Origin of the sequence: Rhodopseudomonas sp. (assembly GCF_048594845.1) — a bacterium.
Lineage (GTDB): Bacteria > Pseudomonadota > Alphaproteobacteria > Rhizobiales > Xanthobacteraceae > Rhodopseudomonas.
This window is the reverse complement of record NZ_JBMDXE010000077.1, coordinates 1-42,696: the sequence shown is the minus strand read 5'-3', so window position 1 is coordinate 42,696 and position 42,696 is coordinate 1. Positions and strand designations below refer to the sequence as shown.

The 42,696-nt window shown below is 64.9% G+C and carries 38 protein-coding genes; 14 read left to right on the top strand and 24 right to left on the bottom strand.

The genetic code is table 11. The features are described from left to right. Positions 1-58 precede the first annotated feature (58 nt). Positions 59-1,021 (bottom strand): alpha/beta fold hydrolase, encoded by a 963-nt coding sequence (locus ACOJTD_RS04350; RefSeq protein WP_420131705.1) that lies wholly within the window; start codon positions 1,019-1,021, stop codon positions 59-61. Between the two features lie 140 nt (positions 1,022-1,161). Between ACOJTD_RS04350 and hemE the strand changes: the two genes are divergently transcribed. Beyond that, positions 1,162-2,178 carry a uroporphyrinogen decarboxylase gene (gene hemE / locus ACOJTD_RS04345; RefSeq protein ID WP_420131704.1) on the top strand — a complete coding sequence of 339 codons (1,017 nt, stop codon included), beginning with the start codon at positions 1,162-1,164 and terminating at the stop codon, positions 2,176-2,178. Between the two features lie 286 nt (positions 2,179-2,464). Continuing rightward, positions 2,465-3,190, top strand: coding sequence for a PilZ domain-containing protein (locus ACOJTD_RS04340; RefSeq protein ID WP_420131703.1), 726 nt, complete (start codon positions 2,465-2,467; stop codon positions 3,188-3,190). Between the two features lie 107 nt (positions 3,191-3,297). Here ACOJTD_RS04340 and ACOJTD_RS04335 read toward each other — a convergent pair whose 3' ends face one another. Genes ACOJTD_RS04335 through hemC form a run of 3 tightly spaced genes read right to left on the bottom strand, consistent with a single transcriptional unit; the run spans position 3,298 to position 7,078 of the window. Next, positions 3,298-5,070 carry a magnesium chelatase subunit D gene (locus ACOJTD_RS04335; protein WP_420131702.1) on the bottom strand — a complete coding sequence of 591 codons (1,773 nt, stop codon included), beginning with the start codon at positions 5,068-5,070 and terminating at the stop codon, positions 3,298-3,300. After that, a complete protein-coding gene (gene bchI / locus ACOJTD_RS04330; protein ID WP_420131701.1) occupies positions 5,067-6,089 on the bottom strand; it encodes a magnesium chelatase ATPase subunit I in 1,023 nt (340 codons plus the stop codon). The genes ACOJTD_RS04335 and bchI overlap by 4 nt, the downstream gene beginning before the upstream one ends. An 8-nt stretch (positions 6,090-6,097) precedes the next feature. Next, complete coding sequence (hemC, locus tag ACOJTD_RS04325; protein WP_420131700.1) at positions 6,098-7,078, bottom strand: hydroxymethylbilane synthase; 981 nt, start codon at positions 7,076-7,078, stop codon at positions 6,098-6,100. 258 nt (positions 7,079-7,336) lie between these two features. On the opposite strand from hemC, the gene ACOJTD_RS04320 reads away from it, so the two are divergent. From ACOJTD_RS04320 to ACOJTD_RS04300, 5 genes are all read left to right on the top strand, one after another. Further along, entirely contained in the window at positions 7,337-8,653 is a 1,317-nt protein-coding gene (locus ACOJTD_RS04320; RefSeq protein WP_420131699.1) for a DUF3422 family protein, read from the top strand. Further along, complete coding sequence (locus ACOJTD_RS04315; protein WP_420131698.1) at positions 8,650-10,254, top strand: alpha/beta hydrolase; 1,605 nt, start codon at positions 8,650-8,652, stop codon at positions 10,252-10,254. Before ACOJTD_RS04320 ends, ACOJTD_RS04315 begins: the two co-directional genes overlap by 4 nt. Next, complete coding sequence (locus tag ACOJTD_RS04310) at positions 10,251-10,742, top strand: CIA30 family protein (protein WP_420131697.1); 492 nt, start codon at positions 10,251-10,253, stop codon at positions 10,740-10,742. The genes ACOJTD_RS04315 and ACOJTD_RS04310 overlap by 4 nt, the downstream gene beginning before the upstream one ends. Before the next feature lie 101 nt (positions 10,743-10,843). After that, a complete protein-coding gene (locus ACOJTD_RS04305; RefSeq protein WP_420131696.1) occupies positions 10,844-12,073 on the top strand; it encodes a Coenzyme F420 hydrogenase/dehydrogenase, beta subunit C-terminal domain in 1,230 nt (409 codons plus the stop codon). 109 nt (positions 12,074-12,182) lie between these two features. Then, complete coding sequence (locus ACOJTD_RS04300) at positions 12,183-12,635, top strand: PA2169 family four-helix-bundle protein (RefSeq protein ID WP_420131695.1); 453 nt, start codon at positions 12,183-12,185, stop codon at positions 12,633-12,635. 260 nt (positions 12,636-12,895) lie between these two features. On the opposite strand, the gene ACOJTD_RS04295 is transcribed toward ACOJTD_RS04300, so the two are convergent. The 9 genes from ACOJTD_RS04295 to pufB form a co-directional block, all read right to left on the bottom strand. Then, on the bottom strand, positions 12,896-13,351 hold the full coding sequence (locus ACOJTD_RS04295) for a hypothetical protein (protein WP_420131694.1): 456 nt from the start codon (positions 13,349-13,351) through the stop codon (positions 12,896-12,898). A 111-nt stretch (positions 13,352-13,462) separates the two neighbouring features. Further along, a complete protein-coding gene (locus ACOJTD_RS04290; RefSeq protein WP_420131693.1) occupies positions 13,463-16,627 on the bottom strand; it encodes a multidrug efflux RND transporter permease subunit in 3,165 nt (1,054 codons plus the stop codon). Positions 16,628-16,636: 9 nt separating this feature from the next. Beyond that, positions 16,637-17,854: an efflux RND transporter periplasmic adaptor subunit gene (locus tag ACOJTD_RS04285; protein ID WP_420131692.1), complete on the bottom strand. Its 1,218-nt coding sequence runs from the start codon at positions 17,852-17,854 to the stop codon at positions 16,637-16,639. Positions 17,855-18,298: 444 nt separating this feature from the next. Continuing rightward, positions 18,299-19,825 (bottom strand): flavin-containing monooxygenase, encoded by a 1,527-nt coding sequence (locus ACOJTD_RS04280; RefSeq protein ID WP_420131691.1) that lies wholly within the window; start codon positions 19,823-19,825, stop codon positions 18,299-18,301. Positions 19,826-20,090: 265 nt separating this feature from the next. Beyond that, positions 20,091-20,381: a hypothetical protein gene (locus ACOJTD_RS04275; RefSeq protein ID WP_420131690.1), complete on the bottom strand. Its 291-nt coding sequence runs from the start codon at positions 20,379-20,381 to the stop codon at positions 20,091-20,093. A gap of 11 nt (positions 20,382-20,392) precedes the next feature. Next, a complete protein-coding gene (locus tag ACOJTD_RS04270) occupies positions 20,393-21,055 on the bottom strand; it encodes a hypothetical protein (protein ID WP_420131689.1) in 663 nt (220 codons plus the stop codon). 18 nt (positions 21,056-21,073) lie between these two features. Continuing rightward, positions 21,074-22,501 carry a PucC family protein gene (locus ACOJTD_RS04265; RefSeq protein ID WP_420131688.1) on the bottom strand — a complete coding sequence of 476 codons (1,428 nt, stop codon included), beginning with the start codon at positions 22,499-22,501 and terminating at the stop codon, positions 21,074-21,076. A gap of 204 nt (positions 22,502-22,705) precedes the next feature. Next, the gene (locus tag ACOJTD_RS04260; RefSeq protein ID WP_011504171.1) at positions 22,706-22,885 is read right to left on the bottom strand and encodes a light-harvesting protein; all 180 of its coding nucleotides are present in this window, start codon (positions 22,883-22,885) and stop codon (positions 22,706-22,708) included. 12 nt (positions 22,886-22,897) lie between these two features. After that, positions 22,898-23,053: a light-harvesting antenna LH1, beta subunit gene (gene pufB / locus ACOJTD_RS04255; protein ID WP_011157052.1), complete on the bottom strand. Its 156-nt coding sequence runs from the start codon at positions 23,051-23,053 to the stop codon at positions 22,898-22,900. A gap of 361 nt (positions 23,054-23,414) precedes the next feature. On the opposite strand from pufB, the gene ACOJTD_RS04250 reads away from it, so the two are divergent. From ACOJTD_RS04250 to ACOJTD_RS04240, 3 genes are all read left to right on the top strand, one after another. Continuing rightward, complete coding sequence (locus ACOJTD_RS04250; RefSeq protein ID WP_420131687.1) at positions 23,415-25,742, top strand: GAF domain-containing protein; 2,328 nt, start codon at positions 23,415-23,417, stop codon at positions 25,740-25,742. Positions 25,743-25,759: 17 nt separating this feature from the next. Beyond that, positions 25,760-26,431, top strand: a complete 672-nt coding sequence (locus tag ACOJTD_RS04245) for a response regulator transcription factor (protein WP_420131686.1) — start codon at positions 25,760-25,762, stop codon at positions 26,429-26,431. Positions 26,432-26,549: 118 nt separating this feature from the next. Continuing rightward, entirely contained in the window at positions 26,550-27,734 is a 1,185-nt protein-coding gene (locus ACOJTD_RS04240) for a CaiB/BaiF CoA transferase family protein (RefSeq protein WP_420131685.1), read from the top strand. Between the two features lie 204 nt (positions 27,735-27,938). Here the strand turns inward: ACOJTD_RS04240 and ACOJTD_RS04235 are convergent, their stop codons facing one another. The 4 genes from ACOJTD_RS04235 to pgm all read right to left on the bottom strand — a co-directional run bounded on the left by ACOJTD_RS04235 (position 27,939) and on the right by pgm (position 32,201). Beyond that, a complete protein-coding gene (locus ACOJTD_RS04235) occupies positions 27,939-28,187 on the bottom strand; it encodes a DUF2249 domain-containing protein (RefSeq protein ID WP_420131684.1) in 249 nt (82 codons plus the stop codon). Positions 28,188-28,224: 37 nt separating this feature from the next. Continuing rightward, positions 28,225-29,442 carry an NnrS family protein gene (locus ACOJTD_RS04230; RefSeq protein ID WP_420131683.1) on the bottom strand — a complete coding sequence of 406 codons (1,218 nt, stop codon included), beginning with the start codon at positions 29,440-29,442 and terminating at the stop codon, positions 28,225-28,227. Between the two features lie 238 nt (positions 29,443-29,680). After that, complete coding sequence (locus tag ACOJTD_RS04225) at positions 29,681-30,373, bottom strand: NnrU family protein (RefSeq protein WP_420131682.1); 693 nt, start codon at positions 30,371-30,373, stop codon at positions 29,681-29,683. A 175-nt stretch (positions 30,374-30,548) separates the two neighbouring features. Next, positions 30,549-32,201: a phosphoglucomutase (alpha-D-glucose-1,6-bisphosphate-dependent) gene (pgm, locus tag ACOJTD_RS04220; RefSeq protein WP_420131681.1), complete on the bottom strand. Its 1,653-nt coding sequence runs from the start codon at positions 32,199-32,201 to the stop codon at positions 30,549-30,551. Positions 32,202-32,473: 272 nt separating this feature from the next. Between pgm and ACOJTD_RS04215 the strand changes: the two genes are divergently transcribed. Beyond that, a complete protein-coding gene (locus ACOJTD_RS04215) occupies positions 32,474-33,709 on the top strand; it encodes an NAD(P)/FAD-dependent oxidoreductase (RefSeq protein ID WP_420131680.1) in 1,236 nt (411 codons plus the stop codon). Positions 33,710-33,715: 6 nt separating this feature from the next. Here ACOJTD_RS04215 and ACOJTD_RS04210 read toward each other — a convergent pair whose 3' ends face one another. The 7 genes from ACOJTD_RS04210 to ACOJTD_RS04180 form a co-directional block, all read right to left on the bottom strand. Then, the gene (locus ACOJTD_RS04210) at positions 33,716-34,549 is read right to left on the bottom strand and encodes an alpha/beta fold hydrolase (RefSeq protein WP_420131679.1); all 834 of its coding nucleotides are present in this window, start codon (positions 34,547-34,549) and stop codon (positions 33,716-33,718) included. Between the two features lie 138 nt (positions 34,550-34,687). Next, entirely contained in the window at positions 34,688-35,062 is a 375-nt protein-coding gene (locus ACOJTD_RS04205; protein WP_420131678.1) for a response regulator, read from the bottom strand. Between the two features lie 125 nt (positions 35,063-35,187). After that, complete coding sequence (locus ACOJTD_RS04200) at positions 35,188-36,024, bottom strand: phosphodiesterase (RefSeq protein ID WP_420131677.1); 837 nt, start codon at positions 36,022-36,024, stop codon at positions 35,188-35,190. Between the two features lie 22 nt (positions 36,025-36,046). Beyond that, on the bottom strand, positions 36,047-37,108 hold the full coding sequence (locus ACOJTD_RS04195; RefSeq protein WP_420131676.1) for an ABC transporter ATP-binding protein: 1,062 nt from the start codon (positions 37,106-37,108) through the stop codon (positions 36,047-36,049). Next, on the bottom strand, positions 37,105-37,890 hold the full coding sequence (locus tag ACOJTD_RS04190) for an ABC transporter permease (RefSeq protein WP_420131675.1): 786 nt from the start codon (positions 37,888-37,890) through the stop codon (positions 37,105-37,107). Before ACOJTD_RS04190 ends, ACOJTD_RS04195 begins: the two co-directional genes overlap by 4 nt. Positions 37,891-37,894: 4 nt before the next feature. After that, entirely contained in the window at positions 37,895-38,710 is an 816-nt protein-coding gene (locus ACOJTD_RS04185; RefSeq protein WP_420131674.1) for an ABC transporter permease subunit, read from the bottom strand. A 46-nt stretch (positions 38,711-38,756) separates the two neighbouring features. Then, the gene (locus ACOJTD_RS04180) at positions 38,757-39,764 is read right to left on the bottom strand and encodes an ABC transporter substrate-binding protein (RefSeq protein ID WP_420131673.1); all 1,008 of its coding nucleotides are present in this window, start codon (positions 39,762-39,764) and stop codon (positions 38,757-38,759) included. A gap of 304 nt (positions 39,765-40,068) precedes the next feature. On the opposite strand from ACOJTD_RS04180, the gene ACOJTD_RS04175 reads away from it, so the two are divergent. The 3 genes from ACOJTD_RS04175 to ACOJTD_RS04165 form a co-directional block, all read left to right on the top strand. Then, positions 40,069-40,335, top strand: a complete 267-nt coding sequence (locus ACOJTD_RS04175) for a hypothetical protein (protein WP_420131672.1) — start codon at positions 40,069-40,071, stop codon at positions 40,333-40,335. A 248-nt stretch (positions 40,336-40,583) separates the two neighbouring features. Next, positions 40,584-41,048: a hypothetical protein gene (locus ACOJTD_RS04170; protein WP_420131671.1), complete on the top strand. Its 465-nt coding sequence runs from the start codon at positions 40,584-40,586 to the stop codon at positions 41,046-41,048. 284 nt (positions 41,049-41,332) lie between these two features. Further along, positions 41,333-42,696, top strand: a 1,364-nt coding sequence (locus tag ACOJTD_RS04165) for an ABC transporter substrate-binding protein (protein ID WP_420131670.1), incomplete at its 3' end; no start/stop codon positions are given.

The following is a 42,696-nucleotide window of genomic DNA, read 5'->3' as shown; positions in this document are numbered from 1 at the left end:
GGGCCGCTCATCAGGATGAGGCCTCGTGTGTTGCGAAGCCGTGCCATCGCCGCCGCCGCTACAGCGTCACCACGCTTGGTCCGGTGACGCGCGCGAGGAATTCGTCGTCGGCGCGCATGAATTCGCCGGGGACTTCGAAGTGCGGCATCGCGCCGGTCTGGAACACGGTGACGGTCCAGTTCGGCCGGCCCTCGACCGTGTTCTTGAAGCTGTAGTCGACGAAATCGCCGCGCACGCCGTGGCTGAACCACACCGGCATCGGCAGGTCCTGATAGATCCGCAGGATGTCCTGGCTGAACAGGAAGCCTGAGACGAAGTAATAAGGCGCATGCTGCGCGCCGGGCTGATGCGTCGTCAGATAGTCGTAGTCGAGCATGCCCTGGTCGATGTTCGGCGAGCCGAACGCCTTTTTCAGAAACCAGCCGATCACCGGCTTGGCGGTGAGCGCCTTGAAGATGCCCTCGCTCCACAGCGGGTTCTCGAAGAACGCATGCAGCCACGGAATCGCGCGCGAACCGCGCGTCCAGCGCTGGTTCTTCTTGTCGAAGCCGGTCGGCGCCACCAGCGCGAGGCTGCGGAACGCGGCCGGCGTCTCGCTCGCGGCACGGGCGAGAAACTCACTGCCGAGCGATAGCGCCAGCGCATCGATCTTTTGACCGGGATGCGCCTTCTCTATCTCGGCGACTACGGAATGTATCGCATCCGTCATCATCCGAATGGTGTATTGACGCTTGGCACGCGACGAATGTCCAAACCCGGGCAATTCCACCGCGTAGACCGGGCGCTTGGCTGCGTAGTGCGTAAAGATCGGCCGCACTTCATAGGCGGATCCGGCGGCATTGATGCTGTGAATCAGCAGCAGCGGCGGCTCCGACGACGGCTCAGCCGGCGCGGCCGACCAATAGGTCAGCCGTCCGCCGAAGCTGTCGATGTCGTGCTTCTCGCCAGGCACCGGCGGAGGCAGTGCCGGGCCTTCGTTGCGCGTTGCGGGAGATGCTGGGGTGGTCGCAGTGTCGGTCATCTCGAATTTCCTGTTCGCGGCGCCTCCGCCGCAGGTCGGCGTGGTCAAGACGGTGTTCGCAGTGTATCAGACCGTCAAGGTCGCTTGTCGTAAAACAGTGGGTAGCTCTCTTGACACAGAATCTGGTGACGAAACCGTTCATGGAAGTGCTTTCCGGCAACCGGCAGGCCTCTCCCCCGATGTGGATGATGCGGCAAGCCGGTCGCTATCTGCCGGAATACCGCGCGACCCGCGCCGAGGCCGGCAGCTTCCTCGATCTGTGTTACAACGCCAAGCTGGCTGCCGAGGTGACGCTGCAGCCGATCCGGCGCTTCGGCTTCGACGCCGCGATCATTTTCTCGGACATCCTCGTGGTGCCGCATGCGCTCGGCCGCGCGGTGCGCTTCGAAGTGGGTGAAGGCCCGCGGCTCGATCCTCTGGATACGCCCGACAAGGTCGGTACGCTCAACAAGGCTATCGATCTCGGCAAGCTCGAGCCGGTGTTCGAGGCGCTGCGCATCGTCCGCAGCGAACTGCCGAAGGAAACCACGCTGATCGGCTTCTGCGGCGCGCCGTTCACGGTCGCGACCTATATGGTCGCCGGCCAGGGCACGTCGGATCAGGGCCCGGCGCGGCTGATGGCCTATCAGCATCCCGGCGCCTTCGCCAAGATCATCGACGTGCTGGTCGAGAGCTCGATCGCTTATCTCTTGAAGCAGCTCGAAGCCGGCGCCGACGTGCTGCAGCTGTTCGACACCTGGGGCGGCATTCTGCCGCCGCGCGAATTCGAGCGCTGGGTGATCGAGCCGACGCGTCGCATCGTCGCGGGTGTGCGCAAGCAGGCTCCGGGCGCCAAGATCATCGGCTTCCCGCGCGGCGCGGGCGCGTTGCTGCCGGCCTTCATCGAACGCACCGGCGTCGACGCGGTGAGCATCGACTGGACCGCCGAACCGAAGCTGGTTCGCGAGCAGGTGCAGACCAAGGTTGCAGTCCAGGGCAATCTCGACCCGCTGCTGCTGATCGCCGGCGGTGCTGCGCTCGACGAAGGCGTCGACGACGTGCTGAAGAATTTCTCCGGCGGACGTCACATCTTCAATCTCGGCCACGGCATCACGCCGGATGCGTCGATCGCGCATGTCGAACAGATGGTGAAGCGGGTCCGCGCCTTCAAAGGCTGATCCGTCATCGTCACCAATTGGCGAAGGGCCGGCGCGCAAGCGCCGGCTTTTTGTTTTCCGAATTGAATCGAATTGGGCGCGTGCCGTGGGTAAGCGCGCGCGCTGAGGCAAATTGCTCATGGTCGAGCCGACCACGGTTGCGTCAGTTCCAGTTGATAACAAAGCGTTTCGACACCGGCCCGGATCCCTAAGCACTCGATAACCACGGCGCCACTCAATCGCAATTCTACTAGGCACCGAATGGCGGCACGCTTAGTTATGGCTCCGATCCAACGAGGAGACTTAAGTGTCGGTCCGGGCGTTTCTGAAGCAGCGAGCCGTCAACATCGCCCTGGGCGGGAACTACTCCTTGGCGAACTGGTACGATCAGAATGGCAAGCCGCGAAACTTCGCCTGCCGCACCAGCCGCGTTTCGCCGTTTCGCATGATCATCGACGTTCCCGTGGTGGGCCGCGTCGGCGATTCGATCTCGTCCTATTTCAGCGACTTCGGCAAGCTCGACGGCCATATCAGCGACACCGTGCCGGGCGGCTTCCTGCTCGAGCTCGCCGTCACGCGCGCGATGCGTGAGCGGCTCTCGAACCAGCTCACCTGGCTGGAGAAGCGTCAGAACGATCCGGCCATCATCGACTCGCGGCAACAGGCCCGCATCGTGCCAGCCTGCCCGCATTCGAGCCTGATCCTCGCCGACGGCAGCGTGCACACCTGCTTCGTCATCGACATGTCGATCTCGGGCGTTGCGGTGTCGGCGGACGTGCAACCGGACATAGGCACACCACTCGCGGTCGGCGGTTGCGTCGGTCGCGTGGTTCGCCACAGGCCCGACGGCTTCGCGGTGAAGTTCTCCGAATTGCAGAACCGCAGCGAGTTGGAATGGCGCATCGCGCGCCCGGCCGGGCGTACCAACACCATCGAGTCTCGCGTCGAACGCCTGGCCTCCACCGACCCGTCGCAATGGATCGACGGCAAGCCGGCGAGCCCCAGCAGCGAGACCATCGAACTCGACGTGTAAATGGCCCCCCGCTGCAGCCTGAGCGCTCGTCGTCACTTCGCCGTCGGAGGGACGACACGGCCGACCAATGTTGACATCTGGTCAAATCAACAGACGTCGCGTGTCGATCAGCCCGCCCGCGCGGCGGCAGTGACGGCCTGGGCCAGCACCGTCGCATCGGCATGCGGCAGCGGCAGATAGCGCGCGTCCATTTCCTTGGCGAAGGCTTCGGCTTGGGGGCCCGGCCGCGGCGACATGTCGATCACCACCGCGTTGATGCCGGCGACGCGGAATTGCCGCGCCGAGGTCTTGGCGTCTTCTTCCGCCTGCGGCCGGCCCGGCGCGCCGTCGCGCGCGATGTTGGCGCGGCCGTCGGTGAGCACGATGACGGTCGGGGTCTGGCCTTTGCGCTTGATCGAGTCGGCCATCATGAACGCGGTGTCGAGCCCGGCCGCGAGCGGCGTGCCGCCGCCGCCCGGCAGGCCCGCTAGGCTGCGCTTGGCGCGCGCCAGCGACCGCGTCGGCGGCAGCAGGATTTCCGCAATGGTGCCGCGGAACGACACCATCGCGACCTGATCGCGCCGCACGTAGCAATCCGCAAGTAACAGCTCGACCGCGCCCTTGGCTTCGGCGAGGCGATGCAGTGCCGCGGAGCCGGAGGCGTCGACCACGAAGATCGTGATGGTCTCGGTGCGCTGCTTGAAGCGCGCGATGCGGAAGTCGTCCTTCTCGACCAGCACGCGCGGCGCGCTGCCGGGCCGGCCCTCTGCCTGGCGCCGGCGCAGCGGCTGCCACGGCGCCGCGGCGCGCAGCGTCTCGATGACGTTGAGCTTGCTGCCGTCGCGTAGTTCGCCGCGCAGCGAGCCGGCCGGGCGACCGCGCTTCTTCGACTTCTGCAGTTCGCCCGCTTTGCCGGCGGAGCGCGACCGCGAGCGGCCCGCGGAGGCGCGCAGCGCCTCCAGCACGCCGGGCGGCATCGCCGCCTTCACGGCGGCGAGGATGACTTCGTCGAGCGCCTTGTCGAGATCCGGCGTCGGCGGCTCCTGTTGATCGTTATTCTCGCTGTTATCGTCCGGCGGCGGCGGCTCGGGCGGCGGCGGCTCATCGGATTGATCCGGCGGCTCCTGCTGCGGGAAGATGGTCGCGCGCGGCGCCAGCACCAGGCGTGCGGCGAGCGTGATGTCGTCCTGCTCGATCGTCCGGCGATCGAACAACGCGGCGCTCGCCTTGGCGGCGCGGATCGCCAGCAGCGGCGCGCGCAGCGAGACGATGCCGAGCGCGGCGGCCGCGGTGCAGATCGCCTCGATCTGCTCGCTCTCGACCTTGATGCCGCTCAGCCGTCCGCGCGCCGCCATGATGGCGTCGAGCTCGACCGGAAAGTCTTCGGTGTCGCGCCAGCCGAACTGATCCAAATCCAGATGAAAGCCGAGCCGGTCGCGCAAGCCGGCGGGCGCAAACTCGTCGTCGATGCCCTCGTCGAGCGCCACCACGCCGAACCGCGCCGGCATGCGCAGCGACAGGCCGTCGCGCTCCACCGCGGTCTCGTGCGCGTCCATCGCGGCGGTGAGATACACGTTGGTGGACGACTGCAGCCGCTCCGCCATCGCCACGACCAGCACGCCGCCGTCGGCTTCCGACAACAACCCGCGCTCGGCGACGGGGCGGCCGGCCAGCAGCGTCGCCGACAGGTCGAGCCCGCCGAGCAGGCGGCCGTCGGCGATGTGCAGCGGCAGATGCTTGTAGGGCTGATCAGGCGGCAGCGCGGCGCGCAGCAGCGCCATCCAGCGGTCACGCACCGGGCCGGCGCGCGAGCGCAGCAGCACGCCGCCGGTGCCGACCGGGTCCACCGCGAACAACTGCGCCGCGGTCACTGCATCGGACCATGCGGGCGAGATGCTCATCCGAAGATTTCAGCGAGCGCCCGATCGACACGCACGCTCGATCCGGCGTCGTCCAGCGGATTGCGACGCAGCCGATGTCGCAGCGCCGACGGCGCGATGCGCTTGAGGTGATCGTCGGTGACGGTCTTGTCGTGCTCTAGCGCCGCGAGCGAGCGGGCGGCGCGCATCAGCGTGAGTTCTCCGCGCAGGCCATCGGTGCCGAGTGCCATGCATAGCTTCGCAGCGCGCTCCAGCGCCGCATCGGGCACGGTGACTTCGGGCAGACGCTCCTTGGCCTGCGAGATCTTGCGGCGGATCTTGGCTTCTTCCTTGGCCCAGGAGTCGTTGAAGGCGACCGGATCGGTTTCGAACGCATCACGGCGGCGCACCACTTCGATACGCTCCGGCAATGAGTCCGGCGTCTTCACTTCGACCGACATGCCGAAACGGTCGAGCAGCTGCGGACGCAATTCGCCCTCTTCCGGGTTGCCCGTGCCGACCAGCACGAAGCGCGCCGGATGGCGAATGCTGAGGCCTTCGCGCTCGACCACGTTCTCGCCGCTGGCCGCGACGTCGAGCAGCAGGTCGACGAGGTGATCTTCGAGCAGATTGGCTTCGTCGATATAGAGGAAACCGCGATGCGCGCGGGCCAGCAGGCCCGGCTCGAACGCTTTCTCGCCCTTCGCCAGCGCGCGCTCCAGATCGAGCGCGCCGACGACGCGGTCTTCGGTCGCGCCGAGCGGCAGGTCGACCACCGGCACCGGGACCTGCGCGGTCTTGACCTTGCCGTGCTTGAGCTTCTCCTTGCACTCTTCGCAATAGCGCTCGGGCTGGTCGGGATCGCAATTGTAGCGGCAGCCGACGACCGTCTTCATCTTCGGCAGCAGCGCGGCCAGAGCGCGGACCGCAGTGGACTTGCCGGCGCCGCGGTCGCCGAACGCCAGCACACCGCCGACCTTCTGATCGACCGCCGCGATCAGCAAGGCGAGCTTCATCTCTTCCTGGCCGACGATGGCGGAGAACGGGAATACGATCGCCATGGGATGGGTTACTCCGGCCGCGTTTTTTCGATGATCGCGGCGGCGCCCTTGCCGAGCAGATCGAGGCCGACGCTGCGGCCGAGTTCGCGCGGGCGATCGGCTCGCCCGGTGCGGGTGGCTTCGATGAACATGCCGCCTTCCTGATCGAGCACCGAGGCGCTCAGCGTCATCTCCGAGCCGTTGATGGTGGAGTAAGCGGCCATCGGCGAGTTGCAATGGCCGTCCAGCACCCACAGCACCTCGCGTTCCGCATCGCAGCACAGCCGCGCCTTGGGATCGTCGATCATCGCCAGATATTTGCGGGTCTGCCAGTCGTTGATCGGACACTCGACCGCGACGATGCCCTGCCCGGCCGAGGGCAACATCTCGTCCGGCGTGAAATCGTGGACGATGCGGTCAGCGAAGCCGACGCGCTCCAGGCCGGAGCGCGCCATGATCAACGCGTCGGCGGGACCGACCTCGCCGCCGTCCGGCAGCCGCTGCTTCTCGCCATTGTCGAGCTTGCGCAGCCGCGTGTCGGCCGCGCCGCGGAAGTGAATGACGTTGACCTCGGGGAACAAGCGCTTGGCATAGGCGGCGCGGCGCACCGCATTGGTGCCGATGGTGTAGCCCTTGCCGCGGCTCTTCTTCAGTTCGTCGAGCGTCAGGCCGTTGCGCAGCACCAGCGAGTCGTTGGCCGGATCGCGCGCCAATGTGGCGGCGACGATCAGGCCGGGCGTCTCTTCATTGGCCGGCATGTCCTTGAGCGAGTGCATTGCGCAATGCAGGTCGCCGCGCAACATCGCGGCGCGGATTTCCGCCACGAACGCGCCGCCCTTGCCGCCGTGCGGCAAAAGCTTGCTGACCTGATCACTGTCGCCGACGGTTTCGAACTTGACGATCTGGGGATCGAGTTCACTCGCGGCTGCACGCAACTGGCTGGCAATGTCCTCGGTCTGGGCAAGCGCCATCACGCTCTTGCGCGTCCCAATGCGGACTGGAATTTTCACCACACGCTCCATTCGACGACCGCGAAGGGCCCGCGGCGACTGACGGCCGAACCATACCAGTCCGAGCCAGATTGCAAACAGATGACTACGGATTTTTCGTAAGACCGGGCGGGGGGCCGCGGTCGTTGATTTCGAACAATTCCGGAGCCAGCGACGGCCTTACACTGCCTGAGCAGGTAAAACCTTTCGGCTTCTGTCCATCGCGCCACAATGCTACTCAAGTCAATCGGCGCAATGTTGAGCAAGGTCAAAATACCCATGACGGCAGAAGTTCGGATCGGTGATGGCGATGGTAGACTTTCGCCGCATCCATTGCGGGCGGTCGTACTCGGCGAAGTTCACGCGCGGCCGTTCACCGCATTGTCGGTGCCGGCGCGCGTGCTGCACTTCGCCTTCGATACATCGGGCGACAGGGCCGCCGCCGATCGCGCGGCGATGACTCGCTTTTGCGAATCGCGCGGGCTGCAGCCACCATCGATCGGCGAGAAACATCATCGCGCCAGTTTCGGCACGACGATGCTGCGCTGGGAGCAACACTCCGAGTTCACCACCTACACGTGGGAATTCACCGCCGACGCGACGACGACGCCGTTTCATCCCGACGCGTCGTCGCTCGCGTCGCCGATGCGGCTGCTGCCGCAGCCCGGCCCGCTGCTGATCGCGGTGGATCTGCATCTGCTCGCCGACAACCCGCCGCTCACCGCGCCGGAGCGCTTGTTCGATCGCGCCAGCCTCGCGGTCGCGGAAAATTCCGACGGCGCTGCGCTGTATGCGACCGACTTCCAGCCCGGCCCGTCCGGCTTCGTTCGCGTGCTGGTGATCGATCGCGGCATGGCGCCGGAGCGCGCCGGCGCGCTGGTGCAGCGCGTGCTCGAAATCGAGACCTATCGCACGCTGGCGCTGCTCGGCCTGCCGGAAGCGCAGCGGCTCGGCCCGTCGATCAGCAACGCCGAGCGCCGCCTCGCCGAAGTCACCGCCGAGATGCGCCGGGCCGGCGACCTCGCGATCAACAACCGGCTGCTGCGCGAACTCACCGAGCTCGCCGCCGAAGTCGAGGCCGGCGCTGCCGCAAGCCTCGGCCGGTTTAGCGCCAGCCGCGCCTATGAGGAGATCATGACCGGCCGTCTCGCCACCCTGGGCGAACGCAAGGTCGGTGGGCTGCCGACCTGGTCGTCCTTCCTCGCCCGCCGGATGAAGCCGGCGATGCGCACCTGTGCTACCACCGAGGCGCGGCAGTCGGACCTGTCGCTGAAGCTGGCGCGTGCCGCCAATCTGCTGCGCACCCGCGTCGACGTCGAGCTCGAGCAGCAGAACCAGGAGCTGCTGAAATCGATGAACGCGCGGACGCGGCTGCAGCTGCGCTTGCAGACCACCGTCGAAGGATTGTCCACCGCGGCGATCACCTACTACGTAGTCGGGCTGTTCGGTTATCTGGTGAAGGGCCTGTATGAAGCCGGCCAGATCAAGGTCGATCCGAGCCTTGTCACCGCCGGCTTCGTGCCGATCGCCGCGTTCTCGATCTGGTGGACGGTGCGCAGCATCCGCCGGAAACACATTGCGGGTGAGGAGGAATGACGCGCGGCCGCCGCTTCGGCCCCGCCCGCATCGTCGTCGCGCTCGCCGCACTGGTGGCCATCGCAGTGGCGCTTTGGCAATTGCATCGCGGCGTTGGTGATCTGATCATCACCCGCGCGACCGTCGGCGACACGCCTCTCACCGTGTTCCGCGCACCGACGACGACGCATGCGCCGGTCGTGGTGATCGCCCACGGCTTCGCCGGCTCGCAGCAATTGATGCAGCCGTTCGCCCAGACCATGGCGCGCAACGGCTATATCGCAGTCACGTTCGACTTCACCGGTCACGGCCGCAATCCGGTGACGATGCAGGGCGATGTCGACGAGCCGACCAAGATCACCGGCGTGCTGGTGGACGATCTGGCGCGCGTCACCGACTACGCGCGCGCGCTGCCGCAAAGCGACGGTCGCGCCGCCGTGCTCGGCCATTCGATGGCCTCGGACATCGTCGTCACCTACGCGGTGGCGCACCCGGACATCTCCGCCACCGTTGCAGTGTCGGTGTTTACCCGCAAATCGACTCCGACGCTGCCGCACAATCTGCTGGTGATCGTCGGGGATTGGGAACCGCAAATGCTGAAGGACGAGGGCCTTCGCATCGTCGATCAGGTCGCCGGCAGCGGGGCGGTGGCCGGGCGGACCTACGGCAGCTTCGCTGACGGCACCGCACGGCGGGTGGCGTTCTCGTCCGGCGTCGAGCACATCGGCGTGCTGTACAGCCAGGATTCGCTGCGCGAGTCGCTGGCCTGGATGAACGACTCGTTCGGACGCACCAGCAGCGGCTGGATCGATCGCCGGCCGATCTGGCTGGCGCTGCTGTTCGGCGGATTGATCGCACTGGCCTGGCCGCTGTCGGCCCTGCTGCCGCTAGCCGCCCCGTTGCCGATGGGCGCCAGCCTCGCCTGGAAGCCGCTGCTGGCCGCCGCCATCCTGCCCGCGGTACTGACGCCACTGATCCTGTGGAAGGCGCCGACCGACTTCCTGATCATCCTGCTCGGCGACTATCTGACGCTGCACTTCCTGCTGTACGGCGCGCTGACGGCCGCGATCCTGGGACTCATCCGGCTTCGTCAGCGCAAGGCGGGCGCGCATGCAACGCACCACGGGGGCCACAGCCTCGCGCAATTGGAGTCGCTGCCCGACCCGTCGCATCCGCGGGTGTCGATCACCGCGCTGATCGTCGCGGCAGCTGCAGCGATCGCCTACAACATCATCGGGTTCGGCTGGCCGCTCGACACCTATCTGTTCTCGTTCATGCCGATCGAGCCGCGCGTGCACCTGATCGCCGCGGTCGCCTGCGGCACCATCCCGTATTTCCTCACTGCCGAGTGGATGGCGCATGGCGCAGGCGCGCGGCGCGGCGCCTATGCGCTGGCGAAGTTCTGCTTTCTGGCGTCCCTCGCCGCCGCGGTGGCGCTGAATCTCCACAAGCTGTTCTTCCTGATCATCATCGTGCCGGCGATCCTGCTGCTGTTCCTCGCTTTCGGACTGATCAGCAACTGGACCTACAAGGCCACCAACCACCCCCTGCCCGGCGCGCTGGCCAACGCCATCCTGTTCGCCTGGGCGATCGCGGTGACGTTCCCGATGGTGATCCGATGAGCGAGCTGGAGCTGTGGCCGGACGACGGCAAACGGCAGTGGCGCCTGATAACCGACATGGTGATGGGCGGCGTCTCGCAGGGGACGCTACATACACCAGTGGCCGGCGAGCTCTCGCCGGTGCGGATGCACGGCGCGGTATCGACCGAGAACAACGGCGGCTTCATCCAGATCGCGATGGATCTGCAGCAGGACGGCGGCCGGTTCGATGCCAGCGACTATGCGGGGATCAGGCTCGAAGTCTCCGGCAATGGCGAAACCTATGGCGTGCACCTGCGCACCACCGACATGGTGCGGCCGCAGCAATCCTATCGGCAGAGCTTTACGGCGCCGCATCATCTGACGGTGCTGCGGCTGCCCTTCGTCGATTTCGTCGCGCACCGCATCGAGACGCCGTTCGATCCGAGCCGGCTGCGCCGGATCGGGCTGGTGGCGATCGGGCGGGCGTTTGATGCAGATCTATCGGTTGCCCGGCTTTGGCTTTATTGATCGTAGTCGCCTGACTTATGGCGAATGGCGAGGCGGATCTCGGCTTTCTAGAACCGCATCGGTCGCCGAAGCGCCGCCTCCCGCGGCGACAAGGAACATCCATGGACAGCCGCAGCGATTCCGCTCAGCTCTACACACCGCCGCTCAACGAGCCGGCGCCGCGCGAGCTGTGCACCGATTGCGGCGTGTCGCGGATGAGCGATCCCAAGCAGTGTGGACAGGCGTGCCAGTTCATCAAGCCGAACTATCCGGCGATGGAACTGCAAGTGCACGGCCGCACACGCGATGCCGCCAAGCCGGACGAAGCCTTCTTCGGCCCCTACCGCCGCATGCTGCAGGCCGCCATGAAGCAACCGCGCGAAAACGCGCAGTGGACCGGCATCACCACGCGGATCGGTGAGCGGCTGCTCGAGACCGGCGCGGTCGAGGCGGTGATCACTATGGCGGCCGATCCGGCCGACAAATGGAAACCGCGGCCGGTGCTGGTGACCCGCGCCAAGGATATGGCGCAGTGCCGCGGGATGCGGATGGGCTACGCGCCGTCACTTGCGTTACTCGAACCGGCGCGCGCGGCCGGCTTCAAGCGGATCGCAGTGATCGGCATCCCGTGCCAGATCTATGCGCTGCGCTCGCTGGAGCAAAAGCTCGGCTTCGAGCGGCTGTACGCGATCGGCACGCCGTGCTCCGACAACACCACGACCGAAGCGTTTCACGGCTTCCTCGACCTGCTGTCGGACAAGCCCGAGACCATCACCTATCTGGAGTTTCGCGCCGACTACCGTGTCGAGCTGCGCTTCGACGACGGCCGGATCAAAGAAATCCCGTTTTTGCTGCTGCCGATCTCGAAACTGCCGTCGGACTTTTTCCCGATCACCTGCCGCACCTGCGTCGACTACACCAACACGCTCGCCGACATCACCGTCGGCTACATGGCTGGGCGCGGTGAACAATGGCTGCTGGTGCGCAACGAGCGCGGCGAAGAACTACTCGGCCTGCTTGGCGATGAAGTGCGGCTCAGCGAGCCGACCAGCGCCGGCAAGCGCGCCGCACCGGTGAAAGGCTTCCTCAAGAATACCGAGCTTGCCGCCGGCGGCCTGCCGGTGCGCGGCATGCCGAACTGGCTGCGGCCGTTCATGGGCTGGCTGATGCCGAAGGTCGGCCCGCGCGGCCTGGAATTCGCCCGCGCCCGCGTCGAGATGAAAGCCGTCGAGACGGTGCTGCATCTGCGCCGCGCCTACAAGCACAAGATGAAGAACATGGTACCGGCGCATGTCTGGGCCCTGGTGAAACCCTACGGCCTCGCGCCGGAGGATGACGAACAGCGGAAGTGACGACACGTCCGGCATAATCCGGACAGAACCGCGCCTCCTCCTCCCGGTTGTCTGCGCACGGAACCGCGCCTTTCGCGCGCGCCGCCGCAATCATCCGATGGAGGCCGATTTGGACACCAATATTCTCGATCATCTGAAGACGCTGCACACCGCTGCGATCGACGCTCGCAATGGCTACGAGGAAGCGCTGGAAGACGCTGAAGGCAAAGGCCTGACGTCGCTGTTTCGCGACATGATCGCGCTTCACCACGCAAACGCCGAAGAGCTCGGCGCCATGCTGATCAATGCCGGCGAAGAAGCCGACGACAGCGGCTCGTTCATGAGCGTCGTGCACAAGACCATCATGAGCGTGCGCTCGCTCTTCGACGGCCTCGACGGCAGCGTGCTGCCCGGCCTGATCGACGGCGAGAAGCGCAACGTCTCGAAATACGACGACGCCATCGCCGCTTCGAGCGCGGCACCCACGGTGCTTGCGACCCTGACCGCACAGCGCGCCAAGATCCAGGACAAGATCGCCCTGATGGAACAGCAGAACGCGGCTTACGAAGCGGCCAAGGCTTAGTTTCAGCACTGTCGTCGACGCGACGGTGCCTATCTCCTATCAGAGGCGACACCCATCCCCGTCATGCCCGGCCTTGTGCCGGGCATCCACGTTTTGTCGCGCGGTCGGCGCTAAGCCGTGGATGGCCGGGACAAGCACGGCCATGACGGGTGGCTAGGAAATTCGTTCAAGCAAGAACCTTCAATCGTTGATCTCAACTGACAGAAAATAGAATCGGGGGCCGAAAGGCCCCCGATTTGTGTGCTGATGAATGACGTCGCTTACTTCGTCAGCGTGCCGGTGTTGCCCGGGGAATTGCCGACGCCGGTGTCGGAGCCGGTCGGGGCGACGCGGGGGTCGGTGCCGGGGTTGGCCGGCTGATACTGCTTCGGCTCGTTCTGGATGTTCTTCGGCTGCGCCATGCCGGTGGTGTTACCGCTGTTGCCATTGGTCGCGGCCGGGGCCGTTACCTGCGCCGTCTGGGTCTCGTTACGCGAGCTGACGCCGGTGGCCAGCAGGCCCATGGCGATCAGCGCAAACACCGTGATGCCGATCAGTTCCGGCAGCGCGCCGTCCGGCGCGGCACCACGACCGTTGCCGTTGCCTTCGAGCGTATCAGCCGCGACCGCGCGGTTCGATCGCGACTTGATGAAGTTGAGGAATGCGAAGCCGACGATCGCAACGCCCGCAGCGAGCGTAAAGAACATCAGCCAGCTAATTGGTTGGTCTCCATTCATGAAAAGCCTCCGTCAAGTGGGTTGAACAGCCGAATGTCACCTGTCGACTCACAACCGGAGGTTTTCTGAAAGGTTCCAACGCCCTCTAACGCGGGCGTCGGCTGAGGCCGATTAGACGGCGTCCTTCGGCAACTGCGCGTGCATCGGCACGTCGTGCTCTGGCTGCGTCACCGGATCGTCCGAACGGTCGCCACCGAGCAGCCGCTGCACCACGACGAAGAACACCGGCACCATCAGCAGCGCCAGGACCACCACCGCGATCATGCCGCCCATCACGCTGGTGCCGAGCGCCTGCTGGCTTTTGCCGCCGGCGCCGGTGGCGATCGCCATCGGCAGCACGCCGCAGACGAAGGCGAGACCGGTCATCAGGATCGGTCGGAAGCGCAAATGGCACGCCTCCATCGTCGCGTCCTTCAGCGACTTGCCTTCCTTGCGGAGATCCTTGGCGAACTCCACGATCAGAATCGCGTCCTTCGCCGCGAGCCCGATAATTGTGATCAGTCCTACCGTGAAATACACGTCGTTCGGCAGCGAGCGCGTCGTCGCCGCGACCACCGCGCCGGTAATGCCGAGCGGCACGGTGAGCAGCACGGAGACCGGAATCGTCCAGCTCTCATACAGTGCGGCCAGCACCAGGAAGACGACGAGCGCCGACAGCGCCAGCAGGAAGGGCGCCTGCGAGCCCGACAGCTTTTCCTGCAGCGACTGGCCGGTCCAGTCGTAACCGAAGCCGCGCGGCAGCTGGCCGGCCAGCCGTTCCATTTCGGCGATCGCATCGCCGGTGGTGAATCCGGGCCGCGCCTCGCCGCTCATGCGGATCGCCGGATAGTAGTTGAAGCCGACCACCTGAGTCGGGCCCTTCGACCATTCGATGGTCGCGAAGGACGACAGCGGCACCAGCTGGCCGCGGCTGTTCTTCACGTTGTAGGTCAGGATGTCGTCGGCCTTCATCCGGTCGGTGACGTCCGCCTGCACGATCACGCGCTGCATGCGACCGCGGTTCGGGAAGTCGTTGACGTAAGCCGAACCGAGATTGGTCGAGATGGTGTTGTTGATGTCCTGGAAAGTGACGCCGAACGCGCTGGCCTTCTCGCGGTCGATCATCAGATTGATGACCGGCGCGGGCGGCAGGCCTTCGACATAGACGTTCTGCAGGATCGGGCTGGCATTGGCCGTGGCGACGAGCTGCTGGCTGGCCTGCACCAGTGCGTCGTAGCCCTTCTGGCCGCGGTCCTGCAGGCGGAAGCTGAAGCCCGACGAGTTGCCGAGGTTGTCGATCGGCGGCGGCTGCTGCGCGGCGATGCGCGCGTCGCGCACCGAGCCCAGCGCCTTGTTGGCATCGTTCACGATCGCCGCCGCGGACGACTTGTCGTCGCGCTCCGACCAATCCTTGAGCGTGACGAACGCCTGCGCGGCGTTCATGCCCTGGCCGAGGAAGCTGAAGCCGGTGAGGAAGGTGACGTTCTCCACGCCGTCTCGCTTGAGGAGATAGTCCTCGACCTTCTTGATGACGTCGTAGGTCCGGTTGTAGGACGAATCCGACGGCGTCTGCAGGTCGACGGTGACGAAGCCCTGGTCGTCGATCGGCAGGAAGCCGCCCGGCATCCGCACCAGGCCCCAACCGAGCACGCCGACCAGCACCGCGTACAGGATCATCAGCCGGCCGGTGCGGCCGAGATTCCAGCGCACCACTTTCGAATAGCGCTCGCGGGTGCCGTCGAGAATGCGGTTGAAGCGGCCGAAGAAACCGCGCTCGGCATGGGCATGGCCCTTCACCACCGGCTTCAGCAGCGTGGCGCACAGGGCCGGCGTCAGCGACAGCGCCAACAGCGCCGAGAACGCGATCGCCGACACCATCGTCACCGAGAACTGCCGATAGATGATGCCGACCGAGCCGGGGAAGAACGCCATCGGCACGAACACCGCGATCAGCACCGCGGTGATGCCGACGATGGCGCTGGTGATCTGCGACATCGCCTTGCGGGTGGCTTCCTTGGGCGGCAGCCCCTCCTCGGCCATGATGCGTTCGACGTTTTCGACCACCACGATGGCGTCGTCGACCAGAATGCCGATCGCCAGCACCATGCCGAACATCGTCAGCATGTTGATCGAATAGCCGAACAGCAGCAGCGACACGCAGGTGCCGAGCAGCGCCACCGGCACCACGATGGTCGGAATGATGGTGTAGCGGATGTTCTGCAGGAACAGGAACATCACCACGAACACCAGCACCACCGCCTCGATCAGCGTGTGCACCACCTTGGTGATCGAAGCCTCGACCACCGGCGTGATATTGTAGGGGATCTCGTATTTGATATTGGCCGGGAAGAAGCGCGACAGCTCCTTCATCTTGGCTTCGACCGCACTCGCCGTCGCCAGCGCGTTGCCGGTCGGCGACATCAGCACCGACAGGCCGGCGACCGGCTTGCCGTTGAGGCGGGTGTTGAACTGATAGCTGAAACCGCCGATCTCGAGCCGCGCCACGTCGCGCAGCCACACCGTCGAGCCGTCCGGATTGGCGCGCAGCACGATCGCGCCGAACTCGTCGGAAGAGGACAGCTGGCCCTTGACCAGCACCAGCACCGAAGTTTTCTGGCCCTTGTTGCTGGGCTCGGCGCCGACCGCGCCGGACGAGACCTGGGCGTTCTGCGCCTCGATCGCCTTGGTGACGTCGTCGGCCGTGAGGTTGTAGCCGACCAGCTTGTCGGGATCGATCCAGATGCGCAGCGCGCGTTCGGTCGAATACAGCGTGGCGCGGCCGACCCCCGGAATACGCCGGATTTCGCCGAGCACGTTGCGGATCATGAAGTCGCCGAGGCCGACTTCGTCGAGCGAGCCGTCGGTCGAGCTCAGCGTGATGATCTGCAGCACCGCGCTGGAGGCTTCCTCGACCAGGATGCCCTGCTGCAGCACCGCGCGCGGCAGTCGCGCCTCGATGCGCTTGATGCGGTTCTGCACGTTGACCGACGCCATTTCGGTGTCGGTGCCCGGTTCGAAGTTGGCGGTGATCTCGACCTGGCCGAGCGAGTCGGAGGTCGATTCGAAGTTGAGAATGCCGTTGGCGCCGTTCAGCTCTTCTTCGATCAGCCGGGTGACGCTGTTGTACAGGTTCTCGGGCGACGCGCCGGGATATTGCGTCGACACCGAAATCGACGGCGGCGCGATGATCGGATACTGCGCGATCGGCAGGAACGGAATCGAGATCGCGCCCAGCAGACAGATGAACAGCGCGACGACCCAGGCGAAGATCGGCCTGTCGATGAAAAAGGCGGGCATCGGGGCGGCCTATTGCACCTTCTTCTGTGGGCCCGCAGGCTGGGTGGTGGCGGTCTGCGCCGGCGCCGGCGCTGACGCCTTGGTCTCTTCCGTGCTCACCGGCACGACGGCGTCACCCGCCGCAAATTTCTGGAAGCCCTCGACGACGACCTTGGCACCCGGCTTGAGGCCTTCGAGAATCAGCCACTGGCCATCCTGCTGCGAGCCGACGCGCACCGGCTGGACCGCGACGCGGTTGTCGTCCTTGACGACGAATACCTCGCTGCCGCCGCCGCTATTGCGCTGAACCGCCTGCTCCGGAACCGCGATCGCGTCGGCATCGTAGCCCTGCTCGATGCGGACGCGGACATACATGCCGGGCAGCAGTTCGCGATTGGGATTGTCGAACTCGGCACGCAGCGTCACCTGGCCGGTGTAGGCATCGACCTTGGCGTCGGAGAACAGCAGCTTGCCTGGGATCGGATAGATCGAGCCGTCGTCGAGTACGAGGCGGGCGCGCACCGCATCCGGCGCGATCTGATCGAGCTCTCCCGACTCGAACGCACGACGCAGCCGGACCATCTCGGCGACCGGCTGCGTGAAGTCGGCATAGACGTGATCGAGCTGCTGGATGGTGGCAAGGTTAGTGGCGTCGTTCTGCACCACCAGCGCGCCCTCGCTGACGAGCGCAGCGCCGATGCGGCCGCTGATCGGAGCGCGAATGGTAGCGTATTCGAGATTGAGCTTGGCGCGCGCGACCTCGGCCTCACGCGCCGCGACTTCCGCCTCGGCCTGACGCGAGTTGCTGGCGGCGACTTCGTTCTGCGCCTTCGAGGCGGCCTGATCGCGGGCCAGAGCGGCTACTCGTTTGGCCTGCAACTCCGCCTGCTCGCGAGCCGCATTGGCCTTGGCCAGCGCGGCCTCGGCCGCCTTCAGCTCGACTTCGAACGGCCGCGGATCGACCTGATACAGCGGATCGCCGGCATTGACCTCGCTGCCTTGCTGGAACGACCGCTTCGTGACAATGCCCGACACGCGCGAACGCACGTCAGCGACGCGCACCGGAGCGATCCGGCCCGGCAGCTCGCGGACGATGGCGCGCGCATGCGCCTTGATGGTGATCGTGCTGACTTCGGGCTTATCCGGCGCGGCCGCATTGGCCGTTTTCGGTTCGTTGCAGCCGGCCAGCACCGGCGCCAGACACAGCAGTGCCGTCGCCGTGAAGGCAAACCTGATCGATCCCCGCATCGAATAAACCTCTTGAAAAAAACCGCCCGGTACGCCGGCCAGCGGCTGCCGTGCGGAAGACACACGGCGCCGCGCCTGCGCTAAGCCACAGACGTCTGATGAACGGAAATTAAGTTTGAATTGGTGCGGCACAACATCAACGCCCGGCGGCGCAATGTCACAGCCTTAGGAACCCGTTGAATGCGTGAGGCTTTTGGCGAGCCGCGGGCTGTGAGTTGCTTGACACTATGTGCCCGGTGAGCGGCACGCCGCTCGATTACTTCGCGGGTTCACGACGTAGCAACCATGTTAGCTGCGACAATCTGACCGATACTGCCCATCACGAGTTCGACGCGCCGTGATCTTTGCACAAGCTTGGCACCCCAACAGGTGCCAAGCCGCAACTGGGCTCATGAACATTGGCGAGAGCGACGACACGCGCGCTCGTTCGCCAGCCACCGTACGCTATCGCGTATAGATGAAGGCGCGATCGTTGAGGTCGATCTTCGGCAGCTCGTCCTTTTCGGTCCAATAGTCCTGGCTGTGTTGCCATTCCGGCTTTGAGCCGCGTTTCGGCAGCAGATGCATGCCGCGCATCAGATAGCCCGGATTGAAGTTCTCCGGATCGATCCAGGGCAATAGCTCCATCCCGGCATCCTCCGGGCGCAGTGCCGGCACGACGCTGCGGTAGCCGTGCTGCTGCATATGCGCGAGCAGCCGGCAGACGAAGTCCGCGACAAGATCGGCGCGCAACGTCCAGCTTGCGCGGAAGTAACCGAACACCCAGACCATATTCGGCACGCCGGTGAACATCATGCCGCGATAGGTCACCGTGTCGGCGAAGTTGAGCGGCTTCCCGTCGATGTTGAAGGCGATGTCGCCGAGCACGTTGAGATTGAAGCCGGTCGCGGTGACGACGATATCGGCCTCCAGCGTCTCGCCGGATTTCAGCTTGATGCCGGTTTCGGTGAAGCGTTCGATCTCGTCGGTCACCACCGAGGCCTTGCCGGATGCGATCCCCTTGAACAGATCGCCGTCGGGCACGAAAGCGATCCGCTGCCGCCACGGCCGGTAGCTCGGCATGAAGTGCGGGTCGAGGTTGTAGTCCGGCCCGAGATGGGCGCGAACGCCAGCGAGCAGTTCCTGCTTGACCACCTCGGGCTCGTTCATCGATCGCCGGGTGAAGGTCGCTTGATCGAACAGGATCTTGCGACGCACGATCTCGTGGATCCAGTCTTCGGAAATGCCGAGTTCGCGCAGCGTATCGGCGATCTCGATCTTGTTGCGGCCGGGGATGAAGTAAGTCGGCGAACGCTGCAGCACCGTGACATGGTCGCAGGTCGGCGCCAGCGCCGGCACAACTGTCGCGGCCGTCGCGCCGGAGCCGATCACCACCACCTTCTTGCCGCTGCAGTCGAGGTCTTCCGGCCAAGTCTGCGGATGCACGATGCGGCCCTTGAAGTCCGCCATGCCGGGCCACTCCGGCGTGTAGCCTTCGCTGTGACGATAATAGCCCTGACACATCCAGAGGAAATTCGCGGTGAGACGCATCTCCGCGCCGGTGTCGGTGCGCTGGGCGACGATCGCCCAGCGCTGGTCCGCGCTCGACCAGTTCGCCGAAACGATGCGGTGGCCATAGCGAATGTGCTGCGCCAGATCGTTCTCTTCGATCACCTCGCCCATATATTCGCGAATCTCGGCCGCGGTCGCGATCGGCTTGCCGGTCCACGGCTTGAAGCGATAGCCGAAGGTGTAGAGATCACTGTCTGAGCGGATGCCTGGATAGCGGTGAGTCAGCCAGGTGCCACCGAAACTGTCCTGTGCTTCGAGCACGACGAAGCTGGTGCCGGCGCACTGCTTGGTCAGGTGATAGGCACCGCCGATACCGGAGATGCCGGCGCCGACGATCAGCACGTCGACATGATCGGGACAGGGAGCGGCGTGAGTGGAGGAGCCGGCGCGCACGGCGACGGCTTCGGCAAGCTGGGTCATGTTTCCTCGACTTTTCTTCTGTCGTTACCGACAGATTGCCGCCTGCGCCAAGGTTTGCCCAGCATTTTCTTACGCGGCGGACTCGAGGCGCCGCCTCACTCAGCCCTTTTCGCGCGGCGCTGCGTTTTTCGTCAGGCGAAACGGCGGGCAGCAACAGTGGACATACGCCTGCTGCTGCATCGACGCATCCGCTGCTGGCTCGAATGCAAAACGCCGCGGGCATCGCTGCCCGCGGCGTGTTGAGGCCTTTCGACCGCTGGTCGGCTCAGAAGTTGAGCAGCAGCGGATAGCCCGAGAACGACTTGTACTCGCCTTCCTGCTTGAGGATCAGCGGGGTACCCGAGAAGCTCTGGTACTCGCCTTCCTGCTTCAGCAGCAGCGGGGTGCCCGAGAAGCTCTGGTACTCACCCTTCTGCTCGAGAATCAGCGGCGTGCCGGAGAAGCTCTTGTACTCACCCTCCTGCTTCAGCAGCAGCGGGGTGCCCGAATAACCTTCGTACTCGCCCTTCTGCTCGAGAATCAGCGGAGTACCGGAGTGTCCTTTATATTCGCTCATGTTCAATTCCTTTATCTAGAGAGCACTGGCAGGCCCAGCCAGGAGGAGAAGATGGTCGGATTGTTGATCAACAGCGGCTCGCCCGAATAGGATTTGTACGGACCACTGCTGTCCAGCAACAGGGGAGTCCCGGAAAAGGACTTGTAGGGACCGCTGCTGTCGAGCAGCAGCGGCGTTCCGGAGAACGACTGGTATGGGCCCTTGCTGCTGATGACGAGCGGCGTCCCCGAAAAGGTCTTGTCGCTGTCGACGAGCAGCCAGTCGCCGGAATAGGATTTGTACTTGCCCGACGTATCGAGCAGCGCCTTGAGGTGCAGCAGGTTCGAAAACGGCGTCGCTTCGCTCTGTTCGGCGCTCGCCGACGACGATTTCTGCAGGCTGATCTTGTTCGGCTGATAACTGTCGAGGATCTCCGCTGCCTTGGCGGCGAAGCCGAATTCGGCCTTCACTGCGACGACGACCGCGCCCTTCTTGACGTAGTCGACATAGGTCTGCGCTTCGCTACGGGCCACGTAGGCCTTGCCGAGTGCGGCGATGATGTCGTCGCTGGAGCTCGCTTTGCCGCCCTGATAGGCGGTGACGACGGAATACTGATAGTTGCTCTTCTTCAGGTCGGTTTCCAGCGCTGGGAGCTTGCTGCTGGAATCGTACAACCGGGTGATGATTTGCGTCATGTTGACTCCATTTCACACTCAGGACCGCGAGGGCTGGCCCTGCATCAGAAGGGTGTCCCGTCGCCTGATCAGCGGGACCATCGTCACGAGCGTCGCGAACAGCAGCAGCAGTTCGAGGCAGTAGACGAAATTGTAGCCGGCAGCCGGACCGAGATGCGGCGCGAACGCCGTCACCGCGTCGCGCAGGATGCCGCCGAGCGCGATCGCCACGCCGGCCGCCGAGGCCTGCACCGCGCCCCAGGCGCCGAGCGCCAAGCCGGCTTGATCCTTCGGCGCGGCATTCATTGTGGCCGTCAACGTGCCGTGGCCGAACAGGCCGGCACCGAAGCCGATCAGCAGCGTGCCGAAGCCGAACATCAGCGCCGAGGCAGCCCCCTGCAGCTCGGCCGCGAAGATCACCAGCAGGAAGGCCGGGATGCCGACCAGCGCGCCCGCGCTCGCCATCCGGAACGGATCGGCGCCGCGGCTCAGCACGCGCGACGCAAGGCCGAAGCCGAACAGACCGCCGACCGCGAGCGCCGCCGTCAGCTTGGTGGTGTCGCCGACCGACAGATGCAGGATCTGGCCGCCATAGGGCTCGAGCAGCACGTCTTCCATGCTGAACGCCATGGTGCCGAAGCCGACCGCGATCAGCCGCCGCATCGCATTCTGGCCGGAAATGAAAGCGTCCCACGACTGCCGGAAGCCGGCCGACGGCGCGCCCGGATGCGCGGTCGCCACTTCACCACCGGTGAGGCGGCGCGCTTCCATCTTCCAGGACGCGACGGCGTTGAGCACGATGGTGACGACGGCCGATCCCTGGATCACCTGAATGAGACGGCCGGGCGAGAAATCAGCAAGCAGGATGCCGAAGATGATCGCGCTCGCGATCATGCCGAGCATCAGCATGGTGTACATCAGACCGACCACCTTCGGCCGCGTCTCGGGCGCGGCAAGATCGGTGGCGAGCGCGAGCCCGACCGTTTGCGTGGTATGCACGCCGGCGCCGATCAGCAGGAAGGCGAGCGCGGCGCCGAATTGGCCGATCCACACCGGCGCGTGCCCCGCCTCGCCGCCGCCGGACAGCACGAGCAGCGCGAAGGGTAGAATCGCCAGACCGCCGAACTGCACCAGCGTCCCCTTGTAGAGGAACGGCACGCGGCGCCAGCCCAGCACGGATTTGTGGACGTCGGATTTGAAGCCGATCAGCGCCCGGAACGGCGCGAAGATCAGCGGGAGGGAAACCATCACGCCGACGATCGAGGCCGGCACGTTGAGTTCGACGATCATCACCCGGTTCAGCGTGCCGACCAGCAGCACCAGCGACATGCCGACCGCGACTTGAAACAGCGACAGGCGCAACAACCGGGAGAGAGGCAGATCCGGCGTCGCCGCATCCGCGAATGGCAGAAAGCGAGGCCCCAGCGAGGCCCAGACCTTCATCATCTTTTGGCTGACTGTGTTCATCGTCCAGCAAATCCAGCTTGCGAGAGGCCGGCGACGTTGGTCAGCGTGACCGGACGAACGGCGACCCGAACGAACAGCACCACTTTGCGGCCGGAGATGAACTGCGGCAGATCAAACCGCCGCCGCGATTCACCCCGGCTACAAAGCAAGCGACCGGGACCCTTGGATCCCGGTCCAGCCACACAGCTTCGAGAGAAGCTGCAATTAGCCGATGGTGACCGAGCTCTCGATCGCCGCAGTCTTACCGTTCCAGTACTTCGGGAACCAGGTGGTGTGCGACAGCACGGCGTAGTGAACGAGGATGGCGATCACGGTGACGCTGCCGAGCAGGAGCGGCAGGCCGACGGTCGGCTTCACGACAGTCCAAATGCGACCTTGATTCATCTTAGATACTCCTTAGTGCAGCCAGGGCGAGTAAACATACGCCAGGAAGTGCGCGACGATCGCGATCGCGCCGAAAATGCGCGTACCGTCGATGACGTGCTTGTGGAGCTCTTCCGATTCCGCGATCGTCAGGCCAGTCGGCCAGACCTTGTTGGGATCGTCTGCCATAGTAAAAACCTCCTAAGAGACTTTCGATCAGTTTCGTGCTGAACCCGCACGTAGGTAGTTTTCGCTGCTACGCCGAACAGAGTTCGTCTGGTCTCAGCATCTTTCCTTTGGTGGCCTCGTCACCCGTCCGCGCCGTCATCATCAAGGAGACCTTGACGCTGGGACGCGGGACCGATGCGGGGCTCGCCCAGACCCGGGTGACTGGGCTCATCGCCCTTTTCGATCACATCCGAGTGATTGTAAGATGGTCCTGACACACATCTTTGTCAATTTAACATGACACTGGGGGGTGTCCGTGTCATACCGGACATCCTCAAACCGGTCCGACGACTCCCGGACACGGAAAATTGAGTGAAATGTGATGCAGTCTGGCATTGACAATTTTGCCGAAACGATAGCCGCAAATCACGCAGCGTCTGACCAGACCGGATGTGATCGCGAGGCGATTCATCTGCCCGGCTCGATCCAGCCGCACGGCGCCCTGCTGGCGCTGGCGCCCGAGGACCTGCAGGTCATTCATGCAGCGGGAGACACGACGCCGCTGTTCGGCGTGCCCTGCGACCGCCTGCCAGGCACCTCGGTGGCGACGCTGCTGTCGGCCGATCAGATCAGCAAGATTCGCGCTCTGCTCGGCACCGACCGTAAGCTCGAGCGGCCGCTACACGCCTTTACATTAAATCCGCCGGACGCAGCCGTAGTTGACGTGGTGGTGCATCAGGCCTCGGGCCTGCTGGTACTGGAGTTCGATCCACGGCGGGAAGCGGCGCCTGATAATTCGCTGGCGCTGGTGCAGTCGATGATCCGCCACGTGCAGCGCGCCGAGGGCACGCAAGCGTTCTGCCGGGCCGTGGTGGACGAGGTTCGCGCCGTCACTGGCTTTGAGCGGGTGATGGTGTATCGCTTCGGCGCCGACGGCAGCGGCGAAGTGATCGCCGAATCACGGGACGCCCATGTCGAGAGCTTCCTCGGCCTGCGCTATCCGGAATCCGACATTCCCAAGCAGGCGCGCGCGCTCTATCTCAGCAACTGGATCCGGGCGATACCCGATTCGCGCTACGCGCCCGCACCGATCATGCCGCCGATCAGTTCGCGGACGGGACAGCCGCTCGACCTCAGCCAGAGCGTGATCCGCAGCGTCTCGCCGGTGCATCGGCTTTATCTCGCCCATATGGGCGTGGTCGCATCAATGTCGCTGTCGCTCATCCAGCACGGCAGATTGTGGGGACTGATCGCCTGCCATCACAGCTCGCCGCGCTATCTTCCGTATCGGATGCGCGAGGCCTGCGAGTTGTTCGCCGAGATGGCGTCCTCGCAGTTCGAATCCAAAGTCGCCGCCGAACAGCTCGAGGCGCGGTTGCGCAGCACGCGGATCCACGAAGAGCTGGTGACGCGGATGAGCCAGGAGTCCGACCTCGCCGAAGGACTGATCCGCTTTCATCCGAATCTGCTCGACTTCATTCCGGGCACCGGCGTCGGACTGTGGATCGACGGCCAGTTCACCGGACTCGGTGTCACGCCCGATGCCGAGCAGACCGAAGCCCTGATCGGCTGGCTCGGCGATACGTCGAACGACGGCATCTTCCAGACCGACTCGCTGCCGCTGCTCTACGAACCGGCGAAAGCCTACGCGGATCGCGCAAGCGGCCTGCTCGCACTGTCGCTCTCGAAATCGCCGCGCGACTACGTACTCTGGTTCCGGCCGGAAGTCGTGCGAACCGTCACCTGGGCCGGCAATCCGCACAAGCCGGTCGGCGTCGGGCCGGATGGCGAATTGCTGACACCGCGGCGCAGCTTCGCTGCCTGGCAGGAATCGGTGCGGCTGCATGCGGAGCCATGGCTCGGATCGGAAATCGAGGCCGCGCACCGGCTGCGGCTGTCATTACTCGAAGTCGTGCTGCACCGGATCGACGGCATCGCCCGCGAGCGCAAGTCCGCGCGGCTGCTGCAGGAGCAGCTGATGCGACAGGTCGAGTTCGGCCTGCGCCGCTCGCAGGATGTCGCACAGACGCTTCAGGAAGAAACCAAGCGACGGGTGTCGGTCGAGGCCGATTTGTCGCAGGTGCTGCGGCGGACGGTCGAAGACCAGGAAGCCGAACGGCTGCGGATCGCGCGCGAACTGCACGATACACTCGGCCAGTCGCTGACGCTGCTGCAGCTTGGCTTCGAAAATCTCGGACAGGCCGCGCCGGAGAACTCTCAACTACAGGACCGCGTCGCCGGGATGAAGACGCTGACCGCCGACATCGGCCGGCAGGTCAACCGGCTCGCCTGGGAAATTCGCCCGACCGCGCTCGATGATCTCGGCATCCAGACCGCGATCCAGCATCTGCTCGACGCCTGGAGCGAGAAGGCGCAGGTGCAGTTCGATCTGCATATGACGCTCGGCGATCGCCGGCTGCCGCCCGCGGTCGAGACGACGCTGTATCGCGTGCTGCAGGAAGCGCTGACTAACATCGTCCGCCACGCAGCTGCGACCCATGTCGGCGTGATCCTGCGCATGACCGATCAGCAGGTGACGATGGTGGTGGAGGACGACGGCCGCGGCTTCGTCAATCCCGACGCCGACCGCCCACCCGAGCGGCTCGGCCTGCTCGGCATCCGCGAACGGCTGACGCTGGTCGGCGGCTCGCTCGAAATCGAATCCGCGCCCGGCAAGGGCACCGCTCTGTTCGCACGAATTCCGTTGTAACCATGGAAGCAGCTCCGATGGACCAGCAAGCCCCTTCCAGACTGCGCGTCTTCCTCGCCGACGATCATCCGGTCGTGCTCAGCGGCATGAAAGCTCTCGTCGCCGGCGATCCGGCGATCGAAATCGTCGGCGAAGCCAGCGATGGACCGAACGCGCTGCGGCGGGCCATTGAATTGAGGCCGGACGTCGCCGTGCTCGACCTGTCGATGCCGGGCCTCAACGGCATCGAGGTGGCGCGAAAGTTTCTCGCCGCCTGCCCGGAATGCCGCGTGCTGGTGCTGACCGTGCACGAGGACGGCGCTTACTTGCGCCAGCTGCTCGATCTCGGCGTCTCAGGCTACGTGCTGAAGCGCTCCGCCACCGACGAACTGATCCGCGGCATTCATGCGGTCGGCACCGGCGGCATCTATCTCGACCCGGCGATCGCCGGCCGCGCCATCGGCCGCACCGCGCCGCACGTCCAGAACGGCGACGAGCACAGCGCGGTGTCCGAACTCTCCACCCGCGAGATCGAGGTGCTGCGCCTCGCCGCCGTCGGCCACAGCAACAAGACCATCGCGGCGAAGCTGCAGATCGGCGCCAAGAGCGTCGAGACCTACAAGGCCCGCGGCATGGCCAAGCTGGGCTTCCACAACCGCGTCGAAGTGGTGCGGTTCGCACTCAGCATGGGCTGGCTGTCGGACCCATAGGCCATCCACTTTTCCGGAATTTGCCCGCGTCCGCGGGAGCCGCTAGCTTCTCCGCTGTCGAACCAACGTCTCGCCGCGCTTCATCGCGGATGAACGAGACGACAGCGGGAGGAACTGAATGACTGCCGACCAGCAGACCGGAAAGCCGCGCGCCAGCGCCTTCGCGGGGCTCCGCGTTCTGGACTTCTCGACCACCATCGCCGGCCCGCACTGCACCCGGATGCTCGCCGACATGGGCGCCGAGGTGATCAAGATCGAATCCTCTGACGGCGACACGATGCGGAACCGTCCGCCGGTGCGCGACGGTTTCAGCACCGCCTTCGGCCAGCTCAATGTCGGCAAGAAGAGCATCGTGCTCGATCTGAAATCCGCCGAGGGCCGCGCTGCGGTTCAGCGGCTGGTGGCGACGGCCGACGTGCTGGTCGAGAATTTCCGCCCCGGTGTGATGCAGCGGCTGAAGCTCGACGACGCGTCGCTGCGCCCGTCCAATCCGAAGCTGATCTACTGCTCGATCTCCGGCTACGGCCAGACCGGCCCTTCGGCCGAGCTGCCGGCTTATGCGCCGGCCATCCATGCTGCGTCCGGCTATGATCTCGCCCATCTCGCCTATCAGCCGAACCGCGATCAGCCGGACTACTGCGGCATCTATCTCGCCGACGTCGTTTCCGGCGTCTATGCCTATGGGGCGATCGCCTCGGCGCTGTATCAGCGCACCTCGACCGGCGAAGGCCAGCACATCGACGTATCGATGCTGGAATCCATGCTGAGCCTGACGCTGAACGAGATGCAGAGCGCGCAATTCCCGATCAAGCGGCAGTCGCGGCCGCAATTCGGCCCGGTCGAGACCGCCGACGGCTATGTGATGATCGCTATCGCCAGCGAGAAATCGTTCCGCAGCTTTATGCAGGCCGGCGGCCATCCCGAACTGATCACCGACCCGCGCTTCGCCGAGTATCACCACCGCCGCGAACACTGGGCCGAGCTGATGGACATCATGGAAACGTGGTCCCGCACGCTGACCTCGCAGCAATGCCTCGCCGCGCTCGACAAGCACGGCGTGCCCTGCTCGGCCTATCGCACCGTGGCCGAAGCGATGGCCGATCCGCAGACCGCACATCGCCAGGCCTTCGCCGAAGTCGAAGACGGCGCCGGCACGTTCAAGGTGCTGAACCAGCCGTTCCGGCTATCGCAAGGCAATCCCGCGCCCGTCCCGCAGGTGGCTACGCTCGGCCAGCACACCCGCGCCGTGCTGGCGGATGCTGGCTATTCTGCCGAAGAGTTGGCCGCGCTCGGCGTCGCATAAGACACACTAAGATTTGCTCAGCATGCCGGCGCTTTGTGAGCAAGATAGTTAGTCTGCCTCCGTCATGGCCGGGCTCGTCCCGGCCATCCACGCCTTTCTTCAACTTCAACGCTGCAAGGCGTGGATGCCCGGCACAAGGCCGGGCATGACGGGGAGAGACCTGAGGACCTGGTCTTTGGCCTCGTTTCCGGCCATCGCCATCAGCTACGCCGCCCGGCGCAGCTGCACGCGCCACAGGTCGGGGCCTTCTTCCAGATAGGTCCACTGGCAGTCGTCGCCGTGCACGGCCTCGAAGAAGTACTTCAGCGGCCGCGGATCGTGATCGACGACGATCTGCATGCCCTGGCCCGGCTGCAGATTGTCGAACAGCCGCGGGATGATCTCGTGGCGCTGCTGATGCGGGATCTGGCGGACGTCGAGAACGCGTTCGGCGGCGGTCGCGGCTTCGGTCATGACAGAGGATCCTTTGCGGTTTGGGAAGGGTTGAACGTCAGTGCAGCTTGCCGCGCGCTAGCAGCGTCGGGCCGTAGCTGAGTGCGAAGCCGAGGAAGGCGACGCACCAGCCGAGCATTGCGACATGCAGCAGCGGATCGCTCCAGGCCGGCGTCAGCGCCGCGCCGATCCGCGCCGCCACTGCGACCAGCGCAGCGAGGTACACCGCCTGCGTCGCCAGCGAGGCCTCGAGCTTCTGCCCGGTGTGGCCGAGCGAGGCGCGGGTCATCACCGCCAGCGTCATGATGCCGGCGCCGCCAACCATCCAGGCATGGATGCCGGCGCTGGCGGGCGCCAGCCCAAACGCCGCGCAGGCGCCGAGCAGATAGCCGATCGGCACGAAGAAGTAACCGACATGCAGCACCAGCAGCAGCCGGTCACGCAGCGTGCGGTCACCGGCCCAGCGCGCCAGCCGCACCAGATGCAGCACACCGGCCATCGCCAGCGCCGAACCCGTCAGGGCACCTTCAGGCCGCGCGATCCACAGCAGCATCGTCACTGCGCTGAACGCGAGGATCACCATGTCGACCTTGTTGAACGGCACCGGCAGCCGGCCGGGATTTTCGCGGACCAGCCAGTTGCGGGTGAAGCTCGGTGCGATGCGGCCGCCGATCAGCGCGATCAGCATGATCACCACTGCGATGCCGGCGCGGATGCCGTAGTCGGCCGCACCGTTGAAATGCGCCTCGAGGTGAAACGCCACGTTGCCGATCAGCAGCAGCGAAAGCAGCGCGACGACGTTGAGATTGCGCCAATTCTTGCCGGCAACGATCTCGCGCGCCGCAGCGAGCGCGACCGCCAGCAGGAAGCTCGCATCGACCAGCAGCGCGACCAGCCAACCGGTGTCGGCGGAGAACGTCACGCATAGCCGGCCGGCGAACCAGATCAACACCAGTGTGAGAAGCGGCCTGCCCTGCAGCGGCAGCCGCCCGGTCCAATTCGGAATGGCAGTGAGCAGGAAGCCGGTGATCACCGCCGGCAGATAGCCGTACAGCATCTCATGGACATGCCAGTCGCGCGGCGCGAACGCGGTCTGTAGCGTCAGCTCGCCGTGATACACCGGCAGCCACAGCAGCACCGCGATCGCCGCGAACAGTGCGCCGAGCATGAAGAACGGCCGAAAACCGGCGGACAGCACGGTCCAGCCGGTGTGCGAGCGATAACGCGGCACCGGCTTGCGCTTCGGCGCGGCGGAGGATTCGACTGTCGTGCTCATGGCGTTCACCGGATCGAGCCGGCAATGCTCCGCCGGCCGTTCCTGTGTAAGCCGCCGCCCGGAAGCCTTGTTGTGCCAGCACAACCTCGCGAACGATTGGCGGATAGTTCCTTCCGCGCCGTCATGGCCGGGCTTGTCCCGGCCATCCACGCCTTGCTGCGTTTCCGCTCCGGAAGGCGTGGATGCCCGGCACGAGGCCGGGTATGACGGAGAGATCGTGGTCCTGACTTGAAGAGCGCTACGGCAGCGGAGAGACGCCGATCACGTACGGATGCAGCACCAGCAGCATCAGCCAGGCGGCTACACCGATGCCGAAGCGCAGCGGGCTGATGTTGCGAACGTTCGGGCGAAAGCGGCCGGTGATCAGCGCGGCGAACGGCCAGAACGAGGTACGGGCGGCGAGGTGTACCCAGGTCGCGGTGCCGAGCTGACGGCGCTTGCGCCGATCGATGATCATCATGCCGGCGAGCGCAATCAGCGCGAAGAAGCCGAACAGCACGACATGAGCGAGGTCGCCGTTCGGCACAACATGCGCAGCAGCCCACAACCCGATCGCCCATAGCAGCGGATGGCGCACGACGCCGACGATGCCGGGATGATCTGGATCGAAGCGCTTGCGCGGGTCGCCACCGAACGACAGCGGATTGGCGGCGCCGACGCCGAAGGCGGCGAGCTGGCAGGCCAGCGGCAGCGCCAGATTGGGTACGAACATCTGCCAGCGTTCAAAAGGCCATAGCTCGACGAACGGCGCGCGTCCGGCAGCGACGATCAACCATGTCAGCACGAGCAGCGACTCGATGCTGTACGCGGCGAGAAATCCGCCCTCTCCCAACGTGCCGACCAGCTTCGCCCGCACCGCCGGCCGCGCGGGGATCGCGTGGCTGAGCAGGAACAGCGTGAAGGCGGCGATGAATTCGGTCCAGCCGGTCAAGTGGGATGCCCACGTATTGCCTCGCGGCTCGTCATTGCGAGGAGCGAAGCGACGAAGAAATCCAGCTCAGTGCATGGAGCTGGATTGCTTCGCTTCGCTCGCAATGACGGAGAGACGCGGAGACGTTTTGCTCGCCGACGATCAATCGCCGTCCCGGTTCCAACGTTGTCGCAGATCAACCTGCGGCGAACATTGCGCTCAAGGCGGCTTGGGCTTCGTCTTGAATCTGTCGAAGGTGATCGGCGCTGACGAAACTCTCGGCGTAGATCTTGTACACGTCCTCGGTGCCGGAGGGACGCGCGGCGAACCAGCCGTTGGCCGTCGTCACCTTGACGCCGCCGATCGACTGGTTGTTGCCGGGCGCCTTGGTCAGCGTCGCGGTGACCGGCTCGCCGGCGAGTTGCTTGATGCCGAGCTTCTCGGCGGTCAGCGTCTTGAACAGCGCTTTCTGCGCGGCGTTGGCCGGCGCGTCGATGCGCGCGTAGAACGGCGCGCCGAGTTCGACGGTAAGACGCTGATAGATCTCGCCGGGATCGGCCTTCATCACCGCGGTGATCTCCGCCGCGAGCAAGCCGAGGATGAGGCCGTCCTTGTCGGTGGTCCACACCGTGCCGTCGCGGCGCAGGAACGAGGCGCCGGCGCTCTCCTCGCCGGCAAAACCGAAGCTGCCGCCGATCAGTCCGTCGACGAACCATTTGAAGCCGACCGGGGTCTCGACCACCTTGCGGCCGATCTTGGCGGCAACGCGGTCGATCATCGCGCTCGACACCGCGGTCTTGCCGATCGCGGCGTTCGCACCCCACTGCGGCCGATGCGCGAACAGATAGGAGATCGCCACCGACAGATAATGGTTCGGGTTCATCAGCCCGCTGGAGCGGGTGACGATGCCGTGGCGGTCCGCGTCGGTGTCGTTGGCGAAGGCGACATCGAAGTCGCCGCGCATGCCGATCAGCCGCGCCATCGCGTAAGGCGACGAGCAGTCCATCCGGATCTTGCCGTCCCAGTCCGCGGTCATGAAGCGGAAGGTCGGGTCCACGGCGTCGCTGACGATGGTCGCGTCGATTTTGTAGCGTTCGATGATCGGCTGCCAGTAATGCACCGCCGCGCCACCGAGCGGATCGATGCCGAGCTTCACGCCGGATGCGCGGATCGCCTCCATGTCGACGACGTTGGCGAGATCTTCGACGTACGGTGTGACGTAGTCGCGCCGGTGCACATTGTCGGCCTTGAGCGCGCGCGCATAGGGAATGCGCTTCACGCCCCTCAGTCCGTCGGCGAGCAGGGCATTCGCCGCTTTCTCGACCACCGACGTAATATCGGTGTCGGCCGGGCCGCCGTTGGGCGGATTGTATTTGAAGCCGCCGTCTTCCGGCGGATTGTGCGAGGGCGTGACGACGACGCCATCGGCGAGACCGCTGCTGCGGCCGCGGTTATAGGTGAGGATCGCGTGCGAGATCACCGGCGTCGGCGTGTAGCCGCCGCGTTCGTCGATCATCACCTCGACGCCGTTGGCGGCGAATACTTCCAGCGCGCTGGCCAGCGCCGGCTCGGCCAGCGCATGGGTGTCGATGCCGATGAACAGCGGACCATCGATGCCCGCCCCTCGACGATGGTCGCACACCGCCTGGCTCACCGCGACGATGTGGTCCTCGTTGAAGGCGTTGTTGAAGGCGGAGCCGCGATGCCCTGAGGTGCCGAACGCGACGCGCTCGCCCGGCATGCTCGGATCCGGCTTTCCGGCGAAATAGGCGGTGACCAGTCGCGGCACATTGACCAGTCTGTTCGGATCGATGGTCTTGCCCGCAAGCGGGCTGACGTCCCCAGCCATTTCGCACTCCATTACTCGGACCAGACGCGATCCCTCGCCTGCCCGGCGGCAGCCGTCAAGACTGACGGCGCGGAACCGCCTGCCGGTTTGCGGATTGAGCAGAACAAGATCGGCGCGGTAACCGGACCAGCGCGGCGTCGCCGGACGCGGCGCTGTCCTTCGTGCAGATCTCCTCTCTTACGCGCTGGCGCGCGTGTCGCAGCAGGCCCAGGCTTCAGCCCGGGCCTTTTTCGCGGCCGGTCGCCCGGGCGGTTGGATCGACAGGAGCCGTGATGGATACGTTTCGCGCCATAAGTCAGGAAGATTTGCGCGGCGGAGTGGCACCCTGGTCGGTCGGGGTGCCGCGAGCGATCCGTCAGCCACTGGCCGGTCCTCTGGTCGTCGACGTGCTGATCGTGGGCGGCGGCATCACCGGCTCCATGATGGCACATCAGCTGGTGCGGCCGGACCGCACTGTCTGCGTCATCGATCGCGAGCGGCCGGGGTTCGGCAGCACCGCGGCATCGACCGCCATGCTGGAATGGGAGATCGACCGGTCGCTGTCCGAGCTCGCCGAAATCTACGGCTTCGAGCGCGCCGCCGAAATCTATCAGCTCAGCTACCGCGCAGTCGCGGGTCTCTACGGCCTGGTACAGTCGCTCGATCAGCCCACCGCGCTGCAGCCGCGCGACACCGTGTATCTCGCCGCCGGCGACCAAGGCGCGCGCGCTTTACTCGCCGAGCACGAGGTGCGGCAGCGCGCCGGGCTGCCGGGCGTGTTTCTCGACTATCGGGAGTTACGCCGCGAATATGGCTTCGAGCGCGAGGCCGCAATCGTCTCGCCCGGCTCGGCGGAGGCGGATCCGCTGCGGCTGTCGCATGCGCTGCTCAACGCGGCGGCCGCGCGCGGCGCGATGCTATACGATGCCGAAGCCCGGCGCTACGACCGGGCCGGCCGGCGCCTCATCGTCGAGACCGACGAGGGCCACACGATCGAGGCGGGCGCCGTGGTACTGGCGACCGGCTACACCCTGCCCGACATCGTCAAATCCGACCTGCACAAGACCGTATCGAGCTGGGTCGTCGGCACTGTCCCGCAGGCTCCCGAGACGCTCTGGCGCGACAACGCCCTGATCTGGGAGGCAGCCGCGCCGTATCTCTACGCCCGGACCACCACGCAACATCGCATCATCATCGGCGGTGAAGACGACGATAAAATCGTGGACCCGGACGCGCGTGACGAGATGATGCCCGCAAAGGCGGAGATCCTAGTCGAGAAGTTGCAACGCTTGTGGCCACAGGCGACGGCTATCGCCGAATACGTCTGGTCCGGCGCGTTCAGCACGACGGTCGACGGTCTGCCGCTGATCGGACCGGTACCGGCCCATCCCGGCATCTACGCAGCCTACGGTTATGGCGGCAACGGCATCACATTCAGCTACATGGCCAGCCAGATGATCGCCCGCATGATCGATGGTCAGATGTTGGCTGCGTTCGAGCACTTCGCGCTGGACCGCAATCCGGTGTAACTGCTGCTACGGGCCCATCGCGCGCGGATCGTTGTTGAGCTGCTTCATGTCGATCGGGCTGACCTTGCTGTTGGCCGGCTCCGCCAGGAACTGATCCAGCGTTGCCTGGATCCGCGACTTGACGCTCTCCGGGCCGCGATCGCTGAGTTCGTTGTGCTGAGCGCCGGTGTCGACGATCTCGATGCCGGCCTGCTTGGCGACCTTGGAATCCGGCAGTACGCCCGGGTCGGTCTTGAAGTGCGGATCCTCCGACCGGAACGACAGGATCTTGGCCGCGCCGGAAGTGACGAACGGCACCCGCAGATTGTCGAGCGTCACGACCCGGCGGACCAGTTCCGGATGCTGCTGGGCGAAGAACATCGAGATGTCGCCACCGTTGGAGTGGCCGACCAGCGTGAGATGGTCGTAGTCGGCGCCGGGCATCACCTTCTTCAGTTCATGGATCGCAAAGAAAATGTTCTTCTCGCCGCGCTCATAGACTTTCAGACGGCCGACATAGAGCGATCCCTGCGTCGTCATCAGCGGCGCATCGGTCGGCAGGTCGTGCTGGATGCTGGCAACCAGATAGCCGCGCGCCGCGAGGACGTTTGCCAGAAACGAGTATTCGGAATTCTTGACGGTGTTGCCGTGGCTGACGATCGCGACCGGCAGCGTGGAGAGGCCAGCCTCCGCCTTCATTTCCGCGTCACGGCGCACCGCGAGGTCGACCGCCACCGGGCGCTTTCGCGCCTCGTCGTAGAATGTCAGGTTCTCGTGCCGGATGGCCCAATGGCTGAAGGTGAAGTACGCCGCCGCGGCGACGGCGCTCAGTCCCAGTAGCACGGTCAAAGGTCGCTTCATCGACAATCCCTGCGGCCCCCTTTCACAGACTCCATTTGGGCCATGAGTTTAGCGCCGAAAGACCATTGTCTAGAATGAGATGGATTAAATTTTCGACAGCAGATGATCGCTGCACTGCAAAATACCCGTAAGCCTTCCTTAGGAGGTGAGCTCGATTAGCAGATGGGTAACCTGGCGGGTGGTGTATGGCTTCGGCAGAAAACGTCCGCCGTCCGGCAGATCGTCGTTCGACACCTTTACCCGTCCCGAGGTCGCGATGATCTGGATCGGTGGCCAGCGCCCCCGCACAGCGCGGGCGAGCTTCAGACCATCCATCGATCCGGGGATCTGGATGTCGGTAAACACAACGCAAATGTCGTCACGGCTCTCGAGGATATCAATCGCCTCGTCGGCCGTGCAGGCTTCCAGCACGTCGAAGCCAGCCTCCTGCACGATGTCGACGGCGTTCATTCGCAGAAGCGCTTCGTCTTCGACGATCAGCACGACCGGCCTGCTGCTCACCAAATCCGGCATCTCTTGACCTCTTCCTGAGATCAATCAAAGGCTTCAGAAGAGACTTCGTTCCGGGCCAATTCTCGCATTCGTGGAGATGTCAACCGACTTCGCCAACGTGGCTCGCTCGGGAGACGAACCGGAACTCACAGCAGCTTGCCGTCTGGCCCGAAGAACGGATGCGGCCCGTCGAAGTCGCCGATCGGAATGTGATGAGTGACGAGATCACCGAAGCCGTCGGCGGCGAACCAGACGTGAAGATGGAAAGCCGGTGGCTCGACCCGGAACGACGGCTGGATCAGTTCGGCGAGATCGAGCGCCACCGCGTGATTGGGCGCAGGGCAGATCGTCGCCGGCACGCCGGCGAACTGGGTCAGTGTCGCGCGATGGACGTGTCCGGCTGCGATCAGCCTGACCCACGGATAGCGTTCGACGATGGTAGCGAACTCCGCGGCATTGCGCAGATTCTGCCGGTCCATGTGCCAGATGCCGGTGCGGAATGGCGGATGGTGCAGGAACAGCAGCGCCGGCCGCTGATCGGAGCAGGACAGGATCGCATCGAGCCATTGCAGCGTCGCGCTGTCGAGTTCACCATGCGGCTCGCCGGGTACGCTGGAATCCAGAAGGACCACGTCGAGGTCCCCGACCGGCTGAAGCTGATTCAGCGGCCCGTCGGCAGGAAACAATGGCTGCGCGAAGGCACGGCGCATCAGCTCGCGGGAATCGTGATTGCCGGGGACTGCCACGAAGGGGATTTCGAGCGGCGCCAAGAGCCGTGCGAGGTGCGCGTACTCCTCCTCTGTCGGCGTGTCGGCGAGATCACCTGAGATCACTACGAGATCCGGCCGAGGCGCGAGCGTGTTCAAAGTGGCCACGCAGCGCTGCAACGCCAATGCGGTGTCGACCTTGCCATACGCGAGGCTGCCGGGCGCCTTGATATGCAGGTCGGAAATCTGCGCGATCAGGATCGGCCTGTGAGTCATCGTCTTTCCCTGTCAGTCCTATTCACACAGCGTCCGGCAACAGACGGATGGCTTCCGGCGCGACGGCAAGGCCGACCTTTTCGCCGGGGCGGATCACCATGTCGTTCGGGACTTCGATCGTCAGCAGCTTGTCGGTCGCGCCCGAGATCACGATGCGCTGGCGATCGCCTGCAAAGCTGACGCTCTCGACCCGGCCCGCCAGCGTCGCCGCATCGGGTAATACGATCCCGATCGTTTCGGGCCGGATCATTGCGACGGCGCGCGGCCGCGACAAGTTTTCGGACACCCTCAAGGCGCCACCTGGCAGGCGAAGCTCTCCCTTGATGATTTCGGCTTCGAGGATATTGGCAGCGCCGACGAATTCGGCGACGAAGCGGCTGGCCGGCCGGAAGTAGATCTCGCGCGGCGCGCCGATCTGCGCGATCGCGCCCTTGCTCATCACCACGATCCGATCACCGAGTTCCATCGCCTCGGCCTGGTCGTGGGTGACGTAGATCGTCGTGATGCCGAGCGAACGGAGCAGCCGGTCGAGCTCGCCGCGCAGCCGGTCACGCAGCGCGGCGTCGAGTGCGGTCAGCGGCTCGTCGAGGAGGAGCACCGCCGGCCGAATTGCGACGGCGCGGGCGAGCGCAACGCGCTGCCGCTGACCGCCCGAGAGCTGATCGATCCGTCGATCCTCGAGTCCCGTGATGTTGGTCAGTGCCACTAGTTCGGCGATGCGGGCCTCGCGCTCGCGCCTGGCGACGCCGCGGATCTTCAGCCCGTAGCCGATATTGTCGGCAACCGTCATGTTCGGAAACAGCGCGTAGGACTGAAACACCATGCCGACATTACGCTTCTCGATCGGCACCGCGGTGACATCGGCGCCATCGAACAATACCCGGCCGCCGCGATCCGGCTGCTCCAGCCCGGCGATGATGCGCAGCATCGTGGTCTTGCCGCAGCCGGACGGGCCGAGCAGCACCAGCGTCTCGCCGCGAGCGATGTCGAGCGTCGCGGGATCCAGTGCCCGCGTGCCGTTCGCGAAGGTCTTGCTACAGGCCTCGATCCGCACCGATACGCCGTGCCCGGCATCCGCCTTCATGACTTCGGCTCCCGTTCGGCCAGCAATTGCATCGCCACCAGCAGCGGGACAATCATGATGAAGAAGATCAGCGTGTAGGCGGACGCCACCTCAAGCCGCATCGACGCGTAACTGTCAGCGAGGCCGACCGGCAGTGTCTTGGTCAGCGGCGTGTGCAGCATCCAGGTCAGATTGAACTCGCCAAGCGACAACGTCACCACCATCAAGGCGCCGGCCAGAATGCCCGGCATCGCATTCGGCACGATGACCTCGACGAACCGGCGCAGCGGCGAGGCGCCGAGCGAGGCCGCGCCTTCGTCGAGCGTGCGAATGTCGATCGTCGCGAATACCGCGATCACCGATCGCACCATGAACGGCATGGTGAAGACGACGTGGCCGACCAGGATGAACAACCAGGACCGTCGGAAGGCACCGAAGCCGCCATAGGCCAGCAGCAGCGCCAATGCGATCGCCAGTCCCGGGATCGCCAGCGGCAGCGTGATCACTTCCTCGATCAGCCGCGACAACCGGCCGCCGCGCAGATGCAGCGCATAGGCCGCCGGCACGCCGACCACAATAGTAACTCCAAGCGTTGCAAGAGCGATGATAAACGACAGCAGAATGGTGTCGGCATAGAGATCCCACACCTGCAAGACCCATTGCAGCGTCAGGCCAGACGAGATGCCACGGAAGTAATTGACCGTGACGCCGGCCGAGATCGACAGCAGCGCCGGCACGACCAGGAACGCCGCGACGAGCAGCGTGAACAGCAATTGAGCCGTGAAGATCAGGCGGTCGCGCATCAGCCTAGCCGGTCGCCGCAACCGTGCCGCCGCTGAGCGATCGCGCCAGCGCCAGCATCGCCCAGGAGATCAGGCCGAGCCCGACCGACAGCGACGCGGCTGTGGCGAAATTCGCCGCCAGCGTGAACTCGGTGTAGATCAGCATTGGCAGCACGTCGATATTGGTTGCGAGCGCGAACGCGGTGCCGAACGCGCCCATCGCGGTGGCGAAGGCAATCGCACCGGAGGCGACGAAAGCCGGCATCAGCGCCGGCAGGACGACGTCGCGCTGCACTGCCCATGGGCTGGCGCCGAGCGAGCGCGCCGCTTCCTCGAGGCCGCGATCGAGCTTCTGCACCGCCGCCATGATGGTGAGAATGACGCGGGGGATGGAGAAGTACAGATAGCCGAGGAACAGGCCCCAGATCGAATAGGCGAACACGACTTTGGTGCCAGTGACGAGACGCGTCAGATCGCCGATCACGCCCTGCCGCCCCGCCAGCAGAATGATCAGGAATCCGATTACCACACCGGGAAACGCCAGCGGAAACGTCAGCATCGCCACCAGCACGGCGCGACCGGGAAAGCGATGGCGCTGCAGGAAGATCGCCGCGACGGTGGCGATCACCAGCGTCGCCAGCGTGGTCGCGGTGGCGAGCAACACGGTGTTGATCAGCGTCGCGCGGAAGCGCGGCTCCAGCACGATCGCCAGGTAGCCGGCCACGCCTTGGGGTCCTTCAGCGCCAACCACTACCAGCCGGGCCATCGGCAGGAGGAAGAACGCTACAGTCAGGACCAGCAGCGGCGACAGGCAGGCTAGCGAGAAAGATCGCTGCGACATCAGACGCGGACGCCCCGGCAGGCAGTCTCCGGAGCGGTTCTCATCGTCAACGGACCTCCGCCAGATAGCGGTCGGTGAACGCCTTCTGCGCCGCTTCCATCTTGGCCCAATCGACGCTCCTGGCGCGCGCGTAATCGCTGTCCGGCAGGAACTTCGCCTTGACCTCGGCCGGCAATTCGATCGGCCTCGCGGGGCGCAAATAAGCGTTGGTCCAGATCGCCTGGCCTTTGTCCGACAGAAGATAGTCCATCACCTTCTTGGCCTTGTCGGCGTCGGGCGCGTCCTTCACAAGCGAGACCACATAGGGGAACACCACCGAGCCCTCGCAAGGGATCACAAAGGCGAAGTTACCCTTTTCGGTGTACTTGGCCCGATACGCGTTGAAGTCGTAGTCGAACAGAATCGGGATCTCCCCCGAGACGACGCGTGCATACGAGGTCTGTTTCGGCACGATCGCTTCGTTGCCGTGCAGGCCCTTGAAGAAGGCGATCGCCGGTGAGAAGTCGGTATCGCTGCCGCCGAGGGCCAGGTTCACGGCAACCGCGCCGACAAAGCCGACCGCAGCGGATGGCGGATCGAGATAGCCGACCATGCCCCTGTAGTCCGGCTTCAGCAGATCTTTCCAGCACGCCGGCACCGGCTTGCCGCCCAGCGCATCGATATTGACGAACAGGCCGAGCGTGCCGGAGTGGATCGCGGTCCAATCGCCGTCCGGATCCTTGAGGCCGGCGGGAACCTCGTTCCAGTGCTGCGGCTTGTACGGTTGCGTGACACCTTGGGCCTTCGCTTTGATACCGAAATTCACACCGAAATAGCCGATGTCGGCGACCGGATTGCTCTTCTCTGCGAGAAGTTGCGACAGCGCCTGGCCGGAGTTCTTGTTATCGAACGGGATATCGTAGCCGAGGTCTGTCTTGACCGCCTTCAGCATCGACGCCCAGTCGGCCCATTGCGGCGGACAATTGTAGCAGATCACATCCGCGGCCGTGGCCGGAGCGGCGACAGTGACGAGCGACAACGCGAGCAGCGCCGAAGCGATACGGCCAAACGTCATGGTGTTCCCCGAGTGCAGGCCGGCTCGATCAAACGTCGCCAGCATGGCGCTTCACCTATCGGGGGTACATGACAGGTTTGCGACGCAGCGGAGACCAAGAAAGCGATCGAATTACCCGCGAGCGGCGAATGCGCCGGAACTTTCGACCGAACACGTTATTGGTTTGCGAACCCCATCATTGAGGTGCCGCGACGGTGTGTCGCGCGTGGACGCGTTCTAACGTCCGTTTCCCTGGGGCCAAGTCACTGCAATCAGCCTGCGCGGACCTGTCGCCGGGCATTTAACTGAAGCGAGGGGTCGAACAATGCCGATGTCAGCGAAGAGCAATGCGTGCCGGCCATGGGACGATGAACAGGTCGAGCGGCTCAAGGAACTGATCGCCAGCGGAGCCTCGGCGGTGCGCGCTGCAGCGGCGCTGAAGCGGGCGCGATCGTCGGTTCAGGTCAAGGCGCGCAAGCTCGGAATGCCCTTCATGGCCAGCCGCGACGTCAAGCGGCTTCGCGACGCTAAGATTGCGGCCGCGGAAAGCACCCCACTCCGGATAACCACTGCTCACCACACCGAGCGGTAAGCAGGTCCGCAAACCAAGCTAATTAGCACACAGAGCGCAGCGGGACGCCTGCATACCGAGATCTGGAAACTGATTTCTACGACTAACTACACCCTATTACCTCTAGCCAAAAGGCTAGTCCCGGCATCAATTAGCACCCAATATTTTTGCGGCGAATTCACAGAATTCGGCACATAATTGCACCCGGCTGATGCCGCCAAACGAATCAATTGGAAAGGCACCTGCAAAGCAGGTGAGAGGGTAACCCAATGCAATATTGGATCATTGCATTTACTGCCGCGCTGGTCGTGGTGATCGGCTACGCGGCCGGCCCAGTCGGCGCAGCGATTTCGCTGATCGCCTTTGCGGGCTCTTTGTACTTGATGTGGGCGCGCAAGCTCGGCTTCGTCGGCGCGTGGTCGCGGTTCGGTCTGGATCGCTTCACCGCGCCGTTCTGGAAAGGCGAGAACTGGGAGCGCTTCAACGGGCTGTTCGCCGACGGTGAGAGCGTCGTCAAGGCCGCCACGATTGCGGTCGCGCTAATCGCGCTGTCGCTGGTACTGCCGCCGAGCCAGGTCGGACTGATCGCGCTGGCGGTCGCCGCCTGGTACGCATTTGAGGTCTATCGGAGCCAGCGCCCGCTGGTGCGCCCCGCGGGCGTGATCGAATCGAAGTCGGTCGGCGATCAGGTGATCTACAGCTCGGCTTCACGCGAACCGGCCAAGATGAACTGAAGGCCCCGCTTCGGAAGATGGTCGACGGCGGCGAGCTTCCCTCGCCGCCGTTTCTTTTGAGGGCCGGTCCACTCGGTCGGACTTTGGCGAATTGCTTAATTTATAGGCAAATGAACGCGCCTTGTATGCAATACGGGACGACTGGGTTTCTGGCTCGCTTCTCACTCATGCCGGCTGTTTCATCGTAGTATCAGATACTTATCCCGCACTTCCCAGGCCGAGAGGCTCTGGCACGAAGCTTGCGAAACTGGTTCCGAGATCGCCCTCGTGCCTCGGAGCCTTTCATGAAGCGTCGCGACTTCCTCAAATCCGCCACTGCCCTCGCCGCCGGCGCCATGGTGCCCGCCCCCGCGATCTGGTCCGCCGCCAAGGCTGATGCCCGGTCGGAGTCGCTGCTGGTCGTCTCGGAGAGCGGTCCGAACAACCTCGACATCCACGGCGTCGGCACCAACGTGCCCGGCTACGAGGTGTCGTGGAATTGCTACGACCGGCTGATCACCCATGAAATGAAGGAAGGCCCCGGCGGCGTTCCCTATTACGACAAGGACAAGTTCAAGGGCGAACTCGCCGACGACATGACGATCGGCGACATGTCCGCGACCTTCAAGCTGAAGAAGAATGCCACCTTTCAGGACGGCACGCCGGTCACCGCCAAGGACGTGAAGTGGTCGCTCGATCGCTCCGTCAGCGTCGGCGGCTTCCCCACTTTCCAGATGAGCGCCGGCTCGCTGACCAAGCCCGAGCAGTTCGTGATCGTCGACGACCACACCGTGCGGGTCGACTTCCTCAAGAAGGACAAGCTGACGATCCCGGATCTCGCGGTGATCGTGCCCTGCGTCGTGAACTCCGAACTGGTGAAGAAGAACGCAACCGAGAAGGACCCGTGGGGCCTCGAATACACCAAGCAGAACACCGCCGGCTCCGGCGCGTATCGCGTGGTGAAGTGGACCGCCGGCACCGAAGTGATCATGGAGCGCAACGACAAATGGGCCGGCGGCCCGCTGCCGAAGATCAAGCGTGTGATCTGGCGCATGGTGCCGCAGGCCGGTAACCGCCGCGCACTGCTGGAGCGTGGCGACGCCGACATTTCCTACGAGTTGCCGAACCAGGACTTCGCCGAAATGAAGCGCGACGGCAAGGTCAACGTCATCTCGCTGCCGATCTCGAACGGCATCCAGTACCTCGGCATGAACGTCACCCAGCCGCCGTTCAACAACCCGAAGGTGCGCGAGGCGGTGGCCTATGCGGTGCCGTACCAGAAGATCATCGACGCGGTGATGTTCGGCCTCGCCAACCCGATGTTCGGCGCGGCTGCCGACAAGCCGACCGAAGTGAAGTGGCCGCAGCCGACCAAGTACAACACCGACATGGCGAAGGCCAAGGCGCTGATGGCCGAAGCCGGCTACGCCAACGGTTTCGACACCACGCTGTCGTTCGACCTCGGCTTCGCCGGCGTCAACGAACCGATGTGCGTCCTGATCCAGGAGAGCCTGGCGCAGATCGGCATCAAGACGACCATCAACAAGATACCCGGAGCGAACTGGCGGACCGAACTGAACAAGAAAACGCTGCCGCTTTACACCAATGTCTTTTCGGGCTGGCTCGACTATCCGGAGTATTTCTTCTTCTGGTGCTATCACGGCGACAA

Coding starts and splice junctions, on each gene's coding strand:
- ACOJTD_RS04240 (WP_420131685.1), top strand. CDS start 26,550: ATGACTGCCGACCAGCAGACCGGAAAGCCGCGCGCCAGCGCCTTCGCG.
- ACOJTD_RS04250 (WP_420131687.1), top strand. CDS start 23,415: ATGCAGTCTGGCATTGACAATTTTGCCGAAACGATAGCCGCAAATCAC.
- ACOJTD_RS04215 (WP_420131680.1), top strand. CDS start 32,474: ATGGATACGTTTCGCGCCATAAGTCAGGAAGATTTGCGCGGCGGAGTG.
- pufB (WP_011157052.1), bottom strand. CDS start 23,053: ATGGCAGACGATCCCAACAAGGTCTGGCCGACTGGCCTGACGATCGCG.
- ACOJTD_RS04190 (WP_420131675.1), bottom strand. CDS start 37,890: ATGCGCGACCGCCTGATCTTCACGGCTCAATTGCTGTTCACGCTGCTC.
- ACOJTD_RS04285 (WP_420131692.1), bottom strand. CDS start 17,854: ATGCGGGGATCGATCAGGTTTGCCTTCACGGCGACGGCACTGCTGTGT.
- ACOJTD_RS04195 (WP_420131676.1), bottom strand. CDS start 37,108: ATGAAGGCGGATGCCGGGCACGGCGTATCGGTGCGGATCGAGGCCTGT.
- ACOJTD_RS04310 (WP_420131697.1), top strand. CDS start 10,251: ATGAGCGAGCTGGAGCTGTGGCCGGACGACGGCAAACGGCAGTGGCGC.
- ACOJTD_RS04235 (WP_420131684.1), bottom strand. CDS start 28,187: ATGACCGAAGCCGCGACCGCCGCCGAACGCGTTCTCGACGTCCGCCAG.
- ACOJTD_RS04180 (WP_420131673.1), bottom strand. CDS start 39,764: ATGACGTTTGGCCGTATCGCTTCGGCGCTGCTCGCGTTGTCGCTCGTC.
- ACOJTD_RS04210 (WP_420131679.1), bottom strand. CDS start 34,549: ATGAAGCGACCTTTGACCGTGCTACTGGGACTGAGCGCCGTCGCCGCG.
- ACOJTD_RS04275 (WP_420131690.1), bottom strand. CDS start 20,381: ATGAGCGAATATAAAGGACACTCCGGTACTCCGCTGATTCTCGAGCAG.
- ACOJTD_RS04200 (WP_420131677.1), bottom strand. CDS start 36,024: ATGACTCACAGGCCGATCCTGATCGCGCAGATTTCCGACCTGCATATC.
- ACOJTD_RS04170 (WP_420131671.1), top strand. CDS start 40,584: ATGCAATATTGGATCATTGCATTTACTGCCGCGCTGGTCGTGGTGATC.
- bchI (WP_420131701.1), bottom strand. CDS start 6,089: ATGGCGATCGTATTCCCGTTCTCCGCCATCGTCGGCCAGGAAGAGATG.
- ACOJTD_RS04335 (WP_420131702.1), bottom strand. CDS start 5,070: ATGAGCATCTCGCCCGCATGGTCCGATGCAGTGACCGCGGCGCAGTTG.
- ACOJTD_RS04270 (WP_420131689.1), bottom strand. CDS start 21,055: ATGACGCAAATCATCACCCGGTTGTACGATTCCAGCAGCAAGCTCCCA.
- ACOJTD_RS04245 (WP_420131686.1), top strand. CDS start 25,760: ATGGACCAGCAAGCCCCTTCCAGACTGCGCGTCTTCCTCGCCGACGAT.
- ACOJTD_RS04265 (WP_420131688.1), bottom strand. CDS start 22,501: ATGAACACAGTCAGCCAAAAGATGATGAAGGTCTGGGCCTCGCTGGGG.
- ACOJTD_RS04295 (WP_420131694.1), bottom strand. CDS start 13,351: ATGAATGGAGACCAACCAATTAGCTGGCTGATGTTCTTTACGCTCGCT.
- ACOJTD_RS04290 (WP_420131693.1), bottom strand. CDS start 16,627: ATGCCCGCCTTTTTCATCGACAGGCCGATCTTCGCCTGGGTCGTCGCG.
- ACOJTD_RS04185 (WP_420131674.1), bottom strand. CDS start 38,710: ATGTCGCAGCGATCTTTCTCGCTAGCCTGCCTGTCGCCGCTGCTGGTC.
- ACOJTD_RS04280 (WP_420131691.1), bottom strand. CDS start 19,825: ATGACCCAGCTTGCCGAAGCCGTCGCCGTGCGCGCCGGCTCCTCCACT.
- ACOJTD_RS04305 (WP_420131696.1), top strand. CDS start 10,844: ATGGACAGCCGCAGCGATTCCGCTCAGCTCTACACACCGCCGCTCAAC.
- ACOJTD_RS04175 (WP_420131672.1), top strand. CDS start 40,069: ATGCCGATGTCAGCGAAGAGCAATGCGTGCCGGCCATGGGACGATGAA.
- ACOJTD_RS04350 (WP_420131705.1), bottom strand. CDS start 1,021: ATGACCGACACTGCGACCACCCCAGCATCTCCCGCAACGCGCAACGAA.
- ACOJTD_RS04260 (WP_011504171.1), bottom strand. CDS start 22,885: ATGAATCAAGGTCGCATTTGGACTGTCGTGAAGCCGACCGTCGGCCTG.
- ACOJTD_RS04315 (WP_420131698.1), top strand. CDS start 8,650: ATGACGCGCGGCCGCCGCTTCGGCCCCGCCCGCATCGTCGTCGCGCTC.
- ACOJTD_RS04230 (WP_420131683.1), bottom strand. CDS start 29,442: ATGAGCACGACAGTCGAATCCTCCGCCGCGCCGAAGCGCAAGCCGGTG.
- ACOJTD_RS04205 (WP_420131678.1), bottom strand. CDS start 35,062: ATGCCGGATTTGGTGAGCAGCAGGCCGGTCGTGCTGATCGTCGAAGAC.
- ACOJTD_RS04320 (WP_420131699.1), top strand. CDS start 7,337: ATGACGGCAGAAGTTCGGATCGGTGATGGCGATGGTAGACTTTCGCCG.
- hemE (WP_420131704.1), top strand. CDS start 1,162: ATGGAAGTGCTTTCCGGCAACCGGCAGGCCTCTCCCCCGATGTGGATG.
- pgm (WP_420131681.1), bottom strand. CDS start 32,201: ATGGCTGGGGACGTCAGCCCGCTTGCGGGCAAGACCATCGATCCGAAC.